Raw genomic sequence first — 49,843 nt, 5'->3', positions numbered from 1 at the left:
GGCTATATTGAAGGAGCGAAAGCCAACGGCTGGAAACAAGCCATCAACCAACTATCCGTGGCATACCCCGACCGATTCGCGGACTACTTGTAAACCAAACCCCGCACACAAAAAATCGGACACTCTCTGGCATTTGCGGTGTGTCCGGTTCCACGGTGATTGTGAACCTAGCGCCATCCCGTGCTGCGATCCGCGACGGTGTGTCCACTATTGCACCGCTTGTTGCCCACCTCATCGAAGAACTGCGCAAGTACAGCGTGCAGTAAGCATCCAGCAGAGGAACCGAGGATCATGAAAAAGCGGCGCCGCGTGCGGCGACTTTCCAGCGCTACTGATTACGACAGAACAGCGGATCGCCCCAACCCCCACCAGGTGGGGCAGTCCGCTGATTGGGACGGTGCCCGTGTGGTCCAATTGGATGAAGACGGCCCGCCAGAACTAGCTGAACTGGATGACGCTGCCCGCTACCGCGAGGAACGCCCCCCGCACTACGGGGATTAGAGCTTCTTCGCCACTAGATCGTCCAACGGTTCCGCAGACAGCAAGTACGGTGCTACCTCGAACACGGTGCGCGCACCAATTTCACCAGCCTGCTTCATACGCCATGCAGCGCGACCGTAGGCAACCTGCACGGCAGCGGTGAAATCAGGGTTGCGCTCCAACTCCAAGCCAAACTCAATCACGTGGCCGGAGGTGCCGGACTGGCCACGGGTGATCACCTGACCGCCATGTGGCATGCCTTGGTGGTCGCGCTCAAACTCAGCCTCGGTGATGAACTCCACGATTGTCTCGTACGGTGCAAAGTAGTCCGGCATGGTCACGATGGTTTCGCGGATTTGCTCTTTCAGTTTCTCATCCTTCGCGGCATCACCCGTCTCCTCAGCTACCACGAAGCAGTGGCGTAGATGGCACTCATTACTCTTCAGGTCTGCGCCCTCACCACGTTTGACGGCCTCAACCGCCTCCGGGTTCGGCTTGGTGTACTGCACCCCTTTAAACACACCGGGCACGCGCCGCACAGCATCAGAGTGTCCCTGCGACAGACCCGGACCCCAAAATGTCATCTGGTTGGCGCCCGGCAGCACCGCACCACCAAGCACACGGTTCAAAGAAAACAGGCCTGGATCCCAGCCAGTAGAAATCATCGCGATGTTGCCACCATCACGTGCGGATGTATCCATCGCTGCGCGGTATGCCGGGATCTCATGGTGATTGTCGTAGGTGTCCACCGTGGTGAAATGCTTGGCCAATTCAGGGCCCTGCTCCGGCACATCGGTGGCACTTCCCAGGCACACGAACAGTACGTCGACCTCGTCTTTATGCTCTTGTGCATCCCCCGCCGGCAACACACGCGCCTCCGTATCCAGAGAGTCACGGCGTGAGAACACGCCGACGAGTTCCATGTCGGGCTGCGCAGCAATAACTTGTTCAACACTGCGGCCCAGGTTGCCGTAGCCGATGATGGCGGTACGAATCATGCGGGGGAGTCCTTCCTACATAACGATGTGTGAATTATTTGTGCGTAATGATTCTTCCAGAAATTCACCGTCTGCCGGAGAAAATCTGTAAAAGGGGAGCAAAAACGGGCCGCCCCAAGGAGTGGAGCGGCCCGCAAACGTTTCCCGTATTTCAGGGATTAGAGCTGGCGGGTGCCTTTCTGGTTAGCCAGCAGGTCGCGGATCTCGGCGAGCAGTTCCTGCTCGGTTGGAGCCGGGGCATCTTCGGTGACGCCCTTGCGGCGCTTCTGAGCCTCATCCAGCTTGTTCATCGGTGCGACGATGATGAAGTAGACCACTGCGGCGATGAGCAGGAAGTTAATCACAGCGGTGATGAGTGCACCGAAGTCAACGAAGGTTGCATCGTTGCCACTGATGATGTGGACGCCCAGGCCGGAGAAGTCTGCGCCACCGAGGGAGGCAATCAGCGGGTTGATGATGTTGTCAGAGAACGAGGTCACGATCGCGGTGAAAGCAGCACCGATCACAACACCGACTGCCAGGTCGATGACGTTGCCACGCATGATGAAATCTTTAAAGCCCTTAAGCATTCTCTCTCCTTGAGAAATTGGTAGGTAAAAAATAGGTGGGAATATTGTTCCCCCCAACGGCGAAAGAAATTACTACATTGTGGGCGACAAAGCTAGGTGAGGGCTGCGATTGGCGGTGACTAACCGCGGTGACGCCCGCCGGTAAGCACCACTGTTAGTGGCAAAGTCAGGGAAGATGCGGCAACGTTCTCCGCGTCTTCATTTCGCAAAAGCAGCAGTACACCGGTCTGTGCCTCACCGCTGCCCGCGGTGATGACAGTGCCGCCCGTGGCAATAGTCCGCGCCGTCACATCAGCCGCAGCATCTGCTGTTGTGACCACGGACACTTCATCACCGTGGTGCAGCATGGGCACGATGTCGGGTTCAGCAAGTTTCACGGGCACGAGGGTGAAAGCGCTGGGATCTTCCCCACGTGCTTGGGCCACGGAGCTCACAAGGTCAGGGCCCGTGATGCGCGTCGTGGTGAGTACCTCACCAGCAGAAGCCGCCGCAGCAATTACCTGCCCTTCAGCTTTCGTTCGGTCCGCCAGCGCATTATCGGGGACAAACTGCCTGGGCAGGGAACGCAGCTCCACATCATCGGCGTCAAGCACATCACCGGGGCCGACGTCTCGGGCGAAGACAACCACCTGGGGGTCTCTGGTTGCTCGCCCGCTTAGGGCAAGAAGAGCAGCACAGACAACAAGCAGGATGGCCATGACGCGTCGCAGAAGCAGGGACCTCCGGTAGCCGGGAGTGGAAAGAACGGAGAAGGATGAAGAAAAATTAGAAAGTGCCATACTCTCTTTGACTGCTTCAGCACCCGGTTTGGTTCCCCGGTACCCCAAAAATTTTTAGCAAACCCCTAATCATGCCCCGCTAAAACGGGAAAGATACCACCCCAGAGGGCGTGACTGCGGTGTGAACTGGCTGATCATGGGCGTCAGCCGGCAAAGAATCGTGCACCTCATTGTCATAGACCAACGCGATGCGTGGCTGGTGGTGTGCGTGGAGGAGCGCGCGATCGTAGTAGCCAGCGCCCTGGCCAAGGCGCACCCCAGTCCGGTCCACGCCTAAGGCCGGGACAATGATCACGTCACACGTGCTCAACACGGTCGAGGGCAGGCGCGGGCCGGTGGGCTCGGCAATGTCATAAAACGCACCAGGAGCTAACTCACCTGGTGCGTACACCGCCCACTGCAGCTCGCCACCAGCAAGCGTGACCGGCAGTAGAACCTCATAGTCTTCCTCCACCAGTGCGGGCAGCAGCGCCGGCCCACCCGGCTCAGTGGGCAATGGGGAATAGGCGGCAACGCGGTGGGGGGACAAGGTACGCAGGTGGGTGAGAAGGTGGGTGACCAGGGGGACGTCGATAAGCATCTTTTGCTCAAGCGCCTCACGCGCACCACGCGTGGTGGCGCGAACAGCAGTCTTTGAATCCATGACATCCCTCTTTCCCTACACACCCAGCTGATTCCAGGTTTAGTGCCGTCTCACAGGTAGACTATCCATTCATGCGCAATTCCTCCTCGGCCCCCCAGGTGGGCGTGAAAACCGTTGTTGTTCCCGCAGCTGGAATGGGTACCCGGTTCCTGCCCGCCACAAAAACAGTGCCGAAAGAATTGCTGCCGGTGGTGGACACCCCCGGAATTGAGCTCATTGCGGAAGAGGCCGCCCAGCTCGGTGCACAGCGCCTTGCTGTTGTGACCGCGCCGGGTAAAGGCGAGGTGATGGAGCACTTTGGCAATTTTGATCACCTGAAAGAGACCTTGTTGGCGCGTGGTAAGGATGAGCAGGCGCGAAAGGTTGCTCGTGCGGCGGAGATCATTACCGCCCAGGCAGTCGTGCAAGAAGAGCCGCTCGGTCTTGGCCATGCGGTCGGCTGCGCTGAGGCGATCCTGGATGATGATGAGGATGCGGTGGCCGTCATGCTGCCGGATGACTTGGTTCTGCCCACCGGGGTCATGGAAAAGATGGTGGATGTGCGCGCCAAGCTCGGCGGCTCGGTGCTGTGTGCCTTTGTGGTCAGTCCGGAGGAAGTATTCAACTACGGCGTTTTTGATGTCCGCGAGGTGGATGCCGCTGAGGGTGTGGACCCGGAAAAGGTGAAGCGTGTGGTGGGCATGGTGGAGAAGCCGGAGCCGGAAGATGCGCCGTCCACGTTTGTTGCCACCGGCCGTTACTTGCTGGATCGTGGCATCTTTGATGCTTTACGCCGTATCACGCCTGGTAAGGGTGGGGAGCTACAGCTCACCGATGCGATTGAGCTGATGATCAGTGAAGGTCACCCGGTGCACGTGGTAGTGCACGACGGTAAGCGCCATGACCTGGGTAATCCAGCGGGCTACATTCCAGCCAATGTTGATTTTGGTCTGCGCCATGAGAAGTACGGCCCAGCCCTGTATAAGTCGATCAAGCAGATCCTGAAGGATTTCGAGTCGGAGAACCCGCACCTCGCCGGCACCGACTAAATTGACGTGTAATTAAGTTGACGTGTAATTGAAAGATTGTCAGCGGCCAGCGGAAGGGTGGCGGAATGCGCAGCGTTGAAGAGCAGTTAGACATCATTGTTGATGCCACGATGACGCCTTCACCGATCCGCATTGGCATCACCGATGCGCTGGGTCTTATGTGCGCGGAGGAAGTGCAGGCAACGCGCTCGCTGCCTGGATTCGCGCAGGCTGCCGTGGATGGTTATGCGGTGCGTGCGGTTGATGTGGGTGGTGCGCAGTCGCTGAGTAATCGTGCACCGGTTGAAAGCGATGACGCTCCAGCCCAGAGCGACCCTGATACGTCCCTGCCCGTGGTGGGTGAAGTGGCTGCTGGAAGTCAAAAACCGTTGCGCCTCCAACCCCGCCAGGCTGTGCGCGTGGCTACGGGGGCACCCCTGCCCACCTTGGCTGATGCAGTTTTGCCCCTTGAGTGGTCCGACCGTGGCCGCCGCCGCGTGACCCCGCACCGCCCAGTGCGTTCGGGTGATTTCATCCGCCGTGAAGGCGATGACATTCAACCGGGGGATATCGCGGTGCGTGCCGGCGCTGTTCTTGGCCCGGCACAGATCGGTCTCCTGGCTGCCGCCGGCCGCGACAAGGTGCTGGTGTATCCGCGTCCCCGCGTAACTGTCATGTCCTATGGCTTAGAACTGGTGGATATTGATAGGGATCCGGGGTTGGGCCAAGTCTTTGATGTTGGTTCCTATGCTGTGGCTGCAGCTGCAAAGGATGCGGGCGCGGATGTCACCCGCGTGGGCATCATTAATGCGGAGCCACGCCACCTGAAAGAGCAGATTGCGGTGCACGCGCAGAAGAGCGAGTTCCTCATCATCACCGGCGCCGTGGGCGGTTCCAGCGCCCGAGCTGTCCAAGAGGCACTGGGTGCGCTCGGCGATATTGATACCACGCGTGTGGCTATGCACCCCGGTTCTACCCAGGGTTTCGGCTTGGTGGGGGAGGATCGCATTCCTGCCTTCTTGTTGCCGTCAAATGCTGTGAGTGCTCTCGTGGTGTTTGAGGCGCTCATTCGGCCAGCCATCCGATCGTCGTTAGGCAAGCGCGTGCTCAATCGACGCATTGTGAAGGCGCGATCCATGAACCGCATTGAGTCCATTCCGGGCCGCCTGGGTTTTGTCCGCGCTCGCCTCATGCGCGATGCTCAAACGCGGGATTACCTCGTTGACAACATCGGTGGCGTTTCTGGCGGTCCGGCGCATTTGCTTGCTGGTTTGGCTGAGGCGAATGCGATGATCCGGATTCCCACGGACGTGGTGGAAGTGCGCCCGGGTGATGTCGTCGACGTGATGTTCTTGCAGCAACGGGCATAACCATGCTGAGTCTCATCGGTTGGGCGCACAGTGAAGCCCACCCGGGGTGGCCCAAGGCGACTCCGACAGTTTTTGTTCGTGGTGACGTTGGTGATGTACCGGTACGGCTTCGTCCGTTGAAACGTTCAGATGGTGCTGCTTGGTCGCGCATGCGTATCACCGATGAGGCGTTGTTAAGGCCTGTCGAACCCACTGTGCAGGGCACGTGGCGCGACGCTCATTCCCCGGAAGCCTGGCGTTCCAATTGGTTGAATCTGCGGCGCTGCGCCAATAGCGGCATGGTCGTGCCTTTGGCCATTGAGTATGGCGACCACTTCATCGGCCAAGTCACCTTGGGCAACATCCAGCATGGTGCCGTGGGGGAGTGCTGGATTGGATACTGGGTGTATTCCCGTTTTAGTGGCCGCGGCATTGCCACGGTGGCCTGCGCTCTGGGCGTTGATCATGCCTTCGCGCGCGTGGGCATGCACCGCGTCACGGCAACATACCTTCCTGATAATCCTGCCTCGGGGAAAGTTCTGGCCAATGCCGGTTTCCGTACGGAGGGATACCTCAAGGAAAATCTCCATATTGATGGGCGTTGGCGGGATCACCATTTTGTGGCGCAGAACATTGATGACCTGCCTGGCTCGGCGGTGGAGCGTTTAGCCGCGCAGGGCAGATTGTGGATCTAAGAAAAACTGGCGCGTGTCTCGGCGTGGGGCGGTCAACTTCAGCCGGTGGATGGTTAGTGTCGAGCTAGCAATTTTCGCAGTAAAGGAAAGGTCGTGGACCCATGTCAGGCAGCCTCAGCCTGATCATTGTTCTCATCGTGGTTGTGTGGGCGATTGTTCTCGCCCCGATGGTCTTGGGGGATTCCAAGCCCATCCGTCGTAGCGGTGAGGGCTTTGATGAGACCCGTGTCCTCCACGAGGGCGGCACCGCCGCGCTTCAAACTCGTCGCCGTCCGCGAGTGACGGCCGCAGACATTCACCACCACGATGAGGTGGATGACTATGAGGTCGTCGTTCCCGAAGAAGAAAGCACAGAAGCCGTGCTTATCGACGACTCCTCGGCTACCCCTGCCTGGAAGAAGCTTTTCATTCGTTCCAACATTGTCGATGCTGTCCCTGCTGAAGAACCTGTAGAAGACTCTTCGAAAGACCGTGCAAAAGAAAGGGCAGAAGAACCAGCAGAGGCTGTAGACGCAGGCGTTGAACTCGATACTGAGCTAGGTGAGGCCGAGGGTATCTCTGCGGAGTATGAATATGACGACTCCTACCTTGCCCCTGAAGATTTCGGCTACGCCACTGTGGTGAACATCCCGGAAGCGGAGTCAGTTTCTGAGGACACAGCAAAGGACTCGGTAGAGAGCGTCGTAGAAGACAAAACAGACGACGTGGTCGAAGATTTGGACGAGGCCACCCTCGCCCGCGCGAGCCGTGGCCGTGGCGGTTGGACACCAGATGCGGAGAAGCGTGCTCGCGCTGATCGTCTACGTCGCCGTGAGCGCACCATGCTAGGGCTGATTACCATCACTGGTGTTGCCTTCATTTATGCACTGATCACTGGTGGTTGGGCATGGTTGGCGCCACTCGCCGCCGGTGCTTTGTTGGTCTGGTACATGGCTGCTGTACGCAGTTTGGTCAATCAGGAGCGTGCACTGCGTGAGCGTCGCCTGCGCCAGCTGCGCCGCGCCCGACTGGGTGTTGTCTCCTCGGATGAGGGCGCACCGCTGCCAGCCCACATGCGTCGCCCCGGTGCAGTGATTGTGGAATTGGATGATGAGAGCGCGGACTTTGCCAACCTGCCAGAGTTCTCCGGGGATGGTTTTGATGTCCACGGCCCCGAACGCGTCCGCGAGAGCGCTTAAGCCAGTAACATCACGGGGTATGACTCAAACTAATACCTCCGATTCCACCGAGGCCACTGCTGGAACGAAGCCAACCGCAACGAATGACAACCCGGGCCCAACGGCCCTTCTGTGGGAGAAGTTCAGCGATTCCACTATCAAGCGTGGGTTGTTCTCTGCCCTGTACATGGTGAAGGCCCCGTACTTCCGCACAGTTATGCCGCGGGTGCGGGAAGCGGTTCCTGGCCGTTGTGTTGTGCGTTTAGGTAAGTGGTGGGGTGTGCAGAACCACATTGGCACCTTCCATGTGATTGCCGGTTTGAACGGCGCGGAAGCAGCGATGGGTCTGCTGTGTGAGGTCACCGTTCCAGATACGCACCGCTGGATTCCACGTGGTATGCGTGCGGATTACCCGAAGAAGTCCACTGGTGGCTTGACCGTCACCGCCACTGCAGACTTCCCGGATTTTTCCACCATTACGCGTGAGACCGGCGGTCAGCTGGTCACCATCGACTGCCAGCTTGTCGACGATGCTGGCGTGGAGCCCATCACCGCCGAGATCGACGTGTGGGTGACCGCTAAGAAGTAATGCCGGTGCATTGCAATAGCGCAAACACCGTCACTGGCCCCAGCATGGTGAAGCCCCGCACCTTCAGTGCCTTCACCAACTCCTTGGTGTCCTCCACTGATTGGGGCGTGGGCTCAAAAGACCACAAGAATTCCGCCAAGTCCGTTCCTTCGTCCCGCAGTGCCAGAGCAGCCTGGGCATTTGTGATCACGGCGTTGATTTTGCGGCGGTTGCGGATAATCGTGTCGTCGCTAAGCAATGCTTCAACATCCGCCTCATCCCACCTGGCGATTGTTTCGATGCTGTTGTTGAAAATCGCGCGACGCAGCGCATCACGCTTGTGCAGAATTAGATTCCAACTTAAACCTACGACGAAAACTTCTAGGCCGAGAAGCTCAAACATCTCCGTTTCCGTCGTAACAGGGTTCCCCCATTCTGTATCGAAGTATTCCTGAACTAACGGCGTTACGTCCCGGGTGAGGGCTTGCTGCTGGTTGTCTTGATGAGTGTCTAGTTCAAAGTGTGAAAGTGTCATACTTACTTTGACTGCTGTAGGGGCCCATTTGGTTCCACGTTGTAGGCTGTTTTTTATGAATACCCCCGCTGTGCGCGATGCTGCGCTGCTTATCGCACGTGTTGCCCTGGGTGTTATTTTCATCGCACGGGGGTACCAACACTGGGTGAGCGACGGGATGACGCGCACGGCGGCGACATTCGCGCAAGCGGGAGTGCCACAGCCGAAGCTCGCTGCATACACCGCAGGATCATTGGAGCTCGTCGGCGGTGCGTTGCTGATTATTGGGTTGCTTACCACTATCGTGGCCTTGCTGTTGGCGCTGCTGGTGGCCGGTGCCGGCTATTTTGTGCACATGGATGCGGGCTTCTTCGCGGAACAAGGTGGCGTGGAATACCCGCTGGTTTTGGTTCTTCTCCTGCTTTTCATAGTTGTGTTTGGAGCAGGTCGGGCGAGTTTGGACAAGGTGCTGATCGATGATTAGCCACGCAGAGGTACAAGCAGCACTTTCAGCGCGTATCGACGGTGAAGACACCGGCCTGGACAATTCCGTCATTGATGCGCACTTGGACCATTGCGCCGAATGCTCGTCCTTCTGGGAGCGTTCCTTGGCATTGTCACGCTCCTTGAGCATTGTCGAAGCAGATGACTCTATGGCGCCGCCGGATGACCTGTCGGACGTGATTTACGCTGGCGTGGAAACCGAATTTCACAAACTCGCCTCGCGCCGGCTCCTTGGGTTGAGTATTGGCCGCGTGATCCTTGCCATCCTGGCAGTGCTGTACATCTTGTGGGCAGGTCAGCTCGTCGCTGGTTCCGGTGCAGCGGAGTTGGACCCTGAAGTGGCCAGCTTGCTCATCGGCGCGGCTGCCGTCCGCGTGGGCATCGCGGCAGCACTCCTGTTGGTGGCGTGGAAGCCCAACCAGATTCCGGGTGTTCTGCTCATCGTGGGAGCAATGTTCGGGTTTACCGTGGGCTTTGCTGTGTTGGATGCCGTGTCCGGTGACACCCCAGCACAGTGGCTGCACCTGGGCATGCTGTTATTCACCAGCGTCGCACTCGTATTCATGTGGGTTGCGGACCGTGGGCCATCCAACCCGTTGCGCACGCTCAGCGCTGGGCCACAGTAATTATCTCCAGCTCGGCAGCCACATGATCTGCGAGTAATAGCCATCGGGGATGACAAAGCCGTAAAGGATCGGGGAGAAGTACAAGAACATACCCACAGCCACAGCAAGGTATACCACTACAGCTAGTTGCCCCGACGTCATGCCGTAGCCGGCGAGCTTTCGCATCTGTGGCAGGGGCTTGCCACGCTGAGCAAGGTTCCCCAACGCCAGGGCGATGAGCACGATAGTGAAGGGCACCAGGGGAGCGGCGTAGAAGAAGTACATTTGGCGGTCAAACGCAGCCAGCCACGGCAGGAAGCCAGCGGCGAAACCGATGAGGGGCAGGATGACACGGCGGTCACCGCGGGAGATCCACATCCAGATCGCCCACAAGAGGATGGGCACGGTGAGCCACCAGATTGCCGGGGTGCCAAAGAGGTAAATCATCCGGCGGCATTCTTGGCCGCCAGCGCAATCGATGCCGGTAGAGGAGTAGTAGAGAATCGGCCGGGAAGCCACTAGCCAGGACCACGGTTTGGAATCCCAGGGGTGGGAGTGGCCGCCGGAGCTCGTCAACTCGGAGTGGAACCGCAGCACGGAGAAGTGGTAGTAGAACCAGCCGGCGATTGGTTCGGGCAGCTGGGTGAGCCAGGACCAGTCGGAGCCTTCGATGGTGCCGTCGGCAAGCGAATGCCTGTATACGGATGTCTCAGATGCGAACCAGGCGCGCCAAGACCAGACGTACAGCACCGCGGGGATGAGTACGATGGAGGCCAGCGCCGAGGGGACATCACGCAAAAGCGTGCCCGCAACCGGCTTGGCCACCCCGTAGCGGCGGCGCAGCCACAGGTCGTAGAAGGACGACAGCAGGCCAAAGAACGCGATGTAGTACAGGCCAGACCACTTCACAGACAGCGCTAAGCCCAGCAATACACCCGTGGCAAAACGCCACCAGCGGAAGCCCAGGCGAGGGCCGAAGGGGCCGGATTCGGCGATGCGTCCGCTCACATACGCGTCGTGCAGACGCTGGTGCACTTGCCGCATGTCACCTGCCAGTGTCCACGCCGCCATGACGATGGGAAGCAAGATAAACACGTCGAGCATGCCGAAGCGGCCGATGACGAGCAAGACGCCGTCGACAAGCGCGAGAATGCCCGCAAACAAAGCGACCAGCCAGGATTGCGACAAGCGTCGTGCAAGCAACATGGTGAACACAACCACCGCAGAACCGAAGAGTGCGGCGACGACACGCCACCCCAGCGGGGTATAGCCGAAGATTGCCTCACCGAGCGCCATCAACTGTTTGCCCAACGGTGGGTGCACCACCAGGCCATAACCAGGGTTGGATTCAATTCCACCCAAAACCGGATTGAACGAGGAAACGAAAATGTCCCATGCCTGCGGCGCGTAGTGCTTCTCGTCGAAGACCGGGGTCCCCTTAGAATCCGCCATGGTCAGGCCCACAAACCGCGTGAACAGCGCAATGACGCCAATCACAACGGTGGTGATTGTGTCCCGGCGCGTCCACGGCACAGTGACGGGGGCGGTGGGCGCGGGGGATTTAACGGCAAGACTCACGGCAGAACTCACGCTGGTGATCTTACTGCCCACCCTTAAGCTTGTTGCCATGGATGATTCGCTTGTTGCCTCGGGCATTCTTGTTGCAGCCACTCCGCTAGGCAATATTCGTGATGCCTCGCCGCGTCTCGTGGAAGCACTTGAGCGTGCAGATGTCATCGCCGCTGAGGACACGCGCCGGACCCGCTCGCTCGCCGCAGCGCTGGGCGCGGAGATTCGTGGCAAGGTCGTGTCCAATTTTGATCACAATGAGGAACAGCGAGCTCAGGAGCTTATCCGCGTCGCCCGCTCCGGCCTCGTCCTGGTCATCTCTGACGCGGGCATGCCGCTTGTGTCTGACCCTGGCCATTCGATCGTGTCCGCCGCACATGACGCTGGGGTTCGGGTCACCTGCCTGCCGGGCCCATCGGCGGTGACTACCGCGCTGGCATTGTCGGGGTTGGGTGTTGGCCGTTTCATTTTTGATGGCTTTGCGCCCCGCAAATCCGGTGCACGCACCACCTGGCTGGAATCCCTGAAAGGGGAGAAGCGTGCAATCTGTTTCTTTGAATCTCCCCACCGCATTGGTGTCACTCTGGCCCATGCAGCTGAGGTGCTCGGCTCCGAACGTCGAGTAGCAGTGTGCCGCGAGCTGACCAAAACCTACGAAGAAGTACGCCGTGGCACCCTGGTTGAACTTGCCGAGTGGGCTGCTGATGGCCTGCGTGGTGAGATCACCGTTGTCATTGACGGTGCGGACTCCACACCGGCCCCCGCGGACGAAGAAGACTTGGTGGAAGCGGTCCTCGCCAAAGTGGATGCCGGCGTGCGTTTGAAGGATGCCGTCAAGGAAGTGGCCAAATCAGCCGGAGTGAAGGTCGGTGACCTCTACGACGCCGCGCTCAACAAACGGGGGTGAACGTCAATGGCGTGAGCATGGACGTAAGGTAGAACCATGCAAAAAAACGTTCTCGTCTGCGTGGCATGGCCGTACGCCAACGGTCCACGCCACATCGGTCATGTGGCCGGTTTCGGTGTCCCATCCGACGTCTTCGCCCGCTACCAGCGCATGGTGGGCAACAACGTGCTCATGGTCTCCGGCACCGACGAGCACGGCACGCCGCTGCTTGTCCAGGCGGACAAGGAGGGCGTGACCGTCAAGGAGCTCGCGGACCGCTACAACCGCCAGATCGTCGAGGACCTCGCTGGCCTGGGTCTGTCCTACGACCTGTTCACCCGCACCACCACCCGTAACCACTACGCGGTGGTGCAGGAGCTGTTCAAAGGCCTGTACGCCAATGGCTACATGATCAAGGAGACCACCAAGGGTGCGATCTCCCCGTCCACCGGCCGCACCTTGCCCGACCGCTATATTGAAGGCACCTGCCCGTTGTGTGGTGCCACCGATGCACGCGGCGACCAATGCGATAACTGCGGTAATCAGCTCGACCCGGTTGACCTGATCAACCCGGTGTCCAAGATCAACGGTGAGACCCCCGAGTTCGTTGAGACCGAGCACTTCATGCTCGACCTGCCCGCGCTTCACGACGCGTTGAAGGCCTGGCTCGAAACCCGCGAAGACTGGCGCCCCAACGTGCTGAAATTCTCTCTCAACCTGCTTGAGGACATGCGTCCGCGCTCCATGACCCGCGACATCGACTGGGGCATTCCCGTTCCGGTTGAGGGCTGGGAGAACGACCCGGGCAAGAAGCTCTACGTCTGGTTCGACGCCGTCATCGGTTACCTGTCTGCCTCCATCGAGTGGGCAGCGCGCAGCGGTAACCCGGAGGCGTGGAAGGAGTTCTGGCAGGATCCGTCCACAAACGGCTTCTACTTCATGGGCAAGGACAACATCACCTTCCACTCCCAGATCTGGCCGGGTGAACTCCTCGGCTATGCCGGCCTTGGTTCTAAGGGTGGGGAAGAGCACAAGTACGGCCGCCTGAACTTGCCGACGGAGGTTGTGTCCTCTGAGTTCCTCACCATGTCTGGTTCGAAGTTCTCCTCCTCCAAGGGCGTTGTTATTTACGTGAAGGACTTCCTCGCCACGTTCGGCCCTGATCCGCTGCGCTACTTCATCGCCGTTGCCGGCCCGGAGAACAATGACACGGACTTCACGTGGGACGAATTCGTCCGCCGCATCAACAATGAGCTGGCCAACGGCTGGGGCAACCTGGTCAACCGCACCGTGTCCATGGCGCACAAGAACTTCGGTGAAGTTCCCGTTCCTGGCACGCTCAACGAGGCTGACCGCGTCATCCTTGACCTCGCCTCCCAGACTTTCGAGTCTGCCGGCAAGGATCTCGAACTTGCCCACTTCAAGGCTGCGATCACCAAGATCATGCACGTCGTTGGCGAAGCAAATGCTTACATTGCCGACCAGGAGCCGTGGAAGCTGGCCAAGGACGACGCTCAGCGTGAGCGCCTTGCCACCGTGCTGTGGACTGCACTCCAGGTTGTGTCGGACTGCAACGCCATGCTCACCCCGTTCCTTCCGCACATCGCGCAGAAGGTCCACGAGACCCTCGGCCGCGACGGCATCTGGGCCGCCACCCCGCGCGTGGAAGAAGTCACCGATGACGAAGACCTGGATCTCGTCGGCGTCGACCTGCCTGAAAAGGGCCAGAGCTACCCAGTCATCACCGGTGACTACACCACCCAGCAGGCCACATGGGGCCGCGTCGATGTGGTGCCGGGCACGAAGCTGGAGAAACCACAGCCGCTCATCGCCAAGCTCGACCCCGAACTGGGTGAAACTGGCCCGGAGTGGGCGCCGGTTCAGTAGTCAACCTCCGGTTCTTCCGGGAACGGTACGGGGTGGAAAGGAAATTCCATCCCGTACTCACGTTCAAGGGATGACAGTGATTTGAGGCATTCTTCGTAGTCAAAGTTTTCCTCGAAAACATCGAGCACCCGGTGGCATTTGGCAAAGAAGCGGGAGCGGGTGCGTTTGAGGCGCTCCACATCGTCGATGGTGTGCTTCCAGCGCGGCGTGGTTTCGGTGACCTGGCTATTGATGAATCCGGTTTGGTCAGCCAGCGCGTAGGTGCCGTCAGAAAAGAGCCAGACCACGTCACCTGTAGAGGGATCTACCAGGTAGAACGCCCTGCGATCGGTTTTAACATTGTGGTGCTTTTGACAGAGGCAGTACAGGTTGCTCGCTGTTGTTGTACCACCGAGGCTGTAAGCGATGCGGTGGTCGAGCTGGCATTCCCAGGCTGTGCGCTCACAACCGGGGTAGACACAGGTGCCGTCGCGGCCGCGAACGAATGCGGCGATGTCAGCGGGTGGGACATAGCCGGGGATGCTGCGCGTGGAGGCAACATCCATATCCACAAGTTTTGGCTCAAAAGAATGAAACATCTCGGTTCCGGTGGCTGTGGTGAATCCGTGGCCGGGAATGAACACTGAAGCAGACTCGTCGATGGAGCCGTCCGCGTTCTTGGTAGCGTAGCCGTAGACGCAGGCGGTCGGGGTAGGGGAGATCTTCCCTGTGAGGAGGAGCAGCGTGGCTTCATCATCGGTGATGCCGTGCTCTCTCGCGGCTGCACCGATGAAAGCCTTGACAGCGGCTGACGTGGCATGGTCCGTGATGAGGGTCATGCCGGTGGTGCCGTGGTAGTAGCCATCATGGAAGGTGACTTCGCACTCGCCCGGTAAAAGGGCGCGTCCCTGTTCGCGCTTCTCACGTTTCTTGGAGTCATAGGCGACGGAGGAATCCATGTCGCCGATCGCCTTGTTCAGGCGGGTGGTGATGGTGTTCGCGCCGGGGAGCGCCTGATTCGACTTAGTCGGCGTGAACAGTGAGACCAAGAGGGCGTCCAGCGCCGCGAAAACTTCAGGGTCAGGGGTATCGCCGAGCACGCTGATGGCACGGTCGATGGCTTTCAAGCGGCGGAGGTCAAGACGGTGGGTGGCCTCTTGGAGGGCATGCAGTATAGGGAGATCTTTGAGGGTGCGGTAGGCATAAACGGCACTGCGAACCTCGGCGAGGGAAAGGCCTGTGGCGGAGCACATGCGGGCGAGTTCAGTGTCGTGGTCTTTGGAACCCTCAAACTCATCGGCGGTGGCGTAGTGGTGGAACACCGCATGGAATGCCGCGCGCATGCCCATCCCGGCAACGGCATCGATGTTGTCGGGGTTCTCGGTGGCAAAGAAGGCAGTTGGGCTCGAGGGCGGTGGTTGTGGCGGACGGTCGGTCAGTTGGGTCATGGTTCCCCCGTGTCAATGTGTTTTAAGTGCGTACGAACATAGTTTCACATCACTACGACACGTCACCGGTATCATTCGAACAGATTCGAAAAGGGGTTCGAATATAAGATGTAAACTAAAAGCTAGTCGCCCAAGAACTGCTCAATGAACGCAGTCAGCTTCCCGGTCGCCTCGTCTTCGAAACGCGTGTCCACCACCACAAGGGGAGCGGTGTACATCTCTCGGTCGGGGGAGGTGACAACGAGGTCGGTGCCGTAGGCGTCGATAAGCAATTGCCACTCGAAGCCGTGCTCACGAATGAAAGCGTCGCCGAGCGCCGTGCCGTACATGCGCGCGATGTCGCCGCGAGAATAGCTGCGGCGTAGGTCGGGGTCGAGGGCGAGGTATTCGCCCAAGGTCTCTTCGAATGCGGCGACGATGTCGTCGATAGATCCGTTGATTCCGGCGACGGCAGCTTCGGCGAGGTCACGGTCGATTTGGGTGCGGGTTGCAGCATCGATGTCGTGGAATGTCATGTGCTCGAGGATAGGCTGGAATTCATGTCGAAGAAGAAACCTCGCCCCATTCCCGTCCCGGCTGAGCGAATTGCTGGGCTTATCGACGCACACACGCACCTCGCCTCAACCGGTGCCCGCAACAAGGACGAGGTGGATGCGATTGTGGCGCGTGCCGTGGACGCCGGCGTTGAACGGATCTGCACTGTCGGCGATGGCCTCGATGAGGCGGAGCTGGCATTGCAGGCCGCGCACTTCAACGACCGCGTGTTTGCGGCATGTGCGATCCATCCGACGCGCGCGGGTGAGCTCGATGGGGCGGCGCGCGAGCGGCTCACGCAGATGGCTACGGATGAGCGCTGCGTGGCAATTGGGGAGACTGGCATTGATACGTATTGGATCAAGCATGACCCGGACCGCACAGCACCGCTTGATGTGCAGGAAGAGGCGTTCCGCTGGCATATTCAGCTCGCGGTTGATTCTGGCAAGGCGCTCATGATTCACAACCGCGAGGGTGATGCGGACATGATGCGCATTCTCGCGGACGCGCCGCAACCGGAACATGTCATGCTGCACTGCTTTTCTTCGCCTCTCGACGTCGCACGCGAAGCCATCGACCGTGGTTACGTCCTGTCCTTTGCCGGGAATGTGACATTCAAACGGAACGACGAACTGCGTGAGGCTGCTGCTCTTGCGCCGGCCGGGCAGTTGCTCATTGAGACGGATGCGCCGTACATGACCCCGGAACCATTCCGTGGTGCACGAAATGAACCTGGACTCATTGGGCACACGGCGCACGTGGTGGCGGAGATGCGTGGGATGGCTGTGGGGGATCTTGCCACGGAAGTGGGGGAGACATTCAATCGTGTTTTTGGTGTGTGAAATAGGTGCGCGAGTGAGTACTGTCAACAAGAGTGATTATTGTGGCGATGAGTAGGCTTAATTAATAAAGACGTACTTGTACGTTTTGAAAATCTGCTGGTCTTCCGCGTACCTTTATCGTATTGTTATACTTGCTTGTATTATTCGAGCTATATCCCCAACGCTGTAAGGACTGTTCTTTTTATGTCGCATCATCGCCGCATCAATAAGAGTTCAACCACCCGCGCTGTGATCACTTCTTCTGCTATCGGCGCAATTGCTATCGGCAGTGCTGCCACCGCCATGGCGGCTCAGAAGGACGTCACTGTTGACGTTAACGGTGATGCAGTTGAGCTGAGTACCTTCGCTGGCAATGTTGGCGGTGCGCTCAAGGCAGCTGGTGTTGATGTGGGGGACAAGGACTTGGTGTACCCCGCGCCATCCGAATCGCTGGCGAACGGTGATACCGTGACCGTGCGCACCGCCAAGCCGGTCGCAGTGTCTATCGATGGTGGCCAGGCGCAGGAATTCACCACCACGGCCGCAACCGTGGATGATCTGCTCGGTGAGCTGCCTGGTATCGTCGGCGGCTCCAGCCATAGTTACGGTGAGGGCCAGGCGGTCAAGGACAATATGACCATTGAGGTCACGTCTCCGAAAATCGTGGCTATTCGTGATGGTGGGAACGTTACTTACACTTCTGCTGCTGCCAAGACTGTAGGGGATCTGCTGGCAGCACGCGGTGTCCTCGTGGATTCCAATGACCGTGTGAGCCCGGCACTGGATACGCCGGTGACGGAAAATATGACGGTGGAGATTGACCGCGTTGATGTCACAGAACGCGCAGCTACCGAGGCATTCGATGCTGAGCCGAAGTACGTTGACGATGAATCCCTCGCCCCCGGCCAGGAGCAGGTCCGCGAGGAAGGTGCGAAGGGTGAGCGTAAGGTCGTTCGCCGGGTAGTCACCGTGAATGGCGCTGTTGAGTCTGATGAGGAAGTTGGGCGGGCAGAAACCCGTCCGGCCCGCCAAGCTGTCATTGCGCGTGGCAAAGCCCCGGGCAATACCGGTGCGGCTGCACCCGCCGTGAGCGGCGGTTCCGTGTGGGATTCCATTGCGCAGTGTGAATCCGGTGGCAATTGGGCTATCAATACTGGTAACGGTTACTACGGTGGCCTCCAGTTCGCAGCTTCCACTTGGTCTGCTTACGGTGGCGGCCAGTATGCGCCGACGGCGAACCTGGCTACCCGTGAACAGCAGATCGCCATTGCGCAGAAGGTTCAGGCATCACAGGGCTGGGGCGCATGGCCCGCCTGCACGGCACGCCTGGGCATCCGCTAATCTCTGCAGGGCATGACCGTAGAGGATGCTCATCTGCTGAACCCGCCGGACATTCGTGCGCTGGCAGAAGAATTGGACGTTGCCCCAACTAAAAAATTGGGGCAGAACTTCGTCCATGACCCCAACACCGTGCGTCGCATTGTCGCCGCGGCGGGGTTAGGGGAGGCAGAGACTGTCCTCGAGGTGGGGCCTGGGCTTGGTTCTCTCACATTGGGCCTTATTGATGTTGCCGAGCATGTTATCGCGGTGGAAATTGACCCGCGGTTGGCAGGTCGCCTCGCGGTGACAGTGGAGGGGCGTGCCCCAGCCCATGCCCACAAGCTTGAGGTTGTGGGTATGGATGCCATGAAGATTAAGGCCGCAGATCTCAGCCGTGACCCCACCGCCTTGGTGGCAAACCTGCCCTACAATGTCGCGGTTCCGGTGCTGCTGCATTTGCTGGCGGAGCTGCCGTCAATTCGTACGGTGCTCGTGATGGTTCAGCTGGAGGTTGCACAAAGGCTTGCGGCGAAACCAGGTTCCAAAACTTATGGCGTGCCGAGTGTGAAGGCGTCTTTTTATGGGGACGTGCGTACCGCGGGGACGATTGGTAAAAACGTGTTCTGGCCAGCGCCGAACATTGAATCGGGGCTCGTACACATTGATGTTAAGGAGAAGGACTGGTCGCGCTCGGCGCGTGAGAAGGTTTTTCCGCTTATCGACGCAGCTTTTGCCCAACGCCGCAAAACCCTCCGTGCCTGCCTCGCCGGTGTCTATGGTTCGGCTGCTGCCGCTGAGGGTGCACTCCGAGCGGCGGGGATTGATCCGCAGTTGCGTGGGGAGAAGCTGTCGGTGGAAGACTTTGTACGACTGGCTGAGGTGAGCGCGCTGTGACGGTGAAACCATCTGCCGCGCGGGCGAATGGCAAGGTCAACCTTCATCTTGGGATGGGGGAGGCTCGTTCGGATGGCTACCATGAGTTATCCACGGTGTTCATGGCGGTTGACCGGCAGGAAATAGTGGCGTTGATCCCGGAGCCGGGTGCAGATGTCACCTGTGGTGTGGTGGCGGGTATGTGCACCAGTTTTCACGTGTCGGAACCGGATGAGGATTTGGATACACCAAATAATTTGGCCTGGCGTGCTGTGAACGCAATCTGTGCGGGGGCGGATGTGGAGCCTGTCCGGATTGAAGTGGACAAGACCATCCCTGTTGCCGGTGGTATGGCGGGCGGTTCGGCCGATGCTGCGGCGGCAATCAAGGCTGCCGTGGGCTATATGGCACAGCATGGCGTGGACGTGCCGGCGGATCGTGTGCAGGCCGTGGCAGCGGAACTAGGCGCGGATGTGCCTTTCGCTCTCATGGGCGGTATTGCGCTAGGGACAGAACGGGGAGATGCGCTCGTGCCTATGATGGGGCGAGGTGAGTACTGGTTTGCCTTTCTCAACCCTGGGGTTGGTCTGTCCACCGGTAAGGTTTTTGAGCACCTTGATGACATGCGCTTTAACAGTGCCTCGGTGGTGCCTAAGATGGACACCACTTTGCTGTCCCGGGCGCTGCTGTCGGGGGATCCAGTGCAAGTGGGCGCAGCAATGCACAATGATTTGGAGGCGGCAGCATTATCGCTGCAGCCACGGTTGCACACACTAATTCGTGATGCGGAGAAAGCGGGGGCGATCCGGGCGATGGTGTCAGGTTCTGGTCCAACGGTGGCAGCATTGTGCCCCGACCGTGAAACTGCGCTGGCGGTAGTGGAAGAGCTCACGCGTGACGGCTCCGCCGAAGGGTTTGTTGCGTGTGGTCCGGCCACAGGGGCGACGCTGCTGTAGTCGTGCCTAGACTGGTTGCATCATGGCAAACCTGATCAACCTGGAAAATGTGTCCAAAACCTGGGGTTTGAAGACCCTGTTGGACAAGGTGTCCCTTGGCGTTCAAACTGGCGACCGCATTGGCGTTGTGGGGCTTAACGGCGGTGGAAAGACAACGCTGCTGGAAGTGCTCACCGGTATTGAATCTCCGGACGAAGGGCGTGTGTCGCACGCCAATGATCTGCGCATGGCGGTGGTGACTCAGCGCTTTGACTTACCGGAAGATATGACGGTTGGCCAGGCCGTGGTGGAACCTCTCGGTTTGGAGGTCTACGAGTGGGCGTCCAACGCCAAGGTGCGTGAGGTGCTCGCGGGCACGGGCGTGGCTGAGCTGGGGTTAGAGACTCCAGTGGGGCAGCTTTCTGGCGGGGAGCGCCGCCGTGTGAATCTGGCTGCCGCGCTGGTTCGTGATCTAGACCTGATCGTGCTGGATGAGCCCACGAACCATCTTGACGTTGAAGGTGTGCAGTGGTTGGCGGACCATTTGATGAAGCGCAAGATTGCTCTCGTTGTGGTCACGCACGACCGTTGGTTCCTGGACACTGTAGCCACGCTGACGTGGGAGGTCCACGATGGCAAGGTGGATGTCTACGAAGGTGGCTACAACGACTGGACGTTTGCTCGTGCGGAACGTGCGCGTCAGGCGGATGCGATTGAGCAGCGGCGCCAGAACTTGGCGCGAAAGGAGCTAGCGTGGCTGCGACGCGGGGCGCCGGCGAGGACGTCAAAGCCCCGGTATCGCATTGAGGCAGCGGAGGCCCTGATCGCTGATGTGCCAGCGCCGCGCGACACGGTTGAACTCATGGCCTTTTCCAAGCAGCGTCAAGGACGTGTGGTCATTGAGTTGGAGGATGCGCGGATTGATGCGCCGGATGGGCGGACGCTAGTGGATCACCTGACGTGGCGTTTAGCACCGGGTGAGCGCATCGGTCTGGTTGGGGTGAATGGTTCCGGAAAGACCACCTTGTTGCGCACCTTGGCGGGGGACTATCCGCTGGCGGGCGGCAAGCGAATTGAAGGACTGACCACTAAGGTTGGGTGGCTGCGCCAAGAATTGGATGACCTTGATCCCACGCGTCGCGTCATCGATGCGGTGGAGGACGTGGCCACCTACATCACGGTGGGTAAGAAGGAGATGTCTGCCTCCCAGTTAGCGGAGCGCCTTGGCTTCAGCCCGAAACGTCAGCGCACACCAGTCGGCGATTTGTCGGGCGGTGAGCGCCGTCGCCTTCAGCTCACTCGCGTGCTCATGGGCGAGCCGAATGTGTTGCTTCTCGACGAGCCTACGAACGACCTCGACATTGACACCCTCCAGGAACTCGAAGACCTGCTGGATAGTTGGCCGGGAACACTCGTGGTTATTTCCCACGACCGCTACTTGATTGAACGCATCGCGGATGTCACCTATGCGCTGTTTGGGGATGGCAAGCTGACCAACCTGCCCGGTGGTATCGAGCAATACCTCAAACAGCGTGAGGGGATGGAAGCGCAGGCAGGCGTGCTTGATCTGGGAGAGGTCGATGGGAAGAAGGGGAAGAAGGATGCGCGGGAGGCGTCGACAAGCGAAAAGGCCTTGAGCCCGCAGCAATGGCGCGAAGTGTCGAAGAAAATGAGCGCGCTGGAACGCAAGCTTGAGAAGCTGGATTCGCAGGTGGAAGCCCTGGAAGTGGAGATTACGGCGATGTCGGGTGAGGGTGATCCTGATTTTGAGGCCATCGGCGCGAAGTCAGAGGAGCTCTCGCAGTTGCGTGAGAAGCGTGAAGAGCTTGAGTTTGAGTGGCTTGAACTGGGAGAACAGTTAGAAGCGTAAAGCAATCTTAAATTTTATTTCATTTTGCTTACAAAAAAGTAAGTTCCATGTAATCTGCCCGCTATGACTCAGATCACATTCGGGCGACGTACGTTTTTGGCTGGGGCAGGACTGGCAGCCGCCGGGGTGGCAGCCTTACAAGTGACCGGCGCGCACGCGAAAGAGGCTCCGGGGCCAGAGCTCATCGTTGGGCGTGGCATGGCTGACATGACGGGGGAGCCCCTTGGCGCAGGCATGAATGGCTATGCCGTGATGGCGCAATCGACAACTGGTATTCGTCTACGCCAATTTGCACGAGCATTCATTTTTGAGGATGCCACCGGTGTGAGCACAGTTTTTGTTATCGCGGAGATGGGGCTAATGTTCCAGTCCATTCAGCTGGAGGTTCTGCGCAGACTCAAAGAGGAATTCGGTGCGGCGTATAACGAATCCAATGTGTTCATTTCCGCTTCCCACACGCACGTGGGGCCGGGTGGAACGTCCGGGCACCTCATGGTGGACTTGACCACGCTGGGTTTCCGGCCCGTCACGTTTGAGGCAACCGTTGCTGGCATTGTTGAGGCCATCAAGCGAGCACATGCTGATAAACAGCTGTCCACATTGCGACTCGTCCGTGGTGAAGTGCGGGAGGCAGGAGTGAACCGCTCTTTTGAGGCCTTCTCGCGCAATCCGGATGAGGAGAAGATTGCATTCCCCAAAGGGGTGAACCCGGAGAGCATCACGCTATTCATCGCGCGCGGCGGCAAAGACGTGGGCCTGATCAACTGGTACGGGCTGCACGCCACGAGCTTTGGTCACAAGCACACGCTTATCGACGGCGACCATAAGGGCTGGTCCTCTTGGCGCATGGAACGCGAGAAGGGAACGATCCACCGTGAGGCGGAAAATGCGCCGTTCGTGGCGGCCTTTGCCACGGCACCACAGGGCGACATCACTCCTAACATGGGGCTGCAGCCACAGACGGGGCCTGGCTTGGAAAATGAGGCACTATCCGCGCAAGTTTTGGGCGACCGCCAGATCGATGCAACACGTGGGCCTGGCACCAGGGTCATTGACATTACGGGGAAGAATGGACCGACGATCCGCAACCGCTACAAGTGGGTGGACATGCGGGATGTGACTATTGACGGGCGCTTTACCCCCGACGGCACTGAGCACAGAACCGGCCCGGCGATCTTGGGCGCGGCGTTTGCCGCTTCCAGCCAGGAAGATGGTGGCGGACTGGACGTGCCCATCTTCAACGAGGGGGAGCGCGGTGGCACACCCTGGGTGAAGGAGCTCGGTGATGTGATCCTGCCGGAGGACTGGAGAGAGATCCACGGCAACAAAGAAATACTGCTACCCCTTGGCTTTATTGATGGGATGATCCAGCAAGTGCTGCTGTTTTCTGTCACACAGATTGCGGGCCTGACCATCATCACCAACTCCATGGAACCCACCTCCATGGCGGGCTACCGGATACGCCAGCACGTCGCGGAGGTGCTCGACGTTCCGCTAGAAACCGTCATCTGCATGGGCTACACCAGTGGCTATGCCCACTATGTGACAACGCCGGAAGAGTACGACAATCAGGATTATGAAGGAGGTGCCACCATCTTCGGGCGCCATCAACTCTGCGCCATGATGCAGGTCTACGACGAGCTGGCTGAGTCCTTGTGCGATGGCACCCAGATTGATGTTGGTGCCGCTGGCGGGGACCTCACCGGATTGATCCCCACCTCGTTATCCGGCCAGCCTGGGATTGACCAGCCGGCATGGGGCATGGAATTCGGTGATGTGATTACCGCCAGCAGTACCGTTGTTGTCGGTGCCAGGGCAACAGCCACTTTCTGCTTTGCCAACCCCAACTCGGATCTACGACACGGGCAGGGCTACGTGACCATTACGAATGCGGCGGGGGAGATCGTGGCAGATGATTTCCACGCTGACACCATCATCGAGTTTGTGAAGAACGCGGGGACCACCAACGCCCGTGTTTCTTGGGACACGAAGGATGCTGCACCGGGCATGTACACCATCCGTGTGGATGGTTCTTCCCGCGATGTATCCGGAGGCCTAACGCCGTTTACGGGCTCGGCCACAGTGACCGTCGCATAGCGCTCGGGCTAGCCGAGCGCAAAAGGTGACCACTTCACCGGGAAGATTGTGGTGGGGACTACCGTTAGGGATATGACTTCCAATAAGCCTGAGACCGCAAGCAAGCCCCCGAAGCTATCCAAGAAAGCCTATGAAAAGGAGCTGCTCCGCCTCCAGGCTGAGTTGGTGAAGATGCAGCAGTGGGTTGTAGCCACCGGCGCTCGCATCGTCGTTGTGATGGAAGGCCGCGATGCTGCTGGTAAGGGGTCCGCCATCAAGCGCATCACGCAGTACCTCAACCCGCGCGTGTGTCGCATCGAGGCTCTGCCGAAGCCGACGGAGCGTGAGCAGACCCAGTGGTACTTCCAGCGCTACATTGAAAAGTTGCCGGCTGCCGGTGAGATTGTCATCTTTGACCGCTCCTGGTACAACCGCGCTGGTGTTGAGCGTGTGATGGGCTTTTGCACCTCGCAGGAGTACCGCCGCTTCCTGCACCAGGCGCCGATCTTTGAGCGCCTGCTAGTGGAGGATGGGATCCTTCTGCGCAAGTACTGGTTCTCCGTCTCTGATGAGGAGCAGTACGCACGCTTCAAGTCCCGTCACAATGATCCGCTGCGTCAGTGGAAGCTCTCGCCGATGGATCTGGAGTCCATTACGAAGTGGGAGGATTACTCCCGCGCGAAGGATGAGATGTTCATCCACACCGACATTCCGGCCGCGCCCTGGTACACGGTCGAGTCGGAGGACAAGAAGCGTTCACGCATCAACGTGATCTCGCACCTGCTGTCCACCATTCCGTACGAGCATCTTGAACCGGACCTGCCGGAGATTCCCGAGCGCCCCACCTCGGTGGATTATGAGCGTCCGCCACGCGATGAGTTCCGCTACGTGCCGGATGTGGCTTCCAAGCTGGAGCGTGGGAAGAAAAAGAAGAAAGACGCTTAAGCTTTCTTTTTCGGGTAGCCGCGCGGTGTGCTGACAGTTTTGTCACCCGGGATCCAGAAACGGTAAGGCGCATCCACGTTTTTACTGATCCCGATGCGCGGCCCCGCCACCCATTCGGGTTCATCTTCGCGCAAGGTCAGCTGCACTTCGGTGCCGTTATCTGCGAGATCCAAGCCCAGTGCGCGCCCTAAATTGCCAGGTCCGCGCGCCAAATTTTCGTCGACAATAGGCTTGCGGTTTTTCGCTTGTCTGCGTTCCCTGGCAAGCTCTATACCCTCCACCACCTCTCCACCCCGCATGAGGCAGCCCTGGCCGGTACCTTCAGGGGCGCACACGATGTTGCCATTGAAGTGGATGCCATAGGACAAATAGACATAAAACCGCCCGGGCGGGCCAAACATAGCTGCATTGCGGGCGGTTTTACCGTTATATGTGTGCGCTGCTGGGTCCTCCGCGCCCAGGTACGCTTCCACTTCCGTCAGCCGAATAGTCACACCACGGTGGGTGACATAGCAGCCGAGCAACTGTGGGGCGACGATGTGAGCTGATGCGGAGAAATCGACCATTGGGTGGGCTTAACGTGCTGGCAGCTCAATCTTGGGCATGTGAGGCGCCAAGATCTCGCCGAGACCCTTGAACAGTGCAACGAGCACCAGGCCCACACCACCAATGGCGAGGATGAGTGTGAGCCCGTGCGTTGCTTTCTGCATCGGGGAACCATCACCAGTCGAGGAAAGATCTAAAGACTTCAGATCCTGGAAGCTGCTCTTCTCCGAGTCACCCGCAGCGTCGGACGACGACTGTGTCTCCGCGGTAGCGACCGGAGCTGAAACAGCGCCTGTTGCCAAGGCCACAGCGGTGGCTGCAGCGATCGTGGTTGTAGAAAACAGGTGACGGTGCTTCTTCATAGCGTTCTATCCTATTGAACGTTGGCTTCAAGTGGGCCAGGAGGGGGATTACTTCAGGAAACCAGCCTGGTGAGCTAAGAACGCGCCACCACCGATCAGAGCCAGCAGAGCAACGATGATGCCGATGATGCCGCCGGTGCTCAGGCTGCTGCCGTTCGGCTCATTCGGGTTGCTTGGCTTATCCGGGTTGGTCGGGTTATCCGGCGTGCCCGGCTGCTCAGGGTTGTTCGGCTCCTCAGGCTTGACTGGTCCACCGAACTTAATGTTGAAATCGGCTGCGGAAGTGTCAGCTTTGGACTCCTCGTAGAAAATAAACGCGTCTAATCCGCCTTGGAGAAGTCGTCCCTTTTCTGAGGTTGAAGTGACCGACTGGTTCGCAGCAGGTTTGATCGGTGTGGTGAGTGGCAACTTAGCAAACTCGACGTCGTTGCCCTTACGGTCCTCCAGCGGCTCTCCGTCTGGATTCGAACCCTTGCTGAGGTAATCTACGGTGACGATTGCTTCTTTCTCGGTCACCTTGACCTTGAAATCTGACAGTGCGACGTCGAGGCCGTAGCCACCTTCGGGGCCATGTCCCTTGTGCCCAAGGAAGTGAACAGCACCGTCGAGGTCAATAGTGCCTACACCAGCAGCATTGATGGACGTGTTCTTGGTATCGACAGGGAACTTTAGGTTAGTGATCTTGCCTTTGCCGTCCTTGACGGTTTCCAGCCCGTCAGTGGCATCAACGGTGCCTTTGGCGATTGGGCCCTGGATGTACCGCAGGAATGAGTCCTTGATTGACCACGTGACATATCCAGATTGCACGGACGGGGCCGGCTGCGATTCTTCTGCGGATGCGAATGGGGTGAGGGTGGACGTGGCTGCGAGTGCGGTGGCTGTTGCCACTGCGGTGAGAGAAGTGCTTGCGAGACGCATGAGCATCCTTTCTGAGAGCATCATTAGGAACCTCTCAGAGTTTAGGGTCATCTCGCCCTAAATACAACCTTTGGATGACATTCTTTAGGTTGAAGGGGTGAAGAGGAGGGAGCCTCCCTCCCACTTCTCGGGTTCAGGATGAACGAAAAGTCCGGTGGAAGTCTTTTCAACGCGGATCGGCCACTCATAAACACGGGAGAGAATCTCGTCAGTGTAGACCTCCTCAACCGTGCCAGCGGCCGCGACTTTGCCACGACTTAAACACACGACGTTGTCGCAGTACGTCGCAGCTGCCTGAAGATTATGAAGAACCACAACGACCGTACGGCCAGCTTCCGCGAGGCGACGTACCGTGCCCATAGTGCGTTCCTGGAAGCGAATGTCCATGGCAGCCGTGGGCTCGTCGAGGAAGACGATAGGGGTTTGTTGCGCGAGAATTCGTGAAAGCGCCACGCGGGCACGCTCACCGCCGGAAAGGGTGGTTATGTCCCTGTCCTGCAAATGAATGACTCCAGTGGCCTCGAGCGCGGCATCAATGATCGCATCATCGTGCTCAGGCGTGCTGGTTTTACTCCATGGACTACGGCCCATCTCCACAACGTCTCGTACGAGGAAGGAAAAGGCGACTGAAATGTCCTGCAGCATGACGGAGCGCGTTCGTGCCAGTTCAAGGGGAGTAGCAGTGAGCACATCTACGCCACCAAGGTCTACTAATCCGGTGTGGGGTTTTTCGTCGCCGGAAAGAGCAGCTAACAAGGTAGATTTGCCAGCGCCGTTGGGTCCGATCAGTGCGGTCACTTTTCCTGGTGGGGCAGTGAACGACACATCCTCGAGGATCCGGTTGCCGTTTTTGATGACCGTGATGTTGTGTGCTTCAACCGTCATAGTGTCCTACGCTTCCGAAACATCTGCCGCAGCAGAACGAAGAACGTCGGCCCGCCAATGAGTGCGGTGAAAATACCGATGGGGAGATCCGCGTACGGGATAAGCGTTCGCGCGAGAATGTCTGACGCACCAATGAGCAATGCGCCACCGAGAGCGGAAGCTGGCAACAAAACTCGGTTTGATGGGCCAGCCACCGTGCGCACAATGTGAGGAATAATCAAGCCAACAAAGGTGATGATGCCGGCAAATGACACAGCCGCAGCCGTCATGAGCGTGGACAACGTAATTGCAACGATGCGCAAACGTTGAACATTCAGGCCAATGTGTGAGGCCGCTGTATCGCCCAATGCAAGAAGATCGAGCTTCCGGCCAAGGAACATGGCAGCAAAAGTAGCGGTTGACACCAAGACCGCCACGATGCCGGTGTGCTCCCAGCTGGCACCGGCTAGCGTGCCCATTTGCCAGAAGATAATCTCCTCGCGGGCTGTAGTCGGTGCAAGGAACACCAGAATAGAAATCGAGGCACCAGCGAGAGCATTCGCAGCAATGCCCACCAGGACGAGGTTGATCACCTGAACTTTGCCAGCCGTGCGGGAAAGTTGGTAGACAAGCATCGTAGTCAAAACACCAGCGACAAATGCACAGGCCGGAACAGCCCAGGCGCCTAATAGGCTTGAGCCGAAAAGGCTGGCACCAAAAACAATCGCGAATGCTGCGCCCACACCTGCACCGGTTGTTACACCGATGATGGAGGGTTCTGCCAAAGGGTTAGAGAACACCGCCTGCATCAACGCACCACCTAAGCCGAGCGCGGCGCCGACAAATAAACCCAGCACGAGGCGTGGTAGACGGATCTGCCAAATCACCGATGAATCGAGGTCGGTTGCGACCAGTGGGCCTGCTTTCAGGATCGGCCATAGATCCTTGAGCGCAAGCTGATACTGGCCAACCATGACGGAGTACACGCAGGCGACGGTGAGCAGCACGATCATGGTGCAAAACAACGTGATGCGTCGCCTGCGTCGCTTACGAAAAGTGACAGAGTGGGTGGGTTCTGCCATCAGTTCTCGCCAGACCCACCGTAGAGAGCGTGCGCAGCGCGCAGCAACATCTCAGGAGTCTGTGGACCATATGCGAGCGAGTCTCCATCCGGTAGAGCGAGGATGCGTCGGTTCTTACCGGCATCGGTTTGTGCCACACCTGGGCGTGCAAGCAGACCCTCAACGTCGCCCGTGGAGCCAAGGCCATTTGTCATCATGACAAACAGTTCAGGGTTTACTTCAGCCAATGCCTCAGGACTGGCCGGGACGGGACTGCCAATGCCGTTTTCACTGTTTGCATCCACGCCGCCCAGAGCTTCAATGAGGTCTTGGGTATGGGACTCTTGACCGAGCAGGTAGAAGATCCCGCCGTTGCCACGTGCGTACAGGAACGACATACGCAACGGGACATCCGGGGCAACCTTCTTGATGGCAGTGAGTGCCTCGTCGAGTTCCTTCTCGGTGCGGCTAGCTAAGTCTTCACCAGCCTTGGGAAGACCAACCACCGCTGAAACATCGCGGATGTCCTGGCCAATCGAATCCATCTGACGCTTCGGATCCATCACCACAACAGTGACACCAGCATTGCGAATCTGGTCAATGGCTTCTTCTGGCCCAATAGAGTGATCCACAATGACGAGCGAGGGCTTCAGGTTCAGGACAGCTTCGGCGTTCAGCGTATGGCCATCTTGTGACACTTTGGGCAGGTGCTCGAGTGACTTCTCAGTCGACGACACCGTGCGACCGACAATATTGTCCGTAAGGCCCAAACCGCGCAGGATCTTCGTGTATGTGCCGTAAATGTCGAGCGCCAAAATACGAGAGGTGTCCGTTACCGACACTTCATAGCCATCAGCATCTGTCAGTTCGACTGGTAGAGCAGGCTTCGGGTCTGTGATGACAGGTTCGACCTCACTTAGAGCTTCAACGTGTGCGACACCTTGCATCTGGTGTGGATCTTGTGTTCCGCTAAGAGAATCAGCCAGCTCTTCAGTTTGGGACTGGGTCGGGCTATCCCAAGACGAGCATCCGGAGACAAAGGCGAGGGACGTAGCCATGGCGAGGCCAATGAGTGTTCTTTTCATTTCAGATCTTTCCAACGTGTTCTAACAGGTCAACTTCCAACGGACAAAGCTTCTAGTTCTTCAGAACGAAGCGGGTGAGTGCGCCACCGGAGGTGACAAAGGAAGCGAGGATAAGGAGCATTTGTGCAACCGAGCTATCGTCCCAGGCCACGCCATCTTCACCAGCGGACTTGATCTGGAACTGGTTCTCCCCAAGGCTCTTCGACTTCGATGTGCTGTCCACACCATCTTGTTCGTCAAAAACAGAGCCACCGTCGGCCGAAGCGCCTGGACCAGAAGCGTTGGTACCCCCCGATGCTCCACCACCGGAAACTTTGCTGGTTGCGGCACTTGTTCCACCGCCTGAGGAGCGAAGTGCGGCCGCCTGGCTTGCACTGCCGCCCTGGCCAGTGCCTGCACCGGAATTGGCTTCGCCTTGGCCGGAAACACAGTTCGGTGCACCACCGAGCTGAGCGGTGAAGGAGATCGGATCGAGTGCGGTGCCTGGCTCATAGAACTGCCCAAATGCCTCGGCGCCGGCAGCTGTCAACGTGGTGGTCGCCTGGCCCTGAACAGAGCTTTCACTGATGTTGAGCTGTGTAAAAGCCAGGTCGGCAATGGTCACGCGACCGTAATCATGGGGGTTGCCCTCAACATCATTGGACTTTGCGTTGAGAACCAGCTGGCCTGAATTACCGGAGAATTGGATCTCCATATTGGAAAAGCGGGTGTCTAGGACGCCACTGTGGCCGGTGAAACGTATCGCACCGGGGAACAGGATCGATCCAGACTTATTGTTCACGTTCACGGCGCCAGCAGTTCCGGTCCACTGGAATGCGTTATTGGCATCGCTGACACCGCTCAACTCCCAGCCGCCCTTAGCAATGGAGCCCTTGATGTAGTTGCGGAAGGACTGACGTATGCCCCACGCTGCGTTTGCTTGCTGCACTCCGCGTGCGCCATCGTCTGCGCATACTTCACCGGAGTTGGATCCACCACCGGACGCCTGCGCGTTTGCGGCACCTTCGTTGGCCCTGGCGGTGGGGGAGACACCGGTCCCACCGACTGGGTTAGTGTTATTGCTCTTCGGCAGTGTGCCCGTACCTGTTCCAGCTCCAGTGCCCGCACCACCGCCAGCTTTGTTGGTGCCAGCATTGCTGTTACCGGTGTTGGTATTGGCCGCACTGTTCGCCAGGGCTGGTGTTCCGCCAGTTGTCGTGCTGGTAGTGCCGGAAGGATTACGGTTAAACAGTTTGTCCGCATTGGTCAACAAAGAGTTTGTGGTGACCATGAGATTGTTGATCTCGTTGAGCGTTTGGTTCACATCGTTCACGAGGGCTGCAGGGGTGCCTTCTTTGGGGCGCCCACTCTGGTTCGAGGTGCCCCCGCCTGCTCCGGTCCCATCCCAACCTTGGATGTCAAGGGGAAGTGCTGGTGCTTCGCCAGATTCGTCGTCAAGCCTTAGCACGATATCAACAGGTGACAGCTCTTCACCCGCCTCATAGAAACCGCCAAACATATCAATGGCCTGTGCGTCATGGCTCAATGATGTCGGACCCGAAATACGGACCGTGCTAGCTGTGAAATCGAGCGGATTGCTCAGCTCAATATTGGCGAGGCGGGCATCTTTCCACATGGTGTGGGGACCCTTAGTAGTGGTGTCCACGAATTTGGTGCCTTCGCCATCCACGATGATTTGAGCTTGGGTGCCCTTGATGAGCAGGCGGAAGTTGGAAAGTTTGATGTCCAGCTTGCCGTCGTGGCCGTAGAAGTGGACCTCACCGCTGAAAGGAATCACACCTTCACTGGTTGAGCTCATGCCTGCTTTTTGTGCATTGAACCTGAAAGGCTGGGATCCGGTGAATGGTTGGCCGTTGTAGGTGATATTGCCTTTCGCGATCTTTCCTTGGATGTAGTCGCGGAAGGAGTCCCTGATAGCCCAATCCATCTCACCGCCGACAACAGCACGGTGAGTGGTGGGGGTGGCAAACAGCTCCATCGAATCTGGATCCTGGGCGAGAGCTAATGGTGACAATGCGACCATTGGAGCGCCAGCACCAAGTGTGGCAATAGATGCCGCAGCGGCGACTGCGACGAACTTATTCCTGAACATGAGCGTCCTTTGGGTGTGAAAAGAGCCTGGATAGTTGCCTAGGTGTAAGGGGTAGGCTAACTTGAATCTTCGAAAAGATCAAACGAAAGGTTGATTGTGTACTCGCCCTATGATGACGCCACCCAAACCATGCGCCGTGTGTCCACGCCATCAGTTGTTGATCCTGTGAAAGACCCGAATCGGCGCTTGAAGTTTGAGGCGTGGGAGAGAGGTGCAATTGTTCTAGCAACAGCTGTTCTAGCTTTCGGTGGCGCTGCGGGGAACACGATCGTTGCGATTGTTGGGGCGCTTGGTTTGTTGCTCACCATCGTGGCTATGTCGTACATGCCTGATCGCCGGGCACGTAAGGCCGAGAAGAACAGACACCCGGAGTACGAGTGGGTGGAAGACAAGGGCCGAGGAGCAGCGGGTGTCGTGCTTGGAATCGCATGGGCGTTGGTTTTGGCTGTTGCCGGCGCGGTACTCTTCTTGGCCCCGGGTGATTACGCCATGACGGGTGGCGTGATTGCAGCAGGGGTGAGTGCGGTGATTATGATGATCGCGCTCCTCGTGGTGGACAAGTAGTTTTTAGAGCCCCTGGAGGACATGGCTGATATTTGCCAGGTCGGCAAAAACGGCACTGTTTAGACAGAAAGCGTTTTCCGCGTGGGCGAGCAAGGAGGCGCGTTCGGTGTTATTGAAAGGCAGTGCATCGAGTGCGTCTTTGTAGCTTTTGCGGAATGGGGGAATCTTGCCGATGGCGGAGAAGTCATAGAACGTGAGCTCTTCGGGGGTGAGTCCGTAGTGGCCTTCGAGCATGCGGGCGATCACCTGGCCACCGGCGATATCACCCAGGTAGCGGACGTAGTGGTGAGCGATGATGGCGGGGGCATTATCGGGGGAGATGGCTTCCAGCTTGGCAACGTAGCGGGTGGTGGCTGGCAAAGCAGTAATTTCTTCACGCCAATTCGGGCCGATCATGGCGGCCAGGTCGGATTCAAGGGCCTGGCGGCGATCCAGGCGGGCATCGGCGATGGTGGCAACTGCTTCACTGGTGGTACGGCCGCGGTGAGCGATGTCTTCGAGTGTGGTGTAGATGAAGTAGTACTGTGCAGTGAGGTTCACTGCGTCCTCGCGGGAGAGTTCTCCTTTGGCTAGATGTGCCATGAACGAAGTGTTCTCAGCCTGCGCGTGGGCTGCAGCGGTGCCTTCGCGCAGGAGGGTGGAGATTGAGGGCGCCTCGGCGGTAGCGGTAGTCATGGTGGGTTGTCCTTCCATTACGATGGGGTTAGGTTTACCTAACCTTGCTACAGTAAGGCTTGCCTTAGAAGCAAGGGTCAGGAGGGTTTCCCAAGGATCGCGGGGGGAATTAGCAAACGTTAGTATGACCTAATTGGGGAATAGGGCTTAGCGGTGATCGTCGATAAGCAATGCGCAAAATCCACGCCGTCCTTCTGTTAACTGTGGAACACTGTTTTCATGGCAGAAACAGTGAATCCACCAGTGCGGACTGACGTAGTGCGTTCTACCGGCGTGATCACGCTAGATCGGCCGAAGGCGCTGAACTCGCTCAACCCGGACATGTTGTATCCGATCATTGATGCGCTCAACGCGTGGCGTGAGGATGACGCGATTGAGCAGGTGCTTGTCGTCTCTTCGGGCAAGCATTTCTGCGCGGGCGGTGATGTGCGTTATGCGCGTGAGGCGATTATGGCGGGGCGGCATGAGGAGGTGGATGAGTTCTTCCGCCGCGAGTATGAGATGAATTTGATGATTGCGGAGTACCCCAAGCCGTATATTTCACTGGTTTCGGGTGTGGTCATGGGCGGTGGTTTGGGGCTGTCCGCGCATGGTGATCGTTTGGTGGTGACGCCGGATGCGTTCGCATCCATGCCGGAGATGAACATCGGCTACTTCACGGATGTAGGCATGAGCTGGAGGTTGCAGAACCTCCCCGGCCACCCCACGCTGGGCCTAGGCATGTTTCTGGCGCTCACCGGATACCGGCTCAACGCGCACGAGATGGTGGCTACGGGGCTGGCTACGCACCTGGTGGAGTCTCTTGACGGTCTCGCTGAGCGGATTATCAATGAGGGGGTAGAAGTGCTCGACGAGGTTGCGGTGCAGCCGGAACTCGCGAAGTTCGAGGAGCTTGAAGAGCTGTATGTGCTTATCGACGATGTCTTTACCCACCCCTGGCCGGAGATTAAGGAACGCCTTGATGGGCACCTGGCTGAGGTCGTCCAACCGCTGATCGCCCAGGCATCGCCGTCCTCCCTTGTCGCTTCTGCGGAATTGATGCTGGCTAACTCCCACTGCGATCTGGCCACGGCGCTGCAGAATGAGAACAAGTTGGGTCTAATGCTGCGCCGAGAGAACGATTTCTTGGAAGGCGTTCGAGCCGTCTTAGTGGATAAAAGCAACGATGCGACCTTTGAACCGGAGCCTGAGCCCGAAAAATATCGCGACGCGATAGAGTAAGAGCTGCTGGTTATTAGACCCTTCGAGTAGTGCACAAGGACTGATTGTGAACGCTGAAAACCCGATCAACCCGAACTCGCCAACCAACGCGATGGATGACTGGAACCATAAACTCACCCTCGCTCAGGAGATGCTGCCGCTAATTAGCCAGCTTCACCGCGAGAATAATGCGGTGACCTCCATCTACGGTCGCCTCTTGGTGGGTATGACTGACATTGAGATCATCAAGGCTCACCGCTACGCACGTCGCGTGGTGGAGCGCGAGCTGCCGTTGGATGCAACGCTGCCGATTCTGCGCGAGCTGACCACCATGAACCTGGGCACTTCTTCCATCGACCTGGGGCGTCTGGCTAAGAATTACAGCCGCACCGAGGGCGTGGAACTGCGCACCTTCCTGGAAGAGGAGCTCGCTGAGGTCATCGGTGGGGACAGCCACCGCGTGCCACGTGACGTAGTCCTATATGGCTTTGGTCGCATCGGCCGCTTGCTTGCACGTATCCTCATTGCCCGCGAGGCCCAGTATGGTGGCGTGCGCCTGCGCGCCGTCGTGGTGCGTAAGAAAGGTGATGAAGATGTGGTGAAGCGTGCTTCGCTGCTGCGCCGTGATTCCGTGCATGGCCCGTTCAACGGCACCATCACCGTGGACAAGGAAAACGAGATTATCTGGGCTAACGGCACCCCGATCCAGATGATCTACTCCGATGATCCGGCAACGATTGACTACACCGCCTACGGCATTAATGATGCAATCGTGGTGGATAACACCGGCCGCTGGCGTGACCGTGAGGGACTCTCCCAGCACCTGAAGTCCAAGGGAGTGTCCCGCGCGCTGCTCACCGCGCCTGGCAAGGGCGATGTGAAGAACATCGTCTACGGCGTAAACCACGACATGATCGACGATTCGGATCAGGATCGCGTCTTGTCCGCCGCATCCTGCACCACAAACGCCATCACGCCGGTGCTCAAAGTCATCGGTGACCGTTGGGGAGTGAAGCACGGCCACGTGGAAACGGTTCACTCCTACACGAATGACCAGAACCTGGCTGACAACTTCCACAAGGGTGCCCGCCGTGGTCGCGCGGCTGCGCTGAACATGGTTCTCACCGAAACGGGTGCTGCCAAGGCAGTGTCCAAGGCTTTGCCAGAGTTTGAGGGAAAGCTCACCGGTAACGCCATCCGCGTTCCTACGCCCGATGTGTCCATGGCTGTGTTGAACCTAGATCTGGAATCTGAGGTCACCCGCGATGAGGTGAACGACTATCTGCGTCGTGTGTCCACGGACTCCAACTTGCGTCAGCAGATTGATTACATCAATTCCCCAGACGTTGTCTCCACTGACTTCGTTGGCAGTACCCACGCTGGCATCGTTGATGGCCTGGCCACCATTGCTTCCGGGAACCACCTTGTGCTGTACGTCTGGTACGACAACGAGTTTGGTTACTCCAACCAGGTGATCCGCATTGTCGAGGAGATCGCAGGGGTTCGCCCGCGTATTCTGCCGACACGTAAGGCACCAGGTGAGATTCGCTAGTTTGTAGAGAGTTTCACAGTGAAAGTGGCGCGGCCTCAAGGGAAGGTCGCGCCGCTTTCTCGTGCGCTAGCTATGATTGCGGAAAGACTAGCCAACCACACAGAAAGCGTTTTTGGCCATGCTTAAGCTCACTGGAATCCTGCAGCACTACGCGTGGGGTGACACAAGCAGCATTGCCATGCTTCAAGGGCGTCAGCCGGATGGTCAGCCGGAGGCTGAGTTATGGTTCGGTGCTCATCCGAGCGCGCCGTCGGCCACGGCGGAGGGTCCGCTTGATGCGGTCATTGCCACGGATCCCGCGAAGTTATTGGGGGCTCAGGCGGCTAAGGAGTGGGAGAATCATCTGCCGTTTTTGGTGAAGTTGCTGGCTGCAAGGCAGCCGCTGTCCATTCAGGCGCACCCCTCGATTGTGCAGGCCAAGGGAGGTTTCGCGCGAGAGGATGCGGCGGGCATCCCCCGGGACGTCGCCCACCGCAACTACAAGGACGAGAACCACAAACCAGAAATTCTGATTGCTCTCACACCGTTCCGCGCGATGGCGGGTTTCCGCCCCATCGAGGACACCGCGCGTGTGCTTGCTGCGTTTGAGATGCCGGAACTTGATGAAGCACGGGGCATGCTTATCGGCGAATCCCTGGAGGCCCTGCTTCGCCACTGGCTCAGCCTGGAAGACCCAACACCGCTGGTGGATGCGGTTGTGGCCCGTGCAGAGGTGATGGCACGGGCAGGGCATACTGATCCGGACGTGGCGCGTTTGGCGGAGAACATCGTGTTCATCGGGCAGGAATTCCCCGGCGATGTGGGGATCCTGGCTGCGCTGTTACTCAACCACATTGAGTTGGAGCCGGGTGAGGCTGTGTTCCTGCCCGCCGGCAACTTACACGCCTACCTGGAAGGTTTCGGTGTGGAGGTCATGGCCAATTCTGACAACGTGCTGCGCGGGGGATTGACCAGCAAGCACATAGACGTAGATGAGCTGATGGACGTGCTCATCTTCTCGTCCATCGAGGACCCCACCTTGGACGCTGTCACGCATGTGCAGGAGACAGCGCGGGGAGAAGTGCGCTGCACGGAATATCCGGTGCCGGTGAAGGACTTCGCGGTCATCCGGTATAGCAGCCAGGAAGTGGGGGAAATTTCACTGGACAATGGTCCGGCGATTGTTCTGGATGTGGCAGGGCAACTGGAACTGGGTGGCTCCGTATCGCTTGGTCCCGGTGAGGCCGCATTCATTGCTGCCGATGATGGGGCAGTGGCTGCCACCTGGGATGGGGCAACAGATTTCTTCGTGGTCCGCCCCGGCTAGGTGCGTGATGTGGCTGCGCGGGTCATGCAGTCCTCGTAATATCCGACGAGTGTCTCCGTTGCTGCACGCCAGGACCACCGCTGCGCCTCAGCGCGGGCGGCGGAGCTCATGGTGTGGCGCCGGGAGCCGTCGATAAGCAGCTGTGCGAAGGCTTCAGCCCACTCGGCTGGCGGGGCTTGCTTGTCCACGAGGACACCTGTTTCACCATCGTTGATGACAAAGGGGATGCCGCCGGCGCGCGCACCCACGACGGGGAGGCCGGATGCGAAGGCCTCGAGTGCGACCAACCCGAGGGTCTCTGTGAGTGAGGGGAAAGCGAACACATCCGCGGAGGCGAACGCCTGCGCGAGTGGCTCGCCCGACAGGTAGCCAGTGAACACGGTGTATTCAGGATCAAAGGTTTGTTTCAACCGCTCAAGCTGTGGCCCGGCACCCACCATGGCTAAGCGCGCGCCTGGCACTTTCTGGCGCACAAGTGGCATCACGTCGGCGAGAAGCGCAAGGTTTTTCTCCGCGCTCATGCGGCCAACGTAGATGAGTAAAGGAGCATCCGGATTGCCGTCCGTGAGCTGAGAGCGCATGGCGAGGGAGAATTTATCTGAGTGATAGCCAACGGTATCCACCGCTTTCGGCCACAGCGCGAGGTTGCGCAGACCGTAGCCGGAGGCTGTCTCCATCATCGGGCCGGATGTGACCAGATTGAGCTGGGCGCGGTTGTGTAGAGCACGAATGATTGCGGTGGCGGGTTTCTGTGCAAGCCCGATACCCAGCTCCTTCGTGTAAGCAGGCACATCGGTGTGAAACGAAGCGAGTAGTGGAATGTTGCGGTGCTTGGCTAGCAGACCGCCGTAGCCGGCGAAGAAAATCGGATTCACCGCATGGACAATGTCCGGCTGAAAATCGGTTAGCTCTCGCGCCACCGACGGGGCGGGAAGACCCACCTTCACCTCGGGGTAAATCTTGTGCAAGGAAAAGCTCGGCGCACGCACAACCCGGAAGCCGGCATAGGTGTCCGGCGCATCACCGGTGGCAAAGATGATCACCTCATGGCCAAGTTCCGCCAGCTGCTCAACGGTGCGGAGGATTCGGGTGACCACACCGTCGACCTTAGGCAGGAAGACCTCGGTGAAGATGGCAATGCGCATGGTGTTAGTAGTTGTGATGTCGGCTTAACGCACGGATTCCGGAACTCCCTCGGACTGATTGCGCGTCCACAGGGAGCGGGCCGGGATCTTGGTGCGGTCCACGCGGTGGGCGTACCTCTTGGCTACGTCCTCGACTTCTTGGAGCAGGCCCTCAGCGAGCTTGGTGGGGTGTAAACCAAGGCTGAGGAAAGTGTCGTTGGTGACAAACAGCTCATTCTCATCTGCTTCCTTGCGCGGGTTGGGAACAAGTGCAAAGTCCGTACCGGAGATTGTGGCCACGAGCTCGGCCAGATCGCGCACGCGGTGAGTCTCTGTCATCTGGTTGAAGATCTTCACGCGGTCACCGTTGGCCGGCGGGTGTTCCAAAGCCAACTGGATGCACTTGACCATGTCGCGGATGTGAATAAAAGCACGGGTCTGTCCGCCGGTGCCATGCACAGTGAGCGGATATCCGATGGCGGCCTGCATGAGGAAACGGTTGAGTACGGTGCCATAGTCGCCGTCGTAATCAAAGCGGTTGATTAGGCGCTCATCGCGCTCCGTCTGCGGGGTATGCGTGCCCCAAATGATGCCCTGGTGCAAGTCCGTAATTCGCAGCTCATCGTTCTTGGCGTAATAGGCAAACAGATTCTGGTCCAGCACCTTGGTCATGTGGTACACCGAACCCGGGTTGGTGGGGTAGAGGATCTGCTGGTCAATGAGCTCCTCGCCGGTATCCACCTTGATGTCCAGGTAACCTTCCGGGACTTTCATGCCGGCGGTGCCGTAACCATACACGCCCATGGTGCCCAGGTGGACGATGTGGATGTTCAAGCCGGATTCCACTACGGCGACCAGGAGGTTGTGGGTGGCGTTGACGTTGTTATCCACGGTGTAACGCTTGGTCATCGAGTTCTTCATGGAATAGGGGGCAGCGCGCTGCTCCGCAAAATGGATGACTGCGTCTGGCTGGAAGTCTTCGATGAATGCGAGCAGTCCGTCATAATCACGCGCGACATCAATATTGCGGAAGTCGATTGTCTTACCGGACACTTCCTGCCAGGCGGCGAGGCGTTCCTCAATAGTGGCGATGGGGGTAAGGGATTCCGCGCCCAGCTCCTCATCGATCCGGCGCCGCGAAAGGTTGTCCACGATGGTGACATCATGCCCGATATCTGATAGGTGCAGGGATGCTGGCCATCCACAAAAGCCATCGCCGCCGAGGACTGCAATTTTCATTGTTGAATTCAACCTTTCTTTGTGGCTTGCCCCTGTTTCGTAGGGGGAAGTCTCCCGCTCACGTTACCGTGGCTGTGGGACACGCGCCGGGGGCCGTGGGGGGGATGAGGGAAGAAATCTCGTGCGATCTGCTCCCACAATGTTTTGTCGCCGCTACTATTTGCCCCATGAAATCAACTGAACCAATCATCATTGTTGGCTCAGGCCTGGCGGGCCTGGTGGCAGGGCATGAAGCCGTTAAAGCGGGCCGCAAGGTCGTCTTCATTGAGCAGGAAAGTCGAGCAAACCTTGGTGGCCAGGCGTTCTGGTCCCTCGGTGGATTGTTCATGGTGGGAACACCGGAGCAGAAGCTAATGGGGGCTAAGGATTTTGAGGATCTGGCCTGGACTGACTGGCAGAATTCAGCGGACTATGACGATGGGGATCATGATTACTGGCCGCGAAAGTGGGGCCGGGAATACGTTCGCTTCGCGTCAAATGAGATGCACGGGTACCTCAAGGAGCTGGGGCTGCGTGTGCTGCCCACCGTCGGTTGGGCGGAACGTGGTTCAGGTGATGCGTCCGGGCACGGCAACACGGTGCCACGTTTCCATCTCACCTGGGGTACCGGCCCGGAGGTTGTACGGGTATTCCGTGAGCCGGTGGAGTGCGCCGAAAAGGCCGGCCAGGTGGAGTTCAAGTTCCGTCATCGGATGGATGAGATCATTGTGGAAAACGGTCGCGCGGTGGGTGTGCGGGGAATGGTGTTGGCCGAGGATTCAAGGCCACGCGGTGAGGCCTCGAATAATGATGAGCTGGAGCCGTTTGAGATCCGCGGTGATGCGGTGGTGATTTCCACCGGCGGCATCGGTGGCAACGTGGACAAGGTCCGTGAGATGTGGCCGGAGGATCGCTGGGGCCCGTGCCCAAAGGATCTGGTTACGGGTGTGCCGGAGCATGTCGACGGCCGTGGCATCACCATCGCTGAGAAAGCGGGCGCGAACCTGGTGAACACGGACCGCATGTGGCACTACCCGGAAGGCATGATCAACTGGGATCCGATCTGGCCGGGCCATGGCATCCGTATTATTCCGGGGCCGTCCTCAATGTGGCTCGATGCGACGGGCAAGCGTTTGCCCACGAACCTGTTCCCGGGGTCTGATAACCTCGCGGCGCTCGCCCACATCGGACGGACGGGCCACGGCTACTCCTGGTTCGTGCTCAACCAGCACATCGCGGATAAGGAGTTCATCTTTTCCGGCTCGGAGCAGAACCCGGACTTGACGGATAAATCCATCAAGAAACTAGCGGGCAAACTCGGCCCCGGCACGCATCCAGCGGTGAAGGCGTTCATGGATAACGGTGCTGACTGGGTCATTGCGGACGCTTTGGAAGAGCTGGTGGCCAATATGAATGAGCTCAGCGATGACAGTATTGAGGTGGATGTGGAACTGGTGCGCAAGCAGATTATTGACCGTGATGCGCAGCTCACCAACTCCTTCTCCAAAGACGCGCAAATCAACTACATCCGTACCGCGCGGAACTTCCTCGGCGACAAGATCGTGCGTTGCGCGGAGCCTCATAGGCTTCTCGACGAAAAGAAGGGTCCCCTCATCGCCGTCAAACTGCACGTTCTCACCCGTAAGACCCTCGGCGGCGTGGAAACTGACCTGGATGGTCGTGCACTGCACAGCGATGGTTCCGTGTTCCCCGGCCTGTACGCCTGCGGTGAGGTCTCCGGATTTGGTGGGGGTGGCTACCACGGCAAGAACGCTTTGGAGGGAACCTTCCTGGGCGGCTGCATCCACTCCGGTAAGCGTGTGGGTGAGGCTGTGGCGAAAGAGTGCGCTTAACGCGTGCTCCACTGCAGTGCGGCTGTTGCGGCTTGGCCGCGCAGCCGATCCCTGTCACGGTCGGGGATGAGGGAACCGCCGGTGAGCCATACAAGGTGTGTGGTCTCATCAGGGATGTCCTCGGCCGGCAGGCGCCATGGGATGGGCAGCCCGGCGGCGGCTGAAGGTTCCACGGAGATGCCCGCAGTGCGCTCCAACCAGTTGACGCTGGCGAGAGTAGTCACGTCGTCGACAGTGTGGAATCCGTTGATCAGGTCGGCGGCATGTTCAAACGCAAAAGGTGACGGACTTTGTACCGCTAGGCCATCGGCAACAGTGCGTCCGCTCAGCCCATATTCGGTGCAGTTCACCGCCGCGCCTTTCCCGGTTGCGGCGCCGAGCATGAAGCAGGGGCTAGCTACCGGTTCGACGAAGTGGCAGTTGACACTATCCCCGAAAGCCAACTTCAACCCGAAGGTGACACCGCCGGGGCCTCCGCCCACACCGCACGGTAGGTAGACGTTGAGTGGATTGTCCGGGGTGAAGGTGCGCCCAAGGGCGTCGAATTGTGTTTTCAGGCGCTGACCAGCAACGGCATAACCGGCAAAAAGGCCGGGGGAGTTTTCATCATCGATGAAGAAGGTGGCCGGATCGTCGGCAGCGGCATCGCGCGCGGCTGCGACAGTATCGGTGAACAGTCCGGGGTGCTCAACCACGGTTGCGCCACCTGCGCGTAGCGAATCCTTCTTCCACTGCTTCGCTTCAGTGGACATGTGCACCACGGTGGGGAAACCCAGGCGGGGGCCGATGGTGCCTACGGCTAGGCCGAGGTTGCCGGTAGAGGCAACGGACAAGGTGAGGTTAGCGCGTTGTTCAGGGGCAGGGTAGTTCTCCGCAAGGCGGAGAACCTCATGGATACCACCGCGGGCTTTGATGGAACCGCTGATGGGAAGGCTGTCATCGCGTTTGACCCACAGCTCACCGGGCAAGGAGAAGCCTATGAGTGAGGAGACATAGTCCTGCGTGTCTGCGATGGGTTCAAGCGCAGATTCGATTCTGCCTGGATGGGGCGATTGAGCGGTCTCGGGGAAGGCTTCAGCGATCCAGGGTGCGAAGCGGTCTAAGCGCACCGCAGCTTCTTCTACAGATGTGATGACGGTGCGGTCCAGCGCATCAGGTGCATGCTCGGGGGTGCATGTCCAACTCATTTCCTGTTGGGCTTCTAAGGCGCCGAGCAGTGAAAGTGGTTCTGGTTGGGGAGTGGCGGGGCGGTCCCACGGCATCATCGGGGAAGTCATAGAACCTAATCCTAGGAGTTCGGGCAGGTAAAGGATGTATAGTAACGCAGGTCACAATTTTTGCTGTGTGTCGCAGTATTGCAACTGACAATCTCAGCCATGAGTGAGGAGGAGCTACCGAATGTCAACCAGCATGAGTGCGGGGAAGTCGTCGCCGAACATTGTGTTCGCAAGCGTCATCGCTTTTTTGATTAGCGCGGGATGGGCCGCGAACCACTTTGCTTCCGTGCTGGTGGTACTGCGCGAGGACTGGGAGATGTCCACGCTACTGGTCAACAGCGCCTACGGCATTTATGCTCTGGGGCTGTTCCCGTGTTTGATTGCTGGTGGCCTGGTGGCGGACCGGTTTGGTTCTCGTCCAGCGGTGTTGCTGGGGTCCACGGTGGCCATGCTGGGCAACGTTGCTCTGATGCTCTGGCAGCAGAACACGGTGGTGCTGTTGACCGCCCGGTTTGTTATCGGCCTTGGTGTGGGCCTGGTGGTCAGTGCCGGTACTGCGTGGGCAGGGCGCCTGCGTGGGGCGTCTGGTACAACGTTGGCCGGCATTTTCCTGACGTCTGGGTTCATGCTCGGGCCGATTGCCTCCGGCATTATCGCGCACCTGGTCAGCGCGCATTACGCGATTTATATCCCGTACATCGCCTCCATTGCTCTGTCCGTCGCTGCGATTGCGTACTCTTTCCGCGCGGGGGATGTGCCGAACTTTCATGAGGTTCAGGTGGTGCCGGAGCATGATGCTCCAGCAGGTGTTGAGGCAGAAGCACCTGCACCGGTGATTGAGAAGTCTGGGGCGAAGGCATTGTTCACGGCGTTCCCCATGGGCCTGTGGGTGTTTGCGTCCATGACAAGTGCCGTGGTGGTTCTTGCGGGGCGCGTGGGCAATCACTTTGAATCCAGTGCTTTTATGCCCGGTGTGGCTGCGGTGGTGGCCTTCGGTTCGGGCCTGATCATTCAAGCACTGGGCCGCCACTTCCACTTTGGCCCAGTCTCCGGTGTGATCGGCGCGGTGTGTTCTGCCACCGGCTTTGTGCTGACAGCACTCGGTGGGGCCACGCCGTCGCTCGTTGTATTCGTGGTGGCCGCGATCTTCCTGGGCTTGGCGTATGGCCTGTGCTTGCGTGAAGGTTTGTTGGATGTTGATACGTTCTCTCCACCGGAGAAGCGTGGCTCCGTCATCGGTGTGTACTACGTGGCCACCTACATTGGCTTCGGCTTTCCACCACTCATTGAGTGGCTGGATGGCTATGTTGGACCGTCGCTGCCGTACTGGGTGCTGGCGTCACTCGCGCTCGTATCCGCGGTGATTCGCACTGTGCAGATTCGTTCGGGTTACCTGGTGCGTAAGTAGCGTTATTCCACAACGATGGCCACGTTTACCGTGGCTAGTTCATATTCACCCGGCTCCGCCGGAAGTGCATGCAGTTCAGCCTTTGTGGCAGCGGTGACTGGAATGGTCCACCCAGTATTCGGATCAAGGGTTGGTGCGCCACCGCGGACTCCAGTTTGGAATGTTACTGGGCGAGTGGTGGGGGAGGTGAGGCGACAGGGGCCGTCGATAAGCAAGAGTTTGTTAAACGTGTCTTCGTCGACCGTGATGATCACAATGATTTCATCAGTATCCGGTGAAAGATTCGCCGTGTGAACTTTGAGGGTGTGCGCGACGATCTCTTGCGGGGTGCGTTTGCGTCGCAGCAACACCATGACAATGGTGAAGATGAGAATTGCTGGTGCGAAAAGCAGTGCCAGAATGAACAGGGACTCAGCAGGGCTCGCGTTGAAGCCAAGCTCGCCGTTGGGTGTAAACAGGCCAGCCACAGTCACAGTAGTCATGGCCACACTTTACTCACGTTAGGGTGACATCATGGAGGATTCGCTTATCGACGGCCCCCGGCGCCCCGCCCTCATCCAGCCTTACGGCCCGGGCCCGATCGATGCCCTTGACCCCGAGGTAGCCGACAGCAATGTGCTGCAATGCGGCAACCGGTTGGGGTGGAAAGGGTGGAAGCTCGTGTTTGCACGCACGGTGTTTGACTTTGGCCCTCTTGCCATTATGGACCGTGGTGCATCCATGACATTTTTCAGCGTCACAGCATTCGCGCCGATGCTTCTGGCGTTTTACTCCACCGTGACCTTGCTCTTTCCCACCGATCAAACAGAGCTGCGCAACATGATCGGCGGGTTCATTGGTAACACCGTGCCCGAAGCCCTGCAACCACAGGCAATGGACCTTTTCCTCACCGTGGTGGGCACCCCGGCGAAAAGTACCATCGCGCTGACAATATCCATCATGATTTCCCTGTTATCCGCTTCGGCCTATGTGCGTGCGTTTTCGCGCAGCACCAACGTGATTTATGGCCGGACGGAGGGCCGTAGTTTGTGGGTGACGTGGCTGACCATGTGGGCGATCACCTTGCTGCTGGTGGCTGGGCTCGTTGTGGTGATGGCGGCGCTGGTCTTGCGCGAAGACATCATCAACGCTGTGGTTGGCCCCATCGCGGAACCACTGAGGCTGCAGGCAGTGGTGAACTACCTCAACCAAATCCTGTTGCCGGTGTGGGAATGGTTGCGCTACCCAGCTGTGGTGGCAACGGCTGTGGTCCTGCTGTCTTGCCTGTTTTACTTTGCGCCGAATGTTCGGCCCGGTAAGTTCCGCCTGCTCACCGTTGGGGCGGTATTTGCCATGCTGGTGGTCGGTGCCGAATGGACACTGTTCGGGTGGTACATCTCCACCTTCGGTGTGCGCAGCGCCTACGGGGCGTTTGGTGCGGTGCTCGCTGTCTTGGTGGCCATTTGGGTGATGAACATCGTGTTGTTGCTGGGAGTCAAGCTCGACGCGGAGATCCTGCGTGCCAAGGAGCTGCAGATGGGGCTTGAGGCTAAGACGATGATTCAGGCCGCGCCCCGCGCCGATAAAGCCGTGCAGTTCCAGCGCAAGATCGGGGTTGTTCTAGAGCGTTTGGCGGAGGACGTTTTAGAGGACGTTGAGCCTGAAAAGAAGCAGAAAGTGATTTCTAGCGGAAAACCAGTTGGTTCACCGTTAGAGTAGTGAACCATGATTGACGCACGCGATACCGCTCTGATTATTGAGGGCGGAGGAACCCGTAACTCGTACACGGCCCCAGCGATCATGAAATTGATCAACGAGGATGTGCAATTTGGTTGGGTTGGTGGCGTTTCTGCTGGTGCGATTCACGCAGTGAATATGCTTTCTCGCGATGCGCAGCGCACTCAGGAGGCCTTTACCACTTTCATGGGGCACCCGAAGATTGGTGGGCTGCGCTCCCTCGCACTAGGCCGTGGCCTGCTCAACGCCGAGTTCATGTTCCAGGACCGTGATGGCCTCCTCCCCTTTGATCTGGATAGCTTCAATGCGAGTGAATCAACAATTCACGTTGAAGCTGTGCGGGCGGATACGGGTGAAACCGTGGCATTTAATAATGAGCAGTTGACAGATGAGGACTTTATTAACTTGGTCATTCGCTGTTCTTCCACCATGCCCATGCTCATGCCCATGGCATATATTGACGGCGTGCCGTATGTGGACGGGGCGCTAGGTGATGGTGGCGGTTTGGTGATTGATGCGGCGGAGCGTGCTGGCTACTCTAAGTTCCTCGTCTTAGCCACCAAGGGCCGTGACTATGTTCGTGAGCAGCCAAACCGTCCAGCCATGATTCGCCGCATGTTCCCCAAGTACCCCGAGGTCGCGCGTCGAACGATTGAGCGCGCTGATGAATACAACCGGTCCAAGGACCGCATTATTGAGCTGGAGAAGGAAGGGCGCGCCTACGCTTTCTTCCCAGAAAACATGAAGGTTGAAAGCACAGAGCTCAAGGTACCCAAGCTCGAAGCAAATTTCGCTGCGGGTGAAGATCAGCTGGAGCGTGAGTGGTCCGCGATGAAGGCGTTCTTGCAGGGCTAAGAGTGGGGCGCGGGGGACGCCGATAAGCGGTATAGCTCCCGCAGCCCTACAATCAGGGACATGATTGATGCATCCGACACAGCCTTAGTTATTGAAGGTGGCGGGATGCGCAATTCATATACCGCACCGGCGATTGTGAAACTCATTGAGGAAAACGTGCGCTTCGGTTGGGTCGGCGGTGTATCGGCGGGTTCCGTGCACACGTTCAACTACGTATCGCAGGATGCACATCGGGCACGCGAATCCTTCACTACCTTTGCCGCGCACGAACAATTCGGCGGGTGGATGTCCTTTGCGCGAGGGCACGGATACTTCAACGCCGAGTTCATCTACGAACGCTCCGGTGATGTCCTGCCCTTCGACTGGGAGACCTTCCGAGCCAACAGTGATATCGAAGTTCACGTTGAAGCCGTCCGTGCCGACACGGGGCATACCGTCCAGTGGACACGCCGCACCATCGACTCGCCGGAAAGCATCGGCCTCATCGCCCGCGCATCCTCAACAGTGCCGAAAGTCATGCCGATGGGCTTTATCGACGGTATTCCGTATGTGGACGGCGCGCTGGGATATTCAGGGGGCTTGCTTATCGACGCTGCTGAGAAAGCCGGCTTCCAAAAATTCCTCGTCCTCGCCACCAAAGAACGCTCCTACGTCCGCCCAACCGTTACGCGGCCAACAGCCACGCGCAGACTTTTTCCTAAACACCCCGCAGTGGCTGAAGCGCTCATCGTGCGACCTGGACGCTACAACGCAGCAAAACGCCGCATCCTCGAACTGGAGGAGCAAGGCCGCGCCCAGGTGTTCTTCCCAGACGCCATGAGCGTGGACGCATCCGAGCGGAACCTAGCTAAACTCACCGCCAACTACGCCCTGGGTAAGGCACAAGTTGAGCGCGAGTGGGAGCAGTGGATGAAGTTTCTGGGGGACTAGTATGCACAACTTCGGAGTCTGAGTCTCTACCACGTTTGTGCATTATCGCCCACGAGTTGGATTTATCGGCTGGTTGCTGATGGGGAGCAGTTCGGGCATGAGTTCAGAGGGTATTCGTGGAATGTTTTCTGATTGAGCCGTGCTGTTCAAGCAGCGGGTTTGATGGATGTCTACTTTAGTGGACACAAAAAGGTTTCCTGCGTCTTTGAAACGTGGCATTGTTGTTTGTGTCCGATGAGATTCGGACTGACCTGGGGAACACAAGAATCGGGGGTATCGCAGCGTGTACAAGCAGATAGCAACTGTCATCACGGCTGTAGCCACTGCGAGCTTACTTTCAAGTTGCACGGCGACGGGCTTATTCGGGCAAGCTGACCAACGGCACGAGGCAACCCCAAAAGAAGAGGCACCCGCGCCATCAGCGCCTGACGCTGGATCGGAGCCGACGCAGACGGAGGTGCCCGCTTTTCACTTTGCCAGCGGTGATCTCATTCTCGGAGATTTTGACTACGAAGCGATCAAGGACAACTTATTCAATCCGTGTGAGGAAATCTCAGAGACTGAGTTCGCGACGGTGGGATTGAAGCGTATTGAGGCGAATTTCACTGTACCCGGCGGAGGAATTACGTGTCCTCTGCTCGGAAACGAGCCGGGGATAGGACTTGCAATTGGTATTTCCCCAGCTGGTCGGGAAGATGTTGAGGGGCAAGAAGGCTCTGCTGTGAGGGATGCAGATTCGTCTGTGATTCCCGGAATGATGTTCTATCGGGGCGCTGAAAGTGGAGACGAAAGCTGTGTTGCTGCCGTCGATACAACGCGCGGACAGTTTTCAATCGTTGTCGGGGAGGCAACAAATCCGGTGAGTGAACAGGAATTGTGTGCCACTGCACAAAAAATAATGGAAGCATTTTACCAGCTATAACTAAGAAAAAGTATTAATCGGGGGCTAATGATGGGTATGTATTTGAGCACTGACGATGTTGCACAAGCAGCGCGAATTCTTGATGGCACTGCGAGTATTTTGAAGGGCACCACGGCAAGCCGAGAAGTACGTGGCCTTGGAACCTATTCTCAGGTTTCTGGTTTGGATCAGGCGGGGCGGATGCATCAGGCGATTAGTTCAGTGAGTGAGCCTGAAGCAACCCGGGGGTTAGCTCAATTTTTTGCTAGTGCTGCCGAGCTGTTACACCAGCAGGTTGATGGGTTTATTGCAGTCGATGCAGGCATTGGGGACTCTTTCCGTTCTACTGCAGGGGATGTCTCTAGTCCAGTGGCGTTATCACCACTGGAGCGGCCACAGTCGAATCCCTTTCATATTATTGTCCCTGTTGCAGGCCGGCCAGGAAATCTAGAGGTACTGGTCTCACAATTAGCCGCAACAGATACCGCATCAATGTTCGACATTTCACAGAACTGGTTGTCCACTGCTTCTATGTTGGTTCAGGCGTTGGGGGAACTTCCTGCGGCTATGGGGTTGTTATCGCCCTCAGCTGAAACTGAAGCGATACACAACGCGCTAGCAAACGTGGAGTTTGTCGACGTCATGGGGCGTCACTATGCGGCCAAGTCCCACATGTTGGGCCATCATACCGGTGGGCTAGCAACGCTCAGTCAGGCTACTGCCGTAGAAGCTGCCGCAGCCTTAGGTGCCGTCCGTGCTACAGCTGATCCTGTGGCGTCAAAAAGCCTGGAAGAAGTATTTTTAAGTACGTTTGGGCCGAGGCTTACAACACAGCTGGCACCCACGGTGCCGACCTTTGAGTCGTTGCTGCCACCGATGAAACCAGGGTCCAGCCACATCATGGACGACGGCGGAGCAGATGTGGGGGTCCCGGAGTTTTCCCGCGAAGCGCTACCACAGGTGGTCAACAAAGCATTAGCTCATACAGGCTGGGGTGATCTCACGCATGCCACAACCCCGGCTGAGATCGTGGAGCAGGTAGGCAAACCGAATCCGGATATGTTGGATTTGATTGCCTCTGGAGCTACACCTACCCAGGTAGCCAGTGCGACTGCCCCATCGCTACCACCAGTCGGTGCACTAGGCGGAGCGCCGGCCGGTGTGATAGGCGGAGCACCGGCTAGTGGTGCCGGTGCAACCGGCGCCGTTGGTGCACTTGCTGGTGGTGCAGCCGGTGCTGGTGGCCTTGGTGGGGCTGTGCCCCTTGCCGGGCGTGGTGCCGCAGGGTTGAGCGGTGGTGTCGATTCCGGTGGCAGGGCCGGAGCAGGCGCAGGTGGGTCTGTTGCGCTAGGTGCCCGGGGTGGGTTTAGCACCCCACCAGGAGC

47 protein-coding genes and 2 pseudogenes are annotated in these 49,843 nt (G+C 58.4%); 29 read left to right on the top strand and 20 right to left on the bottom strand.

What is annotated here, in order from left to right; genetic code table 11:
* Positions 1-128: 128 nt before the first annotated feature.
* Positions 129-266 (top strand): annotated as a pseudogene (locus F4V54_RS03705) (molybdenum cofactor biosynthesis protein); the annotation flags it as partial.
* 25 nt (positions 267-291) lie between these two features.
* Positions 292-501 (top strand): hypothetical protein, encoded by a 210-nt coding sequence (locus tag F4V54_RS03700; RefSeq protein ID WP_150386284.1) that lies wholly within the window; start codon positions 292-294, stop codon positions 499-501.
* Here F4V54_RS03700 and F4V54_RS03695 read toward each other — a convergent pair.
* The 4 genes from F4V54_RS03695 to F4V54_RS03680 form a co-directional block, all read right to left on the bottom strand.
* Entirely contained in the window at positions 498-1,478 is a 981-nt protein-coding gene (locus tag F4V54_RS03695; RefSeq protein ID WP_150386283.1) for a diaminopimelate dehydrogenase, read from the bottom strand. The genes F4V54_RS03700 and F4V54_RS03695 overlap by 4 nt on opposite strands.
* 158 nt (positions 1,479-1,636) lie before the next feature.
* A complete protein-coding gene (gene mscL / locus F4V54_RS03690) occupies positions 1,637-2,047 on the bottom strand; it encodes a large-conductance mechanosensitive channel protein MscL (RefSeq protein WP_034663992.1) in 411 nt (136 codons plus the stop codon).
* 119 nt (positions 2,048-2,166) lie between these two features.
* The gene (locus tag F4V54_RS03685) at positions 2,167-2,826 is read right to left on the bottom strand and encodes an SAF domain-containing protein (RefSeq protein WP_150386282.1); all 660 of its coding nucleotides are present in this window, start codon (positions 2,824-2,826) and stop codon (positions 2,167-2,169) included.
* Between the two features lie 79 nt (positions 2,827-2,905).
* The gene (locus tag F4V54_RS03680; RefSeq protein ID WP_150386281.1) at positions 2,906-3,469 is read right to left on the bottom strand and encodes a 5-formyltetrahydrofolate cyclo-ligase; all 564 of its coding nucleotides are present in this window, start codon (positions 3,467-3,469) and stop codon (positions 2,906-2,908) included.
* A gap of 71 nt (positions 3,470-3,540) precedes the next feature.
* Here F4V54_RS03680 and F4V54_RS03675 point away from each other — a divergent pair, with 71 nt between their 5' ends.
* From F4V54_RS03675 to F4V54_RS03655, 5 genes are all read left to right on the top strand, one after another.
* Positions 3,541-4,497 carry a UTP--glucose-1-phosphate uridylyltransferase gene (locus tag F4V54_RS03675; protein ID WP_102724428.1) on the top strand — a complete coding sequence of 319 codons (957 nt, stop codon included), beginning with the start codon at positions 3,541-3,543 and terminating at the stop codon, positions 4,495-4,497.
* 65 nt (positions 4,498-4,562) lie between these two features.
* Positions 4,563-5,846 carry a molybdotransferase-like divisome protein Glp gene (gene glp, locus F4V54_RS03670; RefSeq protein WP_034663977.1) on the top strand — a complete coding sequence of 428 codons (1,284 nt, stop codon included), beginning with the start codon at positions 4,563-4,565 and terminating at the stop codon, positions 5,844-5,846.
* A 2-nt stretch (positions 5,847-5,848) separates the two neighbouring features.
* Positions 5,849-6,520: a GNAT family N-acetyltransferase gene (locus tag F4V54_RS03665; RefSeq protein ID WP_052092808.1), complete on the top strand. Its 672-nt coding sequence runs from the start codon at positions 5,849-5,851 to the stop codon at positions 6,518-6,520.
* A gap of 101 nt (positions 6,521-6,621) precedes the next feature.
* Positions 6,622-7,698, top strand: coding sequence for a divisome protein SepX/GlpR (gene sepX / locus F4V54_RS03660; protein WP_150386280.1), 1,077 nt, complete (start codon positions 6,622-6,624; stop codon positions 7,696-7,698).
* Positions 7,699-7,717: 19 nt separating this feature from the next.
* A complete protein-coding gene (locus tag F4V54_RS03655; protein WP_150386279.1) occupies positions 7,718-8,266 on the top strand; it encodes a hotdog fold domain-containing protein in 549 nt (182 codons plus the stop codon).
* Here F4V54_RS03655 and F4V54_RS03650 read toward each other — a convergent pair.
* On the bottom strand, positions 8,256-8,780 hold the full coding sequence (locus F4V54_RS03650; RefSeq protein ID WP_170253101.1) for a DNA-3-methyladenine glycosylase I: 525 nt from the start codon (positions 8,778-8,780) through the stop codon (positions 8,256-8,258). The genes F4V54_RS03655 and F4V54_RS03650 overlap by 11 nt on opposite strands.
* Positions 8,781-8,835: 55 nt before the next feature.
* On the opposite strand from F4V54_RS03650, the gene F4V54_RS03645 reads away from it, so the two are divergent.
* Together F4V54_RS03645 and F4V54_RS03640 are read left to right on the top strand one after the other, a co-directional pair.
* On the top strand, positions 8,836-9,243 hold the full coding sequence (locus F4V54_RS03645) for a DoxX family protein (RefSeq protein WP_102724423.1): 408 nt from the start codon (positions 8,836-8,838) through the stop codon (positions 9,241-9,243).
* Entirely contained in the window at positions 9,236-9,889 is a 654-nt protein-coding gene (locus F4V54_RS03640) for a zf-HC2 domain-containing protein (RefSeq protein WP_150386277.1), read from the top strand. Before F4V54_RS03645 ends, F4V54_RS03640 begins: the two co-directional genes overlap by 8 nt.
* On the opposite strand, the gene F4V54_RS03635 is transcribed toward F4V54_RS03640, so the two are convergent.
* On the bottom strand, positions 9,890-11,605 hold the full coding sequence (locus tag F4V54_RS03635; protein WP_376997402.1) for a dolichyl-phosphate-mannose--protein mannosyltransferase: 1,716 nt from the start codon (positions 11,603-11,605) through the stop codon (positions 9,890-9,892). It lies immediately after the preceding gene.
* Here F4V54_RS03635 and rsmI point away from each other — a divergent pair.
* Positions 11,496-12,344: a 16S rRNA (cytidine(1402)-2'-O)-methyltransferase gene (gene rsmI, locus F4V54_RS03630; protein ID WP_150386275.1), complete on the top strand. Its 849-nt coding sequence runs from the start codon at positions 11,496-11,498 to the stop codon at positions 12,342-12,344. The genes F4V54_RS03635 and rsmI overlap by 110 nt on opposite strands.
* 36 nt (positions 12,345-12,380) lie before the next feature.
* Entirely contained in the window at positions 12,381-14,210 is a 1,830-nt protein-coding gene (gene metG / locus F4V54_RS03625) for a methionine--tRNA ligase (protein WP_150386274.1), read from the top strand.
* Here the strand turns inward: metG and F4V54_RS03620 are convergent.
* Entirely contained in the window at positions 14,204-15,637 is a 1,434-nt protein-coding gene (locus F4V54_RS03620; RefSeq protein WP_150386273.1) for an HNH endonuclease signature motif containing protein, read from the bottom strand. The genes metG and F4V54_RS03620 overlap by 7 nt on opposite strands.
* A 122-nt stretch (positions 15,638-15,759) precedes the next feature.
* Complete coding sequence (locus F4V54_RS03615; protein ID WP_150386272.1) at positions 15,760-16,152, bottom strand: DUF3806 domain-containing protein; 393 nt, start codon at positions 16,150-16,152, stop codon at positions 15,760-15,762.
* 24 nt (positions 16,153-16,176) lie between these two features.
* Between F4V54_RS03615 and F4V54_RS03610 the strand changes: the two genes are divergently transcribed.
* The 7 genes from F4V54_RS03610 (at position 16,177) to ppk2 (ending at position 25,011) form a co-directional block, all read left to right on the top strand.
* Positions 16,177-17,013 carry a TatD family hydrolase gene (locus F4V54_RS03610; protein ID WP_150386271.1) on the top strand — a complete coding sequence of 279 codons (837 nt, stop codon included), beginning with the start codon at positions 16,177-16,179 and terminating at the stop codon, positions 17,011-17,013.
* Between the two features lie 183 nt (positions 17,014-17,196).
* On the top strand, positions 17,197-18,333 hold the full coding sequence (locus tag F4V54_RS03605; protein ID WP_102724417.1) for a resuscitation-promoting factor: 1,137 nt from the start codon (positions 17,197-17,199) through the stop codon (positions 18,331-18,333).
* A 12-nt stretch (positions 18,334-18,345) separates the two neighbouring features.
* Positions 18,346-19,206, top strand: coding sequence for a 16S rRNA (adenine(1518)-N(6)/adenine(1519)-N(6))-dimethyltransferase RsmA (gene rsmA / locus F4V54_RS03600; RefSeq protein ID WP_150386270.1), 861 nt, complete (start codon positions 18,346-18,348; stop codon positions 19,204-19,206).
* On the top strand, positions 19,203-20,141 hold the full coding sequence (locus tag F4V54_RS03595) for a 4-(cytidine 5'-diphospho)-2-C-methyl-D-erythritol kinase (protein WP_150386269.1): 939 nt from the start codon (positions 19,203-19,205) through the stop codon (positions 20,139-20,141). The genes rsmA and F4V54_RS03595 overlap by 4 nt, the downstream gene beginning before the upstream one ends.
* A gap of 22 nt (positions 20,142-20,163) precedes the next feature.
* Positions 20,164-21,990 (top strand): ABC-F family ATP-binding cassette domain-containing protein, encoded by a 1,827-nt coding sequence (locus F4V54_RS03590; RefSeq protein WP_150386268.1) that lies wholly within the window; start codon positions 20,164-20,166, stop codon positions 21,988-21,990.
* A 63-nt stretch (positions 21,991-22,053) separates the two neighbouring features.
* Entirely contained in the window at positions 22,054-24,087 is a 2,034-nt protein-coding gene (locus F4V54_RS03585) for a neutral/alkaline non-lysosomal ceramidase N-terminal domain-containing protein (protein WP_150386267.1), read from the top strand.
* Positions 24,088-24,159: 72 nt separating this feature from the next.
* Positions 24,160-25,011, top strand: a complete 852-nt coding sequence (gene ppk2 / locus F4V54_RS03580; protein WP_034663947.1) for a polyphosphate kinase 2 — start codon at positions 24,160-24,162, stop codon at positions 25,009-25,011.
* Here the strand turns inward: ppk2 and F4V54_RS03575 are convergent.
* The 7 genes from F4V54_RS03575 to F4V54_RS03545 form a co-directional block, all read right to left on the bottom strand.
* Positions 25,008-25,577 (bottom strand): DNA-3-methyladenine glycosylase, encoded by a 570-nt coding sequence (locus F4V54_RS03575; RefSeq protein ID WP_150386266.1) that lies wholly within the window; start codon positions 25,575-25,577, stop codon positions 25,008-25,010. The genes ppk2 and F4V54_RS03575 overlap by 4 nt on opposite strands.
* A gap of 9 nt (positions 25,578-25,586) precedes the next feature.
* The gene (locus F4V54_RS03570; RefSeq protein WP_102724505.1) at positions 25,587-25,919 is read right to left on the bottom strand and encodes a hypothetical protein; all 333 of its coding nucleotides are present in this window, start codon (positions 25,917-25,919) and stop codon (positions 25,587-25,589) included.
* 48 nt (positions 25,920-25,967) lie between these two features.
* A complete protein-coding gene (locus F4V54_RS03565; protein ID WP_170253100.1) occupies positions 25,968-26,837 on the bottom strand; it encodes an HtaA domain-containing protein in 870 nt (289 codons plus the stop codon).
* A gap of 84 nt (positions 26,838-26,921) precedes the next feature.
* Positions 26,922-27,722: a heme ABC transporter ATP-binding protein gene (locus F4V54_RS03560; protein ID WP_150386264.1), complete on the bottom strand. Its 801-nt coding sequence runs from the start codon at positions 27,720-27,722 to the stop codon at positions 26,922-26,924.
* Entirely contained in the window at positions 27,719-28,783 is a 1,065-nt protein-coding gene (locus tag F4V54_RS03555; RefSeq protein ID WP_034663937.1) for a FecCD family ABC transporter permease, read from the bottom strand. Before F4V54_RS03555 ends, F4V54_RS03560 begins: the two co-directional genes overlap by 4 nt.
* Complete coding sequence (locus F4V54_RS03550) at positions 28,783-29,847, bottom strand: heme/hemin ABC transporter substrate-binding protein (protein WP_102724503.1); 1,065 nt, start codon at positions 29,845-29,847, stop codon at positions 28,783-28,785. Before F4V54_RS03550 ends, F4V54_RS03555 begins: the two co-directional genes overlap by 1 nt.
* A 52-nt stretch (positions 29,848-29,899) precedes the next feature.
* Entirely contained in the window at positions 29,900-31,939 is a 2,040-nt protein-coding gene (locus F4V54_RS03545; RefSeq protein WP_150386263.1) for an HtaA domain-containing protein, read from the bottom strand.
* A 96-nt stretch (positions 31,940-32,035) separates the two neighbouring features.
* Here F4V54_RS03545 and F4V54_RS03540 point away from each other — a divergent pair, with 96 nt between their 5' ends.
* Positions 32,036-32,503 carry a hypothetical protein gene (locus F4V54_RS03540; RefSeq protein ID WP_150386262.1) on the top strand — a complete coding sequence of 156 codons (468 nt, stop codon included), beginning with the start codon at positions 32,036-32,038 and terminating at the stop codon, positions 32,501-32,503.
* A 3-nt stretch (positions 32,504-32,506) separates the two neighbouring features.
* Here the strand turns inward: F4V54_RS03540 and F4V54_RS03535 are convergent, their stop codons facing one another.
* Positions 32,507-33,178 carry a biliverdin-producing heme oxygenase gene (locus tag F4V54_RS03535; protein WP_150386261.1) on the bottom strand — a complete coding sequence of 224 codons (672 nt, stop codon included), beginning with the start codon at positions 33,176-33,178 and terminating at the stop codon, positions 32,507-32,509.
* A gap of 219 nt (positions 33,179-33,397) precedes the next feature.
* On the opposite strand from F4V54_RS03535, the gene F4V54_RS03530 reads away from it, so the two are divergent.
* The 3 genes from F4V54_RS03530 (at position 33,398) to manA (ending at position 37,236) form a co-directional block, all read left to right on the top strand.
* Positions 33,398-34,399 (top strand): 3-hydroxyisobutyryl-CoA hydrolase, encoded by a 1,002-nt coding sequence (locus tag F4V54_RS03530; RefSeq protein ID WP_150386260.1) that lies wholly within the window; start codon positions 33,398-33,400, stop codon positions 34,397-34,399.
* 91 nt (positions 34,400-34,490) lie between these two features.
* Positions 34,491-35,930, top strand: a complete 1,440-nt coding sequence (locus F4V54_RS03525; protein ID WP_034664035.1) for a glyceraldehyde-3-phosphate dehydrogenase — start codon at positions 34,491-34,493, stop codon at positions 35,928-35,930.
* 118 nt (positions 35,931-36,048) lie between these two features.
* Positions 36,049-37,236, top strand: coding sequence for a mannose-6-phosphate isomerase, class I (manA, locus tag F4V54_RS03520; protein ID WP_150386259.1), 1,188 nt, complete (start codon positions 36,049-36,051; stop codon positions 37,234-37,236).
* On the opposite strand, the gene F4V54_RS03515 is transcribed toward manA, so the two are convergent.
* Both F4V54_RS03515 and F4V54_RS03510 read right to left on the bottom strand, forming a co-directional pair.
* Positions 37,233-38,381: a glycosyltransferase family 4 protein gene (locus F4V54_RS03515; RefSeq protein WP_150386258.1), complete on the bottom strand. Its 1,149-nt coding sequence runs from the start codon at positions 38,379-38,381 to the stop codon at positions 37,233-37,235. The genes manA and F4V54_RS03515 overlap by 4 nt on opposite strands.
* A gap of 24 nt (positions 38,382-38,405) precedes the next feature.
* Entirely contained in the window at positions 38,406-39,599 is a 1,194-nt protein-coding gene (locus F4V54_RS03510) for an NAD-dependent epimerase/dehydratase family protein (RefSeq protein WP_150386257.1), read from the bottom strand.
* A 167-nt stretch (positions 39,600-39,766) separates the two neighbouring features.
* Here F4V54_RS03510 and F4V54_RS03505 point away from each other — a divergent pair, with 167 nt between their 5' ends.
* Entirely contained in the window at positions 39,767-41,431 is a 1,665-nt protein-coding gene (locus tag F4V54_RS03505) for an FAD-binding dehydrogenase (protein WP_150386256.1), read from the top strand.
* Here the strand turns inward: F4V54_RS03505 and dsdA are convergent.
* Complete coding sequence (dsdA, locus tag F4V54_RS03500; protein ID WP_150386255.1) at positions 41,428-42,708, bottom strand: D-serine ammonia-lyase; 1,281 nt, start codon at positions 42,706-42,708, stop codon at positions 41,428-41,430. The genes F4V54_RS03505 and dsdA overlap by 4 nt on opposite strands.
* 121 nt (positions 42,709-42,829) lie before the next feature.
* On the opposite strand from dsdA, the gene F4V54_RS03495 reads away from it, so the two are divergent.
* Entirely contained in the window at positions 42,830-44,056 is a 1,227-nt protein-coding gene (locus tag F4V54_RS03495) for an MFS transporter (protein ID WP_376997412.1), read from the top strand.
* Between the two features lie 2 nt (positions 44,057-44,058).
* Here F4V54_RS03495 and F4V54_RS03490 read toward each other — a convergent pair whose 3' ends face one another.
* Positions 44,059-44,538 (bottom strand): hypothetical protein, encoded by a 480-nt coding sequence (locus F4V54_RS03490; protein WP_052092800.1) that lies wholly within the window; start codon positions 44,536-44,538, stop codon positions 44,059-44,061.
* 31 nt (positions 44,539-44,569) lie between these two features.
* Here F4V54_RS03490 and F4V54_RS03485 point away from each other — a divergent pair, with 31 nt between their 5' ends.
* The 5 genes and pseudogenes from F4V54_RS03485 to F4V54_RS03465 form a co-directional block, all read left to right on the top strand.
* Positions 44,570-45,754, top strand: a complete 1,185-nt coding sequence (locus F4V54_RS03485; protein ID WP_150386254.1) for a YihY/virulence factor BrkB family protein — start codon at positions 44,570-44,572, stop codon at positions 45,752-45,754.
* A 6-nt stretch (positions 45,755-45,760) separates the two neighbouring features.
* The gene (locus F4V54_RS03480) at positions 45,761-46,627 is read left to right on the top strand and encodes a patatin-like phospholipase family protein (protein ID WP_150386253.1); all 867 of its coding nucleotides are present in this window, start codon (positions 45,761-45,763) and stop codon (positions 46,625-46,627) included.
* A 60-nt stretch (positions 46,628-46,687) separates the two neighbouring features.
* Entirely contained in the window at positions 46,688-47,557 is an 870-nt protein-coding gene (locus F4V54_RS03475; protein WP_034663923.1) for a patatin-like phospholipase family protein, read from the top strand.
* 283 nt (positions 47,558-47,840) lie between these two features.
* Positions 47,841-48,479 (top strand): DUF3558 family protein, encoded by a 639-nt coding sequence (locus tag F4V54_RS03470; RefSeq protein WP_034663922.1) that lies wholly within the window; start codon positions 47,841-47,843, stop codon positions 48,477-48,479.
* A gap of 471 nt (positions 48,480-48,950) precedes the next feature.
* A pseudogene (locus tag F4V54_RS03465) lies at positions 48,951-49,843 on the top strand (hypothetical protein); the annotation flags it as partial.

Origin of the sequence: Corynebacterium tuscaniense (assembly GCF_008693065.1) — a bacterium.
Lineage (GTDB): Bacteria > Actinomycetota > Actinomycetes > Mycobacteriales > Mycobacteriaceae > Corynebacterium > Corynebacterium tuscaniense.
The sequence above is the reverse complement of the archived record's forward strand: the minus strand, read 5'-3'. Positions and strand labels throughout refer to the sequence as shown.

Bases quoted from the DNA above. Each gene is read 5' to 3' on its own strand.
- F4V54_RS03700 (WP_150386284.1), top strand. From the start codon at position 292: ATGAAAAAGCGGCGCCGCGTGCGGCGACTTTCCAGCGCTACTGATTAC.
- F4V54_RS03695 (WP_150386283.1), bottom strand. From the start codon at position 1,478: ATGATTCGTACCGCCATCATCGGCTACGGCAACCTGGGCCGCAGTGTT.
- mscL (WP_034663992.1), bottom strand. From the start codon at position 2,047: ATGCTTAAGGGCTTTAAAGATTTCATCATGCGTGGCAACGTCATCGAC.
- F4V54_RS03685 (WP_150386282.1), bottom strand. From the start codon at position 2,826: ATGGCACTTTCTAATTTTTCTTCATCCTTCTCCGTTCTTTCCACTCCC.
- F4V54_RS03680 (WP_150386281.1), bottom strand. From the start codon at position 3,469: ATGGATTCAAAGACTGCTGTTCGCGCCACCACGCGTGGTGCGCGTGAG.
- F4V54_RS03675 (WP_102724428.1), top strand. From the start codon at position 3,541: ATGCGCAATTCCTCCTCGGCCCCCCAGGTGGGCGTGAAAACCGTTGTT.
- glp (WP_034663977.1), top strand. From the start codon at position 4,563: ATGCGCAGCGTTGAAGAGCAGTTAGACATCATTGTTGATGCCACGATG.
- F4V54_RS03665 (WP_052092808.1), top strand. From the start codon at position 5,849: ATGCTGAGTCTCATCGGTTGGGCGCACAGTGAAGCCCACCCGGGGTGG.
- sepX (WP_150386280.1), top strand. From the start codon at position 6,622: ATGTCAGGCAGCCTCAGCCTGATCATTGTTCTCATCGTGGTTGTGTGG.
- F4V54_RS03655 (WP_150386279.1), top strand. From the start codon at position 7,718: ATGACTCAAACTAATACCTCCGATTCCACCGAGGCCACTGCTGGAACG.
- F4V54_RS03650 (WP_170253101.1), bottom strand. From the start codon at position 8,780: ATGACACTTTCACACTTTGAACTAGACACTCATCAAGACAACCAGCAG.
- F4V54_RS03645 (WP_102724423.1), top strand. From the start codon at position 8,836: ATGAATACCCCCGCTGTGCGCGATGCTGCGCTGCTTATCGCACGTGTT.
- F4V54_RS03640 (WP_150386277.1), top strand. From the start codon at position 9,236: ATGATTAGCCACGCAGAGGTACAAGCAGCACTTTCAGCGCGTATCGAC.
- rsmI (WP_150386275.1), top strand. From the start codon at position 11,496: ATGGATGATTCGCTTGTTGCCTCGGGCATTCTTGTTGCAGCCACTCCG.
- F4V54_RS03635 (WP_376997402.1), bottom strand. From the start codon at position 11,605: ATGACATCTGCACGCTCAAGTGCTTCCACGAGACGCGGCGAGGCATCA.
- metG (WP_150386274.1), top strand. From the start codon at position 12,381: ATGCAAAAAAACGTTCTCGTCTGCGTGGCATGGCCGTACGCCAACGGT.
- F4V54_RS03620 (WP_150386273.1), bottom strand. From the start codon at position 15,637: ATGACCCAACTGACCGACCGTCCGCCACAACCACCGCCCTCGAGCCCA.
- F4V54_RS03615 (WP_150386272.1), bottom strand. From the start codon at position 16,152: ATGACATTCCACGACATCGATGCTGCAACCCGCACCCAAATCGACCGT.
- F4V54_RS03610 (WP_150386271.1), top strand. From the start codon at position 16,177: ATGTCGAAGAAGAAACCTCGCCCCATTCCCGTCCCGGCTGAGCGAATT.
- F4V54_RS03605 (WP_102724417.1), top strand. From the start codon at position 17,197: ATGTCGCATCATCGCCGCATCAATAAGAGTTCAACCACCCGCGCTGTG.
- rsmA (WP_150386270.1), top strand. From the start codon at position 18,346: ATGACCGTAGAGGATGCTCATCTGCTGAACCCGCCGGACATTCGTGCG.
- F4V54_RS03590 (WP_150386268.1), top strand. From the start codon at position 20,164: ATGGCAAACCTGATCAACCTGGAAAATGTGTCCAAAACCTGGGGTTTG.
- F4V54_RS03585 (WP_150386267.1), top strand. From the start codon at position 22,054: ATGACTCAGATCACATTCGGGCGACGTACGTTTTTGGCTGGGGCAGGA.
- ppk2 (WP_034663947.1), top strand. From the start codon at position 24,160: ATGACTTCCAATAAGCCTGAGACCGCAAGCAAGCCCCCGAAGCTATCC.
- F4V54_RS03575 (WP_150386266.1), bottom strand. From the start codon at position 25,577: ATGGTCGATTTCTCCGCATCAGCTCACATCGTCGCCCCACAGTTGCTC.
- F4V54_RS03570 (WP_102724505.1), bottom strand. From the start codon at position 25,919: ATGAAGAAGCACCGTCACCTGTTTTCTACAACCACGATCGCTGCAGCC.
- F4V54_RS03565 (WP_170253100.1), bottom strand. From the start codon at position 26,837: ATGCGTCTCGCAAGCACTTCTCTCACCGCAGTGGCAACAGCCACCGCA.
- F4V54_RS03560 (WP_150386264.1), bottom strand. From the start codon at position 27,722: ATGACGGTTGAAGCACACAACATCACGGTCATCAAAAACGGCAACCGG.
- F4V54_RS03555 (WP_034663937.1), bottom strand. From the start codon at position 28,783: ATGGCAGAACCCACCCACTCTGTCACTTTTCGTAAGCGACGCAGGCGA.
- F4V54_RS03550 (WP_102724503.1), bottom strand. From the start codon at position 29,847: ATGAAAAGAACACTCATTGGCCTCGCCATGGCTACGTCCCTCGCCTTT.
- F4V54_RS03545 (WP_150386263.1), bottom strand. From the start codon at position 31,939: ATGTTCAGGAATAAGTTCGTCGCAGTCGCCGCTGCGGCATCTATTGCC.
- F4V54_RS03535 (WP_150386261.1), bottom strand. From the start codon at position 33,178: ATGACTACCGCTACCGCCGAGGCGCCCTCAATCTCCACCCTCCTGCGC.
- F4V54_RS03530 (WP_150386260.1), top strand. From the start codon at position 33,398: ATGGCAGAAACAGTGAATCCACCAGTGCGGACTGACGTAGTGCGTTCT.
- F4V54_RS03525 (WP_034664035.1), top strand. From the start codon at position 34,491: ATGGATGACTGGAACCATAAACTCACCCTCGCTCAGGAGATGCTGCCG.
- manA (WP_150386259.1), top strand. From the start codon at position 36,049: ATGCTTAAGCTCACTGGAATCCTGCAGCACTACGCGTGGGGTGACACA.
- F4V54_RS03515 (WP_150386258.1), bottom strand. From the start codon at position 38,381: ATGCGCATTGCCATCTTCACCGAGGTCTTCCTGCCTAAGGTCGACGGT.
- F4V54_RS03510 (WP_150386257.1), bottom strand. From the start codon at position 39,599: ATGAAAATTGCAGTCCTCGGCGGCGATGGCTTTTGTGGATGGCCAGCA.
- F4V54_RS03505 (WP_150386256.1), top strand. From the start codon at position 39,767: ATGAAATCAACTGAACCAATCATCATTGTTGGCTCAGGCCTGGCGGGC.
- dsdA (WP_150386255.1), bottom strand. From the start codon at position 42,708: ATGACTTCCCCGATGATGCCGTGGGACCGCCCCGCCACTCCCCAACCA.
- F4V54_RS03495 (WP_376997412.1), top strand. From the start codon at position 42,830: ATGTCAACCAGCATGAGTGCGGGGAAGTCGTCGCCGAACATTGTGTTC.
- F4V54_RS03490 (WP_052092800.1), bottom strand. From the start codon at position 44,538: ATGACTACTGTGACTGTGGCTGGCCTGTTTACACCCAACGGCGAGCTT.
- F4V54_RS03485 (WP_150386254.1), top strand. From the start codon at position 44,570: ATGGAGGATTCGCTTATCGACGGCCCCCGGCGCCCCGCCCTCATCCAG.
- F4V54_RS03480 (WP_150386253.1), top strand. From the start codon at position 45,761: ATGATTGACGCACGCGATACCGCTCTGATTATTGAGGGCGGAGGAACC.
- F4V54_RS03475 (WP_034663923.1), top strand. From the start codon at position 46,688: ATGATTGATGCATCCGACACAGCCTTAGTTATTGAAGGTGGCGGGATG.